The sequence below is a fragment of the Candidatus Lokiarchaeota archaeon genome (assembly GCA_014730275.1).
Classification (GTDB): Archaea; Asgardarchaeota; Thorarchaeia; order Thorarchaeales; family Thorarchaeaceae; genus WJIL01.
The window spans coordinates 115,343-173,013 of record WJIL01000068.1; the positions used below are offsets into that span (position 1 = coordinate 115,343).

A 57,671-nucleotide genomic window follows, 5' to 3' on the forward strand; every position below is an offset into this window, starting at 1 on the left:
ATGATGTTAATGCTCATAGCGTCGCAACACTCATATCTGAAATGTCCAAGACATCTCAATTCATTGTGATATCACTCAGAGATACTACAGTTCGTAAGGCAGATAAACTCGTAGGCGTTTCAAACCAAGATGGTATATCCAGTATTGTCACAGTTGATTTAGAAGAGGTGGCAGCTACAGCATGAATGAGAACAATGACCCATTCTGGACGATGCCACCATACGTTCTACTCACAGATATACTACAACTCGATAAAGTTGAGCCATGGAACGTCGACGTTGGGAAGCTTGTCCGACAGTTTCTTCGAGAGATGAAAAATGTCGGTGATGTCAATTTTCGTGTATCAGGGAATGCACTCTACTCTGCTTCAGTCATTTTTATGAAGAAAACCAGAGATTTGGTGGACTTGGGTCTCATTCCTGAGGAAGAGGAGGAGCAAGAGGAAGATATCGAGATTCCCCTTATTCGCCCACCGTTCAGGCTAAATAATCGACGTGTTACTCTTGAAGAACTAGTCGTTGCAATGGACGAAGTCCTTTCTAAAAAATCCCGAAGCAGTTCAAGGTCAAAGAAAAAGAAGTCCGAACCACCGCCCGAACCTGTTTCGTTCAAGGTGGACATGACGAGGGCAGACATAGAAGAGACCATTGGGGAAGTATACAAAGATCTGCAGGGGCTTATGGAAGTCGGAGAGACATCGAAATTCATGAATCTTTTGATGAATAATACTCGAAGAGAAATTGTTCGAATTTTCTTCGCATTATTGCATCTTCATTCTAGGGCCTATGTCGAAATATGGATGGATGAAGACGATATCATCTGGGTGCAGCTTTGTGAACCCCCAGAAGAAGAGGAGAAAGAGAAGATTAGTAAATCAGAAGTTCAGACACTCCTTTCAGATTAGAGTTGAGAGAAATGGATGAGGATTTGAAGACACTTGAAGCAGCACTGTATGCCGCTGGCAGGCCCCTCACCATAGAAGAGATGTCAGAATTAATCGACAAGGCGGAATCATCCACACGGGAATTGGCAGAGGAACTAGGTTATCGCTATCACAAGCGGGACGGGGCCTTAGAGGTTGTGGAGCTCCCTAGAGACCGATTCGTTCTACAATTGAAACCTGAGCTTACTCCAAGAGTAGGCAAACTCATACCTGGTGGATTGCTTTCGTTTGCAACACTTCAGACGTTGGTGTACATAGCACTAAAACAGCCCATCCTCCAATCGGATGTTGTCTCTCACAGAGGTACCCACTGTTATGAGCACATACATGAATTAGAAGAGCTAAAATTTCTAGAGTCGACTCCACATGGTCGAACAAAACTACTGAAGACCACTCGTCTGTTTGCAGACTATTTCGGATTACATCCAGAGAAGGTCAAAATGAAAGCGCAGCTCCGGCACAAAATGAAAAAGATACTTGAAGAGCAGAAAGCGAGAGAAGAGAGTTCAAACGCATGATACTCTAACAGACCCTTGGAACTGGTTCACCATACGGGACCTGAATCACTTTTCGCCCACCGATTCCTGTTTCAAGAATGACTCTCGCAGGGCCAGCTTCTACTTTACCGATAGCTTTGGCTTCTTTGGTTGCAGCGTGACGGTGTAGGACATCAAGTAAATCGTCTGTTTTCTCAGAATCAACGACCATAACTGCGGTACCTTCACAGCTCATATTGAAGAAATCTAGGCCTAATATCTCACAGAGTGATCTAACGGCGGGGCGAACAGGTACTTCTCCGTCCTCAATAACAATCTGGGCATTGGATTTTGAAGCAATTTCGTTGAGAGCAACAGAGCTGCCACCTCTAGTAGGGTCTTTCATTGAATGTACGCCACCAATATCCAGACAGTCGCGCAAAGGTTCCCACAGTGGGGCGACATCACTTATCAAGTCGGTATCGAAGTCAAGGCCTTCACGATGAGCTAAGAGGGTGGTGCCATGATCACCAATAGGACCCGTAACAATAACATCATCTCCAGGAAGGGCACCTCTATCAGTAATCGGTTCTTCAAGGTAACTCACACCTATACCCGTTGTGGAGAAGACCAGTTGATCGATGGTGCCTCGAGGCATGACCTTGGTATCACCTGCAATCATGGCAATACCAAGTGGCTCAATGATGCTGTTCAAATCCTTGAGAATCTGAGCCAATCGTTGTATTTCGAACCCCTCTTCTACAATTATGGTATTGGTCATAGCAAGGGGTTTTGCGCCCATTACAGCCAAGTCATTAACAGTACCGCAGGCGGTCAACGTGCCTATGCTTCCACCGGGGAAACTCAGAGGCTGTACTGTATGGGCATCGCTACACACAATCAGGTTTCCATGATCAGACAGGAGTGTTGCACCATCATCCATTTCATCTAAGCCAATCGGACCTAATCTCCGATTACCAAATGATGGGATTATTACCTCTTCCAGGAGCTGTTGCATAATCTTTCCACCAGCCCCGTGTGAATTTTCTATTTTCTCCATGTCCATAGGGATTCCTCTGAGCCACTTGGTGAATGGAATTGGTAATATTTCAAAGAAGCGTTATGACAATCACAACGCTTGCTTTTGTCACTGAGGAAAATTTAAAACAGCTTTGAAGTTTGCGTGATTTGATTATTGAAAGGTGGCATAAATGGGTGTCTGGCATCGCAGATCTCGGAGAACTAAGACCGGCGCAAGGAAAAGCCGATTCAAGAGCAAAAGGAAGTACGAACTTGGACGGACACCGACTGAGACTGTAATGGGCGAACCTAAACGCCGACGGATTGATAGTAGAGGCAGTCACAAGAAGACACCAGCACTCCGCCTTAACATGGTCAACGTAACAGATCCAGAGAAGGGTGAGACATCGCGTGCAGAATTGGAGGATGTCATCAAAAACCCTGCAAATATGGATTACCAGCGTAGGAAAGTCATTACAAAGGGTACCATCATCAAGACTTCAAAGGGCAAGGCGAGAGTAACAAGCCGACCGGGTCAAGATGGAGTATTGAACGCAGTTCTTATCTGATCCATACTACTATACTCGGATAGGTTAGGATTCATCCGAATCGAGCTCTGCTTCTATATTGGTGATTACGAATCCGCGACCGCCAGTAATGGTGGTATTGCTGCTTTTGCATTTTGGACACTTCATAGGAGCGAAGGCTGCAATTTCAGGGGGAACATCATCTGGGCTCTGTGCTTCCCCTTCGAAGCCACATTCTGCACACCGAATGCTCCCCTTAACTTTCTCGATATTAAGCTCAGCACCTTCAAGAATGGTACCTTCAGTGGCTATTTCAAAATTGAATTTCAGTTGTTGAGGCATCAGAAAGGTGAATTCACCGACCTCCACGTTAACGCCCAGAATCTGCTTCACATCATGGCCTTTTGCTGCTTCCAATGCAGTATCACGAATGGAACACGCGGCTGAAAATTCGTGCATTATCCCTTTTTCCCTGGAGATGGTCCTTGGTTGTTTGTTAAGGCGTTTTTGTTGTGAACATCTGCTAGACACTCTTTATATACAACCACGAAATATAGATTCGAAAACGGATGGAGGATGTGGATTGAACAAACCACCCAACAAAAAGGCAGACACAAAAGACAATCCTCCAGATTTTTCCGACATACCAGGCATCGGTCCAACACTCAGTAAACGGCTAAAGAAGGCAGGATATGATTCATTGCAGCAAATTAGTGAAAGTATCCCTGCTGAAGTAGCAGAAGGTGTGAAAGGAATCAGTAGGGACAAAGCCCGAGAGATAGCGATTAGTGCAAGCAGACTGCTCGAGAAGACTAGTGAGGGGGAAAAGGCAAAAATAGCCGAGGGGGAAGCCGATTCAGAGATTGATGATCTTGCAAAAGAGTTACGAAGTAAGGATCAGCAAGTCGCTTTAGGAGCCATTGACAGGTTAGGCAAAATCGAAGATAAGAGAGCCACAGAGCAGCTGATGAGTTGCCTAGAAGATCCAAGATACATGGTAAGAATGTTCGCTGCGGTGCAGCTTGGAGAACGGGAAGATGAGAAAGCAGTTGATGCTCTAATTCAGGCACTACATGACGATTCACTTTTTGTGCGTCAGACTGTCGCCGGGGCTCTAGAGAATATTGGCTCTAAGAAGGGTCTAGATGCAATAGCAGATGCAGAAAATGAGGGAATTCTGCTTAACGAGCTTCCCGAAGGCAAAAGACTAAACTGATTAGAGATGAATCTGAGGGTATAAACCCCCTTCAAAATGAAACTACAGGAGAACTGTTCAGTGGAAGACCGGTCAGTGGATGAAATTCAAACCAAAATCAGCGATTTGGATTTAGACTATATGCGTGGATTGGTTTCTGAAGAAGAATACAAAGCTAAGATGGAAGAATTGCAGGAGAAGTTGGAGGCAGCAGGAGGGAAACCTTCTGGTCTCTCTGCAGCACAAAAAGCCAAAGAGTCTCTCAAATCGCCACCAGAAGAGGAATTCACTCAGCAACGAGGAGTGGCAACAACAGACCCGGTTACAGCCGTCAAAAGAGCTGTACAGAAGTTCAGAAGGATTCCAATAGAACGGATTGCCCAAGAAGCTGGTGTGAGCGCAATCAACACAGCTAAGATATTAACCGATCTACTGGATGGACGAGAGTTATCTGGGCGGATAGATCGTGAAAGGGGAGATCTGCTATTGGGAACCGGTAGTGGCCCTGCACCGAAAAACATCGTAGTTTGCCCATTCTGTGGTCGAAAGATGGACAAGATAGCAGTACGGGGAGAAACCGTCACCTGTAATATGTGTCAAGAATCTTTTGTCATTTCATAGTGATGTTGAATGGGCGATTCAGTCTCCAAAAGGGAGACGGGAGCAGCTGGTCCTACTCCCGGAAGATAGATTGGCCTTATTCTCCCTGGCTTCCTTTTCTATAGGATTCGAGCAGCAAATCTGGTAGATATAAGGCCTCGATTCCTGTGCCTTGCAGAAGGTCTTTCAGTTGAATTGTACAGAAGGGGCATTCAGTAGTTACAAGCTCTGCCCCCGTGTCCAATATATACTCCCGTTTTGTATCAGCGATTTTCATAGAGAGATCCCGTTGTCCAGCTCGTACACCACCACCAGCCCCACAACACCGATTCTTGTATGGGTCGTCAATATACTCAATTCCTGGGACCATCTTGAGAATTTCTAGCGGCTCATTGACAACTCCTTGACCTCTGCCCAAGTGGCAGGGCTCATGATATGTGACTTTCAAATCGAGTTCACCTTTTGGTGGGACCATGTTTTCTTTACCCAGCACCTCAATCAGATATTCGGTAAGGTCCATAACCTTGAACTTTGGAGGCTCTCCGCGTTCTTCCTCAATGAGTGGATAGTGGTCTTCCCTCATCGTCTTTCCGCAGCCAGCACATGCAACAATGACTGTGTCGAAATCCCATTTTTCCATAGCATCTTCAAAAATCTGTGTGGTTTTTCTCGCTGCTTCTTTAGCAGTCTCCATGGCACCCGTTCTGAAGGCAGGACTTGCGCAGCACCATTGTTCTTTGGGAACCACGACATCGACATTGTTCTGATTAAGAACCTCGATTAGTGCCTCACCCGTATTCTGCATTCTATAATCAATAAGACATCCTGTGAAGAACGCTACACGCCCCTGAGGGTTCTCTACGAAGAATTCCTCTGTCTCTATTTCTTCAAGAAGGGGAGTTTCCTTCCGAGATACTGAGCGGCCGGTTTCCTGCATACGTTCCACGAAAGTCTGTGCCCCCTCTGGGAGTGGATAACCAGCATCTACTGCTTTCGCTCGTAGAAGTTCTACCGCTAGACTTGGTATCTTAATGTCCTTCGGACAAATGTCCTCACAAAGCTTGCAGGTTGTACAGTAATACACGGATTCGTCAAGAGCCATCGATACTCTGTCTTCAACATCTCGTGGATCGAGCTCAAGTCGTGCAAGCTGCCGGATAATCATTGGTCCTGCATAATCCCAAGTTTCCTTGATGACCGGACAGTTTGCAATACAAGCGCTACATTCGATACATTTCCGAATCTCACGCAGCTTTTCAATCTCACTGGAGTGAATTATCTCAGGGCGTTCTGGTCTTTTATCTCGTGATACATATGGACGAGTCCGTCGCAGCCTCCCAATAGTTTGTTCTAAATCAACTACCAGGTCCTTTATGACAGGCATCTTATCCATCGGCTCGATAACCAGTTCCTCATCAGGATCGACCTTTGTCCTGCAGGCAATACGGGCAATTGTGTTTACTGTAACTGCACAGGAACCGCATTGTCCGCCTCTGCATTCCCAGCGGAATGCCAGACTCGAGTCGTATTTGTCTTGGATGTAAAGAAGTACATCCAGCACGGTCATACCCGGTTCGAATTCTACATCATACTCTTCAAAGTATGGGGCATCATCGACATCAGGGTTATATCGCTGAACTTTCGTCTTGACAGTTTCCTTGGACATCGTTATTGGTCCTCCTTCATGGTGGCGTGATGCGAGTTATCACGAGATCTTCCTTCCGGAGCTCGGGTTCCCCGTCTTCGCCTTTTCGAATGACAATATTGTAATAGCCCTTATCATTGCGGTCTGCGTCACTGCGGTAGTGAGCACCTCTGCTGCCCTTTCGCATGAAAGCAGCTTCAGCGACTAAGCGAGAAGTAATCACCATGTGGCCAAATTCAATAGCCTGATGCCATCCCGGATTGAATCGCTTGATTGGTACATCTACTTTGATGTTGGGAACAACCTCTTCTTCAATGCGCTTCAGATCCTCAACAGCTTCTGCGAGACCTTCATCATCTCTGAAAATCTGCACCTTATCCCACATCAGACTGGTCAATTCGTCTCGGGCATCAGCTGGCGAAATTCCTTCCTTCCGCCGCAACATCGTCTCAACCCGGCTGAATTCCCCTTTGACATCGTCAATATCCATTCCGGGGAGACCATGTTCGTTCGCGAATTTGGCTGCATTCTCACCTGCCAGGGCACCGAAAACTTGAGTGTCAGCTAAAGCATTACCACCCAAACGGTTTCCACCGTGAAGTCCGCCCATACATTCACCTGCAGCATACAGGCCAGGTAATGTCGATGAAGCGTTCGCATCTACCTTGATGCCGCCCATCAAGTGATGAGCCGTGGGTGATACTTGCATAGGCTCTTCGCGGATATCTACTCCAGCGTCACCAAACTGCTCAATCATACTCTCAAGCCGGTATTCGATGATTCGCTTTGGTAGATGAGCGATACTGAGGTAAACCCCTCCATCAGGAGATCCACGTCCTTCTCTGACTTCAGTCATGATAGACCTCGCCACTTGGTCTCGACCAGCCAGCTCCATAACCTTCGGATAGTACTTGTCCATGAAGCGTTCCCCTTCACTATTCAGGAGTATACCACCTTCGCCCCGAACGGCCTCGGTAACGAGTCTCCCCTTTGCAGATTCAGGCTTAATCATGCCAGTCGGGTGAAATTGGCACATTTCCATATCAATCATTTCGCAGCCTGCTTCATAGGCCATAGCATAACCATCACCGACATCGAGGGCTGCATTGCTTGTGACCTTGAAAATACGACCTGCACCACCTGTGGCCATAACAATTGATTTTGCTCGGAAGACAACATAGTCCCCGTACTTGAGATCAATAGCAGTAACTCCTGCAGCTCTGCCGTCCTTCACCAGGATTTTAGTAGCAAACATTTCGTCGAAAACGCGAACAGAGCTCTTTCGAATCGCTTCGGTAAGTGTGACCATGATTTCTGAGCCTGTGCGGTCTGAAGCATAGGCAGTTCTCCGATAGGTCTGTTTTCCGAATGGGCGCTGTGCGATTTTGCCCTGTGGAGTTCTATCGAATACTGCACCCATTTCTTCGAGATCGTATATTCGGTCTGGCGCTTCATCAACAAGTATCTCGACTAATTCTTGGTTGTTGATGTAATTTCCGCCCACAACTGTGTCTTTGAAATGAACTTCAGGATCATCATCAGGATCTACATTTCCGATGGCTACATTCATACCACCTTCGGCCATGGATGTGTGGGCCTTGCCAAGCATCTCCTTGCTAAGCATAATCACGTCAGCATTGTGCTGTTCTGCTTCAATAGCGGCACGACAGCCAGCACCACCAGCACCTACAACCAAAACATCGCATAATATTGTCTTATAACTAGGTGAATCTTCCAAACAAAAGCCTCCGATGGCCAATCGTTTTCACTTTGACATCGGTCTATGGAGGCGCTATATAACTTGTAAGGTATGGGAGGACTATCCCCAGAAGACAGATTCAATGGGGACAGTCCCGCACGTTCCTCTTGCAAAGGTCTATGCAGGAACGTAGAGTGTCAGGCAAATAGGTCGAGGCGCCGCTTGAACGGTTTCTCTTTGCCGTAGCCAGTGGCTTTCATGGTATTCTGTCCGAGATAGTTGGGGAGGATGATGGGGGTCCTACGCTCAGTCTCTATACCAGCTTTCTCCAGTTCCTTAGAATACCTATCGAGATGGGCAAGAGAAAGATCAGATTTCTTTGGCATTTTTGCCTTCTTCGCATGCTTGGCCGCGCTTATGCCGGACTTGCGACCAAATACAACGATTTCCAGCCATGAGTTGCCCATCAGACGGTTGTCGCCATGAACACCACCCGTGGTTTCACCAGAGGCGAAGAGGTTCTCAATCGGGCTGCCGTCGGGTTTCACAACCTGAGTCTCGCGATTGATTGCGATTCCACCATTCTGATAGTGGAGTGTGGGATGCACCAAAACAGGGTATTCTGTCGGGTCAATACCAAAACGTGTGAAAAGGCGGTAGATAGCAGCAAGGCCGTCTTCGAGTGCTCCTTCACCGCGCTTCTCATCAATCATCGGGGTATCGAGCCAAATCCCATCTTGACCCGTGGGAGTAGTAATACCTCTTCCTTCCCCGATTTCTTTCAATTCTGCCGCAGATTCGACGTCTCGTGGCTCCAATGGATAGATGAAAGCCTCGCCATCATCATTAACCAGCTGGGCTCCCATACTTCTGCACTTTTCTGTGACTAGCAAACCAACGATTTGCTCAGGGTACGCCGCACCAGTGGGATGATATTGGGTTGATTGCATGTGGATGATATCTGCGCCCACTCTATAAGCTGAAACCAATCCGTCACAGGTCGCTGCATAGTGGTTAGTGGTAGGAAAGCCAGCAACATGTAGCCGACCAAAGCCACCTGTTGCAATGACGGTAGCCTTTGAACGTACTACATGATATTCTTCGGTTTCCATGTTCCATAGTAGTCCACCAGCGACAGCACCACTCCCATCCGTTAGAAGAGATACGGTGGGACAAAACTCAAGGGTGTTAACATCGCGGCTAAGCGCTTCATCCATAAGGACTCTGGTCAGTTCAAGGCCGGTATAGTCCTTGCAACTGTGTATTCGCTTCCGTGAAGCACCTCCTGCCATGAGAAGCTGCATATCTCCATCCTGTTCCTTATCGAATGTAGCTCCCAGTGATTCAAGCCATTTGATTGCGAGTGGGCCCTTCTCAACTAGGTCTCGAGCCAGCGGCCGGTCATTTGTCCAGTGGCCCCCAGACAAGACATCAAGCCAGTGAATCATTGGAGAATCATCCTCTCCATCGCACGCCTGTATGCCGCCTTGGCTCATTTTGCTGTTAGAGTCACCCAATCGAAGGGCAGTCGAAACAAGGATGTCTTCCATTGCTATCCCTTCGTTATTCGCCCAGAGGATAGCAGAAAGACCGGCTCCACCAGTGCCAATCACAAGAAGCTCCGTGCTGTACTCTACTTCGGACAAATCTACATCAGCAGGATCCACACGGGGATAGGCCTCCAAGACATTTGCAACCTCTGTTGGCACGACTTTCCCTTTTGCCGGGCCGATAGCTAGTTCCCGGAAGAAAGCAGGATCCGATTTCCTATAGTCGGGATGCCATTGTCTCAGAAGCTCGTCGGATTCCTCCTCCGGAATCCTGTCGAACTCCATGTCTTTGCGTTCATCTCTGGTAGCATTGACTCGCCTTACTGATTCCATCATATGTTCCGGATATGGGTCTGTCATTATTCTTCACCGCCATTCTGGTCGAGACTGAATTCATTGCCAGCGCGCACATCGAGGAAGAGCTCCCGAATCCGATCTTCAGGTAGTTCAATTAGTTCATCCATCTGATCATCATATTGGCCTTCCTCAATTTCACTAACACGTTGGGTAACATGTTCCGCCTTTGGCTGGATATATTTTCCATAAAGCCGGCGAACAAGTTGAAACACATGGTAGTGGGTGATTTCCGCAGGACATCTTGCAGAGCAAGCACCACAGGATATACAATCAAAACTCAGGTCGGCTGCCTTCTCAAGATCACCCCGCCGTATCGCTTGGATTGCCCTCATTGGCTCCAAATTCTGTGGACAAGCTTGTGTGCAGGTATTACAAGAAACGCATCGGGTTATCTCAGGAAATATGCGGATAACTTCCTCAGAAGTGGCCTCTAGTTCATCTAAGTCCCATTCGGGTTTCCGAGCGGGAACAAAAGGTAACTGAACAAGATACATACCATCTTCCACTTTTGTTTGACATGCTAGGTCGATATAGAGTTTGTAATCATCCTTTTTTCTGTAAATCGTGGTACAAGCACCACAATAACCACCCCGACAACCCACACCTCTAATGAGCCGATAGCCTGCATATTCTTGTGCCTGCATTATCGTAAGCTCACTTGGCACTTCGTATGGTTTTCCCATTATGTAGATTGTTGCCATTTCACTCTCGGGTCGGTCTTTCTTCTCAACTTCTTGATTTTGTGACATGTAATCAACTCCCTTGTAGATTCTTCAAAACCAATTCTTCCCTTTCGGGTGATAAGTATGAATCAACTTCCAAAGCCATTGCAAGAACCTGTGTGAAGAATAGAACGGGCACATCCTTGCCCAAGTTCTCCACTCCAAGTCCAAGATTGTATGTACACAGAGGGCATGGAGAAATAATCAGGTCTGCCCCCGCTGAAACAGCGGATTCAACTATCGCTTTGCTTCGAATCTCTACAATTTCTTTTCTGAAAGCAGCGTGATAGTTTCCGCAGCATTCCATCTTGTAGGGGTAGTCAACTGATGTAGCCCCTATTGCACGGATGAATTCTTCAATAATCGTAGGGCTTTCACGTTTGTCAACAGCAACATCCTCAGGCCTCAATAGAGCACAACCATAATAGGGTGCAATCTTCAAATCTGAAAGCGGATTAGTGATTTTGTCGAAGATTGTGTCAAAGCCTATCTTATCTCGGAGTAATTGGAGGAAATGAGAAACCTCAAGATTTCCTTTGTAATTTGGTGCGTCGTCTATGTAATCATTCACGTTCTCACGGGTATCTTGTTCTGTTTTCAATGCAATATTAGTTCGTTTCAGAACATTGTAACACATAGAGCACAGAGTAGTAATCTCATTACCTGCTGTTGAACTAAGCTCTTCTTGTGCATCTATCAAGGTACGAACTGCTCCAAGATGGCGCATAATGTTATCAGAAAGACTGAAGTTAACACCACAGCAGTTCCACTCAGGTATCTCTTCCAGTTCTATGTCCAGCTTCTTACAAACCTCTAGAGCACTCTTTTCGAACTCAGGATAGCTATTTCTAAGACTACAACCGGGATAGTAGATTACGCGTATCACGATTACCACGTCAGTTTCTGTGCTGCTGCGGTCAAAGCAATTTGCGGCAAATCCTTGAGATTCTCTATCTTTCTCAAATCTATTGTTTCATAACCCCGCTCTCGGATTCTAAGCTCTCTAAGTGACTCCATTACGGCTGCAACATCGACACCACGTGGACATCGCACCGAACAAGTAAAACAACTAGCACAAATCCATGGGGTCTCATTGTCAAGCACGCTTTCGTCACCCCGTTGGATATACATGAGTACTTGATGCGGCAATAGATCCATATGAGCAGTAAAAAGGCAACCTGCAGAACACTTGCCACACTGATAGCAAGCATCTACATTCACGCCAGATATCTCACTTATCCGTTCTTCCAATTCATTCAAGCTGATTCACCTGTTAATTCGCATTGTATCAAATTGAGCAAGTTGTTAATTCCTGTTTCAAGTTCATAGGTAATTTCGTTGGTCATCTCTGGGTTATTGATACACAGACCGTATACAATTACACGGCTAGGAAATCGTAGAGGATAGAGTTCTCTGTAAATCTTCAAAACATCAAGGATACTAGCTGTATGCGGAGTAAGCATGCTTAGGGGTTTCTGATCAGCGAGCCCGGTAAACCGGATAATCTCGCCAGATTCTCTATCTGTACCTACAAAAGCGTCTATCAAAACAGCTCGGTCATAGCCTAAGAACCGCTCTGCAACAGAGAAGGGTGAAGAGGATGACCATGCCACCTCAACGGTGCTAGGCAGGTTGCATTCATTAAGCTGTCGGGCGGCTTGAATGCCTGCAGCGTCATCTCCGAATATCGGGTTACCCCATCCATAGATTATGGTCTTCTGCTCTTGAATAGGTTTGGTTACGGTAACTGCTAATTCGTTCCCCTCCTTATTCGCCGTATCACATTTCCATCGGAATCGCGGAATACTAGTTCCAATGGGCATCTACCAGGCAAAGAGTGAGTTGAACATGAAAGACAGGGATCATAGGCCCGATATGCCATCTCAACGCGGTTCAGAATTCCTTCAGAAACATCGCCATTGTGCACCAAAGCCTCAGCTGCTTTTCTCACGTCCAAGGATATTGCTGCATTATTCATGGTAGTAGGTACTATCAAGTTGGCTGAAGTGATTCGTCCCTTTTTATCAGCCTTGTAGTGATGAATCAATGTGCCCCGTGGAGCTTCAACACACCCAACACCCTCGCCTGTGAAACTACCATCCTTACTTCGGGGAGTTCCATGAATGATGTCGGGATCATCAAGTATCTCAAGCATCCGCTCAATGTTGTATACTGATTCAATTAATCGAGCCCAATTATAACCTAGAGTAGCATGAGCGGGTTTGCCTAGCGTATCAATGAATTCCTCGTATGCCTCCTGAGCAAGAGGGGTTGGCATTCCATCTGTCACGTTTAACCGAGGTAAGGCATTCACTCGGTAGATGCCACTCTCTTCTCCATCAGCAAAACCCTTCCAACCGATGTTTTTCAGGTAGGGGAATTTCGAATAGCTCCATGGTTGGCTGACTTCCTCTATGTGGTCAAGGTAATCATTCGGTGAGAATGTGAAACTATCATCTCCGCTAGGATTGATGACTTTCAGATTTCCGTCATAGAAATTCATCTGGTCGTTTTCATCAACGAGCCCCATATAGTAGGTTTCAAGCCGATACATGTTACCGAAGAACAAATCATGATACTTCTCGTTCTCGATAATATTTGATTTGAAGAAATCGTGGAAATCTAGCGTAAATTCCAAGATTTCCTTTGACATCTCTTCAATAGTGTTTCTCTCTTCCTCGGTTATGAGTCGAGATACTCCTCCAGGTAGGGCGATGACCGGATGAACAGCCTTCCCTGCTATGATTTCTTGGATTTTTTCTGCATCAGCATGGTACTTGAGAGCATCTTTTGCTATGTCCGGGTGTTCCTGAAGCAATCCAATGATATTCCGAGTTGAGGGTTCACTATTTTCGGAGAGAAAGAAGTCAGGGGAAGCTAAAACGAAGAAGTGTAGAAGATGTGAATGCAAATTGTGAGCATTATAGGATAACTCCCGTAGCTTCTTGCTAGCAGGTGTTGGCTCTAATCCGAAAAGCTGATCCATAGCTTTGGCAGCAGACATATGATGAGCCCAAGAACAAACACCACAAACCCGTGATGCAATCCGTGGTACTTCTTCTGCTTGCCGTCCCTTTAGAAAGCCTTCAAAGCCACGGTAATCAAGCACTTGGAAGTAGGCATTCTTCACATTGCCTTCATCATCAAGAATGATATTGATTTTCCCCTCACCCTCAAGACGGGTACAAGGTTGAATCCTGATGATTTCATCGTCAGATCCTATGTCTAGTTCGGTCATCGTATATCATTTCTCCTGATGTTTTCTGTTGATTATTGCCACTGGAAGTGCAAACCTGTAGAAGAGTCCAACCGGATCGATAAACCCTTCCGACAGAAGACGCATGAGCTCCTCTTCACTGATTTGTTTCTCTTTGCCCAACATAATCGATGAAGCTATACTCGAAAGGAATTTTGTTCCTTGGTCGCGTATCTTTGGCGTTGGACCAAAGCATCCACGGCAGGGCATATTCCTATACGTGCACCGGGGTTCGTCTCCACATCCAGCCCGCGTTACTGGACCAAGACAGAGAACACCCTGACTCAAAAAGCACTCCTCTTCGTTTAAGTCGCTCTCATGAACTCTCATTACTTTGTCAATCGAGATTTTGTCAGGCTTTTCTCGTTCGCAGTACTCACATACTGTCCCTTCTTTCGCAAGGAAAAGAGCATCCGGAATGTTGCCATTCTCACGGTAGTCTCTTACGAAATCAATCAAATCAATTACAGATTGTACAGGGGGAGGACAGCCAGGAACAAATACATCGAATTCTACCAAATCTGCGGGAGAAGATGTATAATCCCGTAGCTCGGGCATTTTCAGTTCTTCGATTGTGATTTCTTCAAGGCTAGGAACACCTTCAGCTCTCGTATTAGGAGCGTTGGAATATGCAGTTGTAAGAAGTGATTCCTTCGTTTCTACATTTCCTAAACCAGGAATCCCTCCGTAACATGAACAGGTACCGAAGGCAACAAGGACATCAGATTTTTCCTCCAGAAGACGCAGAACAGTCTCATGTTCATCCGTTCTGACTGCTCCGAAGTACACACCAACGTCAATGTTTTTGACAGCCTCTAATTGTTCAATCTTGCCATCTACAACAGCTGGCCAGTACACAATCTCTGCAATCTCAGCCAAATCCGCGAGTTTCGTACCTACATCTGTGAAAGCAACATCACAGCCGCCACAGATTGATCCATATCCTACAGCCAGTTTTGCTTTCTTCATTGCACTACCTCACTCTGTTCCATGACAAAGGGTCCAAGATCACGCAATTCATCAGTAAATGCACTAATTGTCTCAGCGAATTTTCGGCCCTCGCTAGCGCTAATCCAGTCTAAACGGACACGCTTCGGATTCACTCCCATCTGCTTTAGGAAAGTTTTGAGAACAGTAATCCGTTTGAAGGCCTGATAATTTCCGCGAATATAGTGACAGTCATTGGGAGTGTGACATCCTGCGATGAGAACACCATCGGATTCTCGTAGTGCCTCAAGGATATGAGACAAGTCGATCCTTCCAGTACACGGAAAGCGCACTGGAGTCACGGTTGGGGGATACTTAATTCGACTTGTTCCCGCCATATCGGCACCAGCATATCCGCACCATTTGCACAAGAAAGCAGTTATCTTTGGTTCGAAAGTCATCATCATAACCCTCCAGTGATAGCATGAATCATGTCCATAGCCTGTCTATCGGTCATGTTGATTAGCTCGATAGCTCCAGCTGGGCATGTTGATGCACATGAGCCACAGCCTTCACATAGCACATCTTCTACTTTCGCTTTACCATTATCCATTGAAATCGCGCCATACGGACATACATTCACACATAATCGACAGCCGGAACAGAGGTCCCGCTCGATACGTGAGACCATCGGAGGATGTGATATCTGATCGTGTGATAGAAGATCCAGTGCTTTACTAGCTGCTCCACTAGCCTGAGCTACTGTGGTCTGGATGTCTTTGGGACCATGTGCCAACCCAGCAACAAAGATGCCAGAAGTGGGAGACTCGACAGGCCTCAATTTCGGATGTTCTTCTTTTATCCAGCCATATTCATCATACTGAGCCCCCAACTTGGTTGCCAGGTCTCTTACACCCTTTGGAGCAACCATGCTCAAAGCTAGTACAACCATATCGAAGTCTTCTTCCAACCGCTCCCCTTTCAGTGTGTCAACTCCAAATACAGTAACCTTTCCATCCTGCTCAAAAATCTTGGAAACCTTGCCGCGAATATAGTTGACTCCCGCATCCTCGCGAACCCGATTGATGAACTGCTCGTAGTTCTTTCCGGAAGCTCTCAAATCGATGTAGAAATTGCATACCTCAGCATTTGGATAATGTTCATGGAAAAGCAGAGCATGTTTACTTGAATACATACAACAGATTGCCGAGCAGTAATCATTATGATTCTCATCCCGTGAGCCAGCACAATGAATGAAAGCTATTTTTTCGGGTATTTTTCCATCACTTGGACGTCGAGGAATACCACTTGTCGGACCGTTTGGCGACAGCAATCGCTCGAATTGCAATGATGTAATGACGTCAGGATATGTACCTGCGCCGTATTCTCCGATATTCTTGGGAGAATACATCTCATAACCCGTTGCTACAATCATTACTCCTACGTCTTCTTCAACAATCTCGGGCTTCTGATCATAATCAATTGCATCTGCTTCACAGACTTCTTGACACTTGGAGCAAACTATGTGTTTCATTCCCTTAGGATTCAAACACGCGTCAATATCGATTGTGTAAGTAGAAGGAATTGCTTGGGGGAATGGTATGTAAATTGGTCTTCGAAATGTAAGGCCTTCGTCAAAATCAGATAATGTAAACTCCGGACATACATCTTCGCACTCAGCACAGAGATTACACGCATCTGGGTCGATATAGGTGGGGTTTTTTCGAATCTTTACATGGAAATTGCCAACATAGCCTTCAACATCCACTACTTCTGAAGATGTAAGCAACTTGATATTCGGATGGTTGGCAACTTCCGACATGCGTGGTGTTAGTATGCATGATGCACAGTCGAGTGTCGGAAATGTTTCTGCTAGTTTGGCCATATGTCCCCCAATTGTAGATTCTTTCTCAACCAGAAGTACCTCGTGACCGGCATCAGCAATATCAAGCGCTGCCTGAATACCGGCTATTCCCCCACCGATAACTAGGGCTCTTCGATGAAGGTCAACCTGAATAGAATCTAGTTCCTCATTGGAGGCAACTTTTTCAATCATAGTTCTGGCAATTCGCACCGCTTTATCTGTCGCCTTCATTCGGTCTTCGTGTACCCATGAGTCTTGTTCGCGTATGTTTGCGATTTCACATTTGTAGCGGTTCATACCGGCTCGTTCAACCACATCACGAAAAGTGCGCTCATGAAGGGATGGAGAACAAGCTGCGACCACTACAGAAGTGAGATCGTGTTCATTTATGGCGTTCTGAATAAGTTCTTGGCCAGGTTGGCTGCACATATAGTCATAGTCTTCACTATGCACAACAGAGGGGTGTTTACCAATTCGTGCAGCTACCTCTTCAACATCTACCGTCTCAGCAATGTTTCTGCCGCAGTGACACACAAATACGCCAATTCTCTCATCGGGTTTTTTCTCGTTATCTGTCAAACTCACTTATCTCTCCTAGAATCAGTAGGGTAAACTCTTGAAAACGGTCGTTTAGTCGGAAAGGTTCTTTTGAACTGAGCAACAACGGGAAATGCCTTCGTATTTTACGAGAGCCCCACACCCACTAAATAACTCTGCCGAATCGGCAGAAAAAAAACGATAGTAAACCGATTCTAAGGGCAGAATTTTGCTTTTTTGGTTTTGTTCTGCTTTGCGCATTGGGCGAGGAGACGAACACATACGTCCAGCGAAGGTTAAATTAGGTCAAATTGCAGAGGATTTGATATCGGGGGTTCAATATCATCGAAAGGGAAGACTTGGCTCTATTGTTTGCATTGCTTGTACTTGCATTAGTGGCCTTGTATGGCGTATCAGTTCCGATTTTGCGAGCACTTGCAGATTGAGAAAGCAAAAAAAAGCAAGATTAGTAGCAGGGAAGCGATGTCCCTGCTACGTGGCTACTCTACATTCTCAATAAGGATTCTACTCTTCTACACCAATTATCGAGTACACTTCTGCCTTTTTTGTACTGACTTGGTCATCTGCATCATCATGCAGGCTGTTACCATGGGAGTCCATAGTTACCATGAGTGGTCCGAATTCCTCGGCTGTGATTACCCATAAAGCTTCAGGCATCCCAAGATCTGACCATTCATAAGCTCGAACCTCCTTTAGCCCTCGAGCAGCAAGAGCTCCACAACCTCCAGTAAAACTGCAGTAAACCGCTCCAACCTCCTTTAGAGCCGCCAGTGTTCTATCAGCCATACCACCTTTCCCGATGATAACACGAGCTTTATAGTTCCGTAAGAACTCATCCTCGAAGATTTCCATTCGAATACTCGTCGTTGGGCCAGCGGAAACAATATTCCATTCTCCGTCCTTCTTCTGCGCAACTGGACCTACGTGATAGACAACACTGCCTTCAAATTCGACAGGGGGTTTCTCTCCCTTTTCATACATCTCAAGCGCGCGCTCGTGGGCCTCATCTCTAGCAGTATAGACGTGTTCACCGCTCACATAGATGACATCGCCAACCTTTAGCTTGCGAGCTTCTTCTTCTGAAATCGGTGTAGTTAGATGATACTCTGCCATTTTACTTACCCTCCAATGGATGCGTGATATATTCTACTTTGAGATCCTTCGAAATAGTAGCTGTGCTCCGTCTCGCAGCCCAGCATTGTACGGCAACTCCAACTGGAAGGCTAGCCGGATGGCGCATAGCATAGTCCACCTTTACATCGAGAACAGTGGTCTTACCACCAAGCCCCATTGGGCCGATGCCTGTTGCGTTCAAAGCCTCAATAAGTTCCTCCTCGATTTCTGCTACTTCAGGTTCGGGGTGCCTTTGATTAAGTGGACGTAACAACTGCTTCTTTGCTATCTTCAAACTAATATCGGCCCCACCGCCAATTCCAACACCGATGATATTCGGGGAGCATGCCTTGCCCATGTAATCCATGGCATTATCAACAACTAGCTTCTTTACACCTGCTAGACCGACACCGGGTTTCAGCATTCCAACAATGCTTACATTCTCACTACCTCCACCTTTAGGAAATGCAGTAATCTCCAGGGAATCACCAGGTACTAATTCCCAGTTGAGCCATGGGATTTTCTCACCAGTGTTGTCTCCCGAATTACCTCCAACGATAGGATTCACGGCATTGGGTCTGAGTGGAACGTTCTCAGTTGCCTTCCTCGTCGCTTTCGCTAATGCATCCTCTACTTCACTCAAGTAAGGGAAATCGTATCCTGCCTTCAAATAAAAAATCATTATGCCAGTATCTTGGCACATGGGTACACCAGTTGATGCGATTTCCAGATTCTTGAGGATAGCAGACAATTGCGTCTTCGCGTTTTCGTTTGTCTCACGCTCATATGCTTCGCGAAGCGCCGTTTCAACTTCATCGGGCAACTCCGTTGCAGCTTTCGTGAGCAAACGAACTGTAGCGTCTGTGATTACCTGCTGCGGGTCCTTCATTCTATCAGCTTCTTTTTGTGTTTGAAAGAGGGTAATTTCCCTCTATCTAAGTGAAAGCCGGGAGGGGCTAATCTTTGTTGTGATTTGTAAATGAACATGGCAATACAAACGGATAATTCCATAGTCTTTCTTTCCAAGTCCACAATCATAATGTACCAAGACAAGATTAGTTCTTATTCTACTCCGCGGAACCTTTAATCAAGATAGGCAAGTAGGTGTTACAGTCAAATGGTATCAGTGCAGAATGAATCGAGTTGGTGAGGAGTTTGGAACATACGCTTTCGGGAATGCTGGCATTTATCGCGTCAGTAGTGTTTCTTTCACTCGTAAGTTACCAAGATCTCAAGAATCGTCATGTCGAGAACAAGATAATGATTGCAAGTGCTATTATTGGCACTTTGCTTACGTTAGTATCAGGGCATTTTTTTCAGTTCGTGTGGCAACATATACTTGCAATATCAGTCACGTTTCTTCTCGCCACGGTCCTTTTCCGAGCTGGTTCCATTGGTGGAGCAGATTTCAAATCGCTTCTCATTATAGCGGTCATGAGTCCCGGAGCTGAATTCCATAGTATTGGCAATCCACTATTCGAGAGTGTGATAGTGCCCATGCTACAGGTACTTCTCATGTTAATTATGGGGAAGATTTGGTGCATTTTCAAATGGGGAAAGAAACTAGATGATGAAGCAGTACCACCCCTATTACCTTTCCTCTTAGCAGGTTATCTTCTGCTCCAGACTCTTCCGCCTCTAGTGATGATTGCACTATGAGGTTACGCCTCAACCCTGATGCCATTCTCAGAGATTACGAATCTGTGCTTCTTCATGCTATGTGCAGTTCTTCGCATCTTCCAGATCAATAGATTTCGATTGAGCTTGTCATTGATTATGTCAAGATCCAAGAGAATCAAACCCTGGGTAACGAATTCCTCAACTCCAGTTCGGCTGAGTGCATTTGGGGTCGTAGTGTCGCAAACCAAAATTGAGGTTACACCAAGCTGTCGAAGAAGCGCACTCAGTTTGTATATCTCTTTTCGAACATTAGAAGTCTCATCGAAGTTCATATTCAGAGCGGATAAGCTATCTATAACAACCCGATTTGCTCGTACTTCTTCAACAGCATCGTAGATTTCTTGTGCGAGTGTGCTCAAATCAAAGCCGCGCCTTAAGGCATGAGTCTCTGAAGTTGGCAATCCTGCCTTGCTGGAAGCGGCATCAATCATTACGAGTGTTTCTTCTTGTTCTAGTGTTCCGATATCCCAATTGAATTGGAGTGCTTCTGCTCTTAGTTCGTCAGGTCTAGATTCAAGCGTAACGAAAACACCTGATTCATCATAGTTTCGAGCTCCCATACAAAGAAACTGAAGCCCAAAAACTGTTTTCCCAGATCCCGCCGGTCCAGAGAGTAATATGGAGCTGCCTTCTACGAGACCTCCTTCTACTAGCTCATCGAGGCCTGGAATGCCAGTCTTGACCCGCTTCATTCCGAATCAAACTCCCTAATTTGACTTAGTTCCCAACCCTTAACAACTTCAGCCAAAGATACTGAATCAACCGAAACTACATCAGGAGCCTTTTTGAGTTGGTTAACCTTGTCAGCTATTGCATTCTCGCTGGAGCCCATCAAAACTGCATGAATAACCATTGGTTCTTTCGCCACAGCTACCAGTAGATAATCGTCATCCTCAGCCAATTCCTCGGCAAAAGTCAATGTTCGATCTTGGCTGATATCTGGTATTATATGCCCACCAATTTCGATTCGCAGCAGAGAAGCATCATGATATCCACAAGCTTCAGGTTCAACAAGAGCAGCGAAGCGCGTAACTACACCTTTTTCCTGTAGCTTCTTTGTTCTGAAATGTACCGTTGTATCAGGACGGCCTACTTCCTCTGCAATTTGAGTAAATGGCTTTCTTGCATCTTCCTGAAGAAGATGAAGCAATTTTTGGTCTAGTTCATCTAGATTTTCCATGCGTCCAAGACCCCAATGCAGGCAGCATGCTGCTGAGCAGATAATCCCCTTAGTCAGTAGCCTATTAAGGGTTGCCCGATTCGCAACAAAACACAAGGGGATTGAGAGATTCGCGTTTCATCGCAGGTATAATGTGAAGGCCTCAGTTTTTGCAAGATTGAAGATACAAGGGGTAACAATTCGCAATTTGTGAAACAAATACAAATCACGAACTGAAAGTGGAATCTAGCTCTCAATCAATGATGGGGGTAAAGTGAATGCGTAGATGAGCGTCCACAATAGAACCCAAAGGAGCAAATATGAAGGTAAGGAATCGGTAACCAGCTTTTGGTAGCCTCCAAGTGCTTCTGGATCCATGTTCATAATGTAGACCAATACGTACAGACTTATGACGTAGATGAGCAAGCCAAAGACGATACCCCTTGTCCCTGCAAAAGCAGGCCCAGCAACACCACAGATAATTGCGCTAATGCAAGCGAAGAAAATTTTGACGTAATAATTGAGATCGCTTGGATCATCTTTCCATCTGTCGAAAATGGTGTGAAAGACTGAGCTAAGGGGGTCCATTTGGAATCACCTATCTGATGTGAATCGTAAATCGACTGTGTTATAAAAGCCTCGGTCTGATTGCTACACATAATGAAGGAGTCGATGAGCAATACAGACATTCGGGCAATCATGCCGGAGATAAAGGAAGTAGGACAAGGTGCCTTTGTAAACAACGTCTATCAGTACAATGGTATCTTTGTTCTAAAGGTCCATAAAACAACAGTAGGAACTAGACAAATTCTCATCGAGCCAGGTCGCCGGATACATGTGACACGTTATCGGAGAGACGCTCCGCGTTTTCCTCCCGAATTCTGTATGGTGCTTCGGAAATACCTCAGGAATCGCGTGATTACGAATATTGAACAATATGATTTGGACAGGATAGTGGTTTTTGAAGTTGGAAACGACGAGAACAAATACAAGCTTATCGTGGAACTGTTTGGGAAGGGTAATGTCGTACTTGTTGACCCTGATGACGAAATATTCGTTGGGCTTTACTACAAGAAGATGCGTGATCGCAATGTAGTTCCAAATGCTACGTATCAGTTCCCCCCGCAAAGAGGGCGAGATATACTTGCGGTGGAGCTTCAAGACTTAGAAGATGTAATTGAAGATTCCAATGCGAGCCTAATACGAACATTAACACGGGGATTCAATGTAGATTCCTTAAGCTGCGAAGAAGTCTGTGCTTTGGCAGGGATTTCTCCAACTGAATCATCCCAGAATGTCACAGAGAATCAAATTCGCGATTTGATGTACGGTTTCAAGGAATACCTTGGAAAAATAGAGAAGGGGGCTGATGAACCAAGGATAGTCCTAGACGATGAAGGGCAATATCTTTCATTCGTTCCCTTCAAATTCGAGACTTACGCGGGGATGTCAGAGGAGGTATTTGACACCTACAGTCAGGCCATTGACGAGTTCTTTGGCTTCCCGGAGCTTGAGAAAGAAATAGATAAGAAACAAGCAGCATTAAGAGAGGAAAAAGAAAGGCTTGAGACTATTATCGAGAAACAAAAAGAGAATCTAGATGAACTGGAAGAGGAGGCCAGCCTATTACGAGAGACTGGCGAGGCGATGTACGCAAATTTCCAAGAAATAAATGAGATACTGCACACTGTCGAACAAGCGAGATCTGATGGCGTTCCGTGGGCGAGAATTCAGGAAAAAATAGAGGTGGGAAAGAAAAAGGAAATTCCATCTGCTGAGATGATTACTGAAATCCATCCTGAAAGAGGGGAAGTTATTCTAGAAGTAGATGGTAAAACGACTAGCTTGGATATACGAAAAAGTGTTCAGCAAAATGCGTCGAAGCTGTATAACCGGGCAAAGAAAATCGAGGGGAAAATGAAAGGCGCAAGGCAACAAATAGAGAAAACCAGAAAAGAACTCGAGAATCTCGATGAAAGCGAAATTGAACCTATAGAAGAACAGAAACCCGTAAAGGTCAGGAGAAAGCACTGGTATGAAAAATACCGGTGGTTCAAGTCTTCCGAGGGGCATTTGGTTTTAGGTGGGAGAGATGCTAAAACAAACGAAGAGCTTGCTAAGAAGCACTTGGGTCCGAATGACGTTTTCATACACGCTGCTGTGCACGGTGCTCCTTACGTTATCATAAAAGTCCCAGATGAGCAACCCGGAGACATAACCCTTAGAGAAGCCGGAAAATTCTCAATTACATTCTCAAAAGCTTGGCAAGAGAATCTTGTAAGCGCGGATGCTTATTGGGTAGAACCAAATCAGGTAAGCTTCAGTCCTCCTTCTGGGGAGTACCTTCCTTCAGGTGCCGTTATGATATATGGCTCAAAGAACTACATCGAGAACATATCTATTGAGCTGGCAGTGGGATTGTTGTTTGAAGGAGAACACGCGGTACCCATGTCAGGACCATATTCAGCAGTAGAAAGCCACACAGAGTTCAATATCAAAGTAGGTCCAGGAAGGCAGAAGAAGAGCAATCTTGTCAAGTCAATAATGCATCGATTTGAAGAAATGCTGCCCGAAGACAAGGCAAGAATCCTGAGCCGGACGCCAGAAGAGGAGATTATGAGGGTCCTCCCCCCAGGTGAAGGTCATATTTTGGAGTGAATCAGCAAGAGGATTATAGCCTGTTCACTAGAACAAACACATTTAAAGCGAAACCAAAAGCTTGAGCTCAAACGGTACCCAGTACCGAATTAATTGAGGAATTGAGATGGATGACCCGTCGCAATCAATGGCTATTCGGGATATCATGACTATGGATGTTGTAAGTACTGCTCCAGACGCCACTGTCCTGGAAGTGGCCAAGTCTATGAGTCGAATGGATATAGGTTCAATCGTAATTGTGGATAAAGAAAGGGCAATCGGATTGATTACCGAAGCAGACATTGTAAGACGAGTTGTAGCAAAAGAGCGTGATGTCCGTGCTACACGAGCCAGAGAAATAATGTCATCACCGATAATACATGTGGAACCTCAAACCGCGCTTACGAAGGCGATGAGGATTATGGCACAGAGCAAAATCCGTCGATTAGCAGTTCTGAAAAATCATTCACTGGTGGGGATTGTCACATCAAGAGACATTCTCCGATGGTCGCCCGAATTGATTGATATTCTCATTGAATCATTGAAGATTAAAGAGGGGGAGCATGTATCAGGCCAAGAAGAGAAAGAAGATCGTCTTATCGCATATGGTGGAACCTGTGATATATGTGGCGGGTATTCAACCGAGTTGGCCCTCGTAGATGGCCAGTATGTTTGCGAGGACTGTAGGAGGTAATTAGCAGAACCAGAAGACCGGTTCTACCCGGTCATGAACTAAACACTCAAGGAGGTCTATGCTATGGAAGTAGAGAAAATAATGTCTGAGCCGGAAACAATCGACAAGGACCAGCGTTTATCACATGCACTGGATTTGCTGGAGAAGAAAGGTGTGGATAGACTGATTGTAACACAAGATAAGGAGCTAACTGGTATACTCACATATGCCGATATTGCAGATAGGTTAGATGTTAGCAAGGTAGTAGCTGTATCTATCAGTAGACTTCATGTATCAAGTGCAATGAGTAGCTCGGTAATTACTGTCTCGCCAAAGGACGATATAACAGATGTCGCTAAGCTCATGCTCGAGAGAGGAATGAGCGGATGCCCTGTAGTGGATGAGGAGAATAACATAGTTGGTGTGATTACCAAGATTGAGTTATCCCGACTTGTGCAGAAATTCGACAATGTAGCTGTGGAAGATTTGATGACCGCAGAAGATCTATTGGTGGCGAGTCCAGTTGACCGTCTCGTAAAAGCAAGATTGGATATGCTAACAGCAGGCTTCTCGGGTCTGCCCGTGACCGATGGTGGGGCAGTTGTAGGGTTGCTTACTGAGAAGCTGGTTGCCGAGGCAATGGCGAGATTCACATCAGAGGTCCCCGATAAGTATAGATCAAATCAGGTAAGACAAATACGGGTAGTTGATGCCATGCAGCAACAACCTCCAGTCGTGAATACGGAAACGTCTATTGCTGAAGCATCTACCAGAATGCTTGATGCTAAGCTAAACACTCTACCAGTCGTAGATGAGAACGATAGACTTGTGGGCATAATTAGCGCAACTGACTTTACTCGCTTCGTTGCCAATAATTTTCAAGTTCCCGAAACTAGCAACTGAGCGAAGACATCAAATAGCACGGGTGTATCCAAGGGCCTAAGAGGCCTAAGCATATGACCGCAGAGTTGATTCTTCGTGGCGGCAGCATTGTTCAAAATGGGGAATTATGCAAAAGGTCGGTGGTTGTTGATAAAGGGAAGATAGAGGGAATCTACGAAGTTGGACAAGAACCTGCTGCAGAAACTGACATTGATTGTACGGGATTGTACATTCTGCCAGGAATGATTGATATCCACACCCATCTCAGAGATTTGAAGCAGTCAAACAAGGAGGACTATCGCTCGGGAACCATGGCCGCTGCCGCTGGGGGTGTAACTACAGTTGTTGATATGCCTAACTCTCAACCTCCTGTTTTGTCCCACAATGTTTTACAGCAAAAGATAGAGCGAGCTCGGGAAAACAGTTTCGTCAATATTGGCTTTTACGGAGGCATTCCTAAGAGTGCTAAGGCACCAAATGAGAAATTCTTCAATGATATACTCGGATTGAAGGTTTATCCACATGCCCCCCTTGACAAGGACATACAATATACCAAAGAAAGAATCAGAGAATGCCTCAATCTTGCGAGAAGATGGGACCTTCCACTCCTTCTCCACCCGGATTTCTCGGATCCAGACGCACGACCCGAAACGGTTCAGGATTTCTTTGAGATACATAGTTGCGAAGCTGAGAGGAGGGCAGTTGTAACTTTCATTGACGCTCTAAAGGAAATTGAGAGCAGAGTACATGTATGTCATGTCAGCTGTGCATTTACTGCCAAGCTGATTAAGAAGCACAGAGCAGAAAACACACTAACTGCCGAGGTGACGCCCCATCACTTGCTTTTGACCGGGGACAAATTCACAAATAAGAATGGAGAAGCAAAGGTACTACCTCCACTTAGGTCACCACATGACAGAAGATTCTTGCAGGAATCTGTATCACACTGTGTAATCGATTGTGTTGCTTCGGATCATGCGCCACACACTAAGAAGGAGAAACATGCTCCGTTCCTGCATGCATCATCCGGTTTTCCAGGTTTGGAAACAACTGTGCCACTCATGTTAACACGGGTTCTCAAAGGAGAGATGCACTGGGTAGAATATCTTAGATGCTGCTGTTCAGCCCCTGCGAGAATACTGAATATCCCAGGAAAGGGTATCCTCTGCAAGGGTTATGACGCCGATTTAATAGTAGTAAAAGAAGACAAATATGAAATCAGGGGCGATAAGTTTCATTCCAAAACAACTGTCACACCCTTTGAAGGTCAAGAAGTGCTCGCACGTCCCGTAATGACCTTTGTTGGAGGTAGGTTAGTATATCGAGATGGTAGTTTCAAAGTAAGGCCAGGAACAGCAGGCATTGTACCAGTACGTAACGTAATAGAGCATTAAACAAATAACCCGGGTCGTATACCGTTTCAAGTGAGTGTGTGAAAGTGGACCAAGTTTACTCCAAAGATGATGGTGAGTTCCTAGTCAAATTAGCTAGAAGAACTGTAGAGCAATTTGCTCGGGAAAGCACAAAACCAAACGTTCCAGATGACACACCAAGCCATCTGAAGAGAGAATCCGGTGTATTTGTCACACTGAATTCCACTTCCTCGAGCAAGAATAATCTTCGGGGATGTATTGGTAGACCATATCCCACGGATCCGTTGGTTCAAGCAACAATAGACTCTGCATTCGATGCCGCAGCCAACGATCCTAGATTCTCACCGGTCAAGGAAAAGGAACTCGATTCTATCATAATAGAGGTTAGTTTGTTGACTCCACCCGAAGAAATTGAATGCTCAAACCCGGACGAGTTGATGAAGGAAATAGAGGTGGGATGTGATGGTTTGATTGCAGCAAAAGGTGGAAGAAGGGGGCTACTATTACCGCAGGTTGCAGTAGAATGGAACTGGGATGCCGAGGAGTTTCTCAGACATACTTGCAGAAAGGCAATGCTACCTATGGAAGCTTGGAGAGAACCAGACACCAAGTTCATGAAGTTCCAAGCAGAGATTTTCGGTGAAGTTTCCCCACGTGGGAATGTAGTTCGTAAAGACAATTCAGCAAAGGAATGAGGTCATGAGGAAAATGTACGAATCGCCGCCCTCTGTGATTGAAAGTCTTGAATCCTTCCTTCAAGAAGATATCAGATCAGGAGACATTACCACCCAAGCTTTAGTCCCATCGTTAAGAAAGGGGGTCGGTGAAATTGGAGCAAAGGAGAAAACCGTTGTTGCGGGTTTGAAGGAGATTAGGGACCTTACCCGTCTTACTGATTTGAAATACGAAACAAAGGTCCAAGAAGGCGTCTGGGTTGATTCTGGAGAAACAGTAATCACATTGTCTGGAAAAGCAGTAGCTCTTCTCACTGTCGAAAGACTGGCTCTGAATATCATCATGAGAATGAGTGGAATAGCAACAAAGACTCGTAAGATTGTTGATAGAATACGGGAGGTAAATCAAGATGTCCTACTTGCCGCGACCCGCAAGACAACACCAGGTTTCCGATATTTCGAGAAGCGGGCAGTGGAAATTGGCGGGGGTGACTCCCATCGGTATGCTCTCGATGACATGGTTTTGATCAAGAACAACCATCTGGTTTCTGTTGAGAGTATTGAGCAAGCCGTCCTTGAATCAAAGAAAGCAGTCTCATTCTCAAAGAAAGTATCCTGTGAGGTGCGAAGTTTGGAGGGCGCTCTGAAGGCGGCAAGATCTGGAGCCGACATCATCTTACTGGATAATCAAACACCCTCTTCCGTTACGGAAATATGTCAAGCCCTTGACAAGGCAAACTTGAGAGATGAAGTACTTCTGGAAGTATCTGGTGGAATCACAGAGCATAATGCGACTGAGTACGCTGAATGCGATGTGGACATACTATCCTCTGGCGCATTAACGCATTCGTACAAAAGTGCTGACTTCAGCATGAGTTTGGAGATTACGTAGAAATAGTTGGTGCCCCGGCCGGGATTCGAACCCGGGTCATAGGGTCGAAAACCCTAGATGCTGGGCCGAGCTACACTACCGGGGCCTGTCGAGGTTTGACAAACTAGCACGGTTATTAAGATTGTGTCGTATGCGATGGTGATAAATAGATTCCGCGCTACTAATTTGCCGTCACAGTCTTGTTCTATCGGAGGCTGGTTTAAAGTGATGGTCTTCGGAAATGAAACTTGCTTTCAAGCGAAAAGATGACCCTCAGGGGCGCTCTCTTCTTTGGAAGATTCCTGATGGTTCTCGGAGGTGTTTTCGTTCAAAGATAGTTCACCAAAACAAATGCCATCCTCCGAGGAGGCCTGTAGAACGAAATTCTGTAAATCGGAAGGTGTGGGAAGACCGGCAAGTGTGCGACCGCCAGCAACTAGGGTCGGAACTACTAGGATTCCAAATGCTCGAGCCAAGCGGCGGTACCTATCAATGTTGATTTCATACACCGAGATATCAGGCATGCACGTGTCCTCTCGTTGCAGCATCTTGCGTACAACTTCACACCAAACACAGTGATCGGACGTGAACATGAGTATCATTCGCTAGGCTCTCGCTGAGTTTTCCCGTAGTTCCAATCTTGAGATTTAAACTCAAACCAATCAGCCCCCTTCATCTTTGCATCCAGTTGTGTGAATCAGCTACTTGGGGGCTCAGGGTCGCGAACCAGTATCAGTCTTCGGAGCCTGTATACGGTGATTCCCTCTTTCGCAACCTTTATCTCATTCCTTCAACCAAATCGTGTTTGAGTACGTAACCACGGGCCCATAGCTCAGGTTGGTAGAGCGTCAGGCTCATAACCTGCCGGTCGAGCGTTCAAGACAGTAGGGATTTCCCGCTGTGAGCAAATCGCTCTGGGCCCACCATTTCAACCTAAAATCCGCGCTCTTTTTACCCGGAATATCTTTCAATCATTCTGCCTGTCATCTTTTCTGGGATGATCTTTGTTATCCTCCCTCATAATCAGGAGTTCCTTTTCGTAGGCTTTCCGATCAGCTTCTGCCATAGCTTTCTTGTATTCTTCAGTCCGTTCGTACCATGGAGTGAGATAGTACCACTTTCTCGGCTTTGCACCCTTCCTATTGTAGGAGACAGATGTTTCCCCTTTAATCCAGGGAACACGATCCACATCGAAGCCTCGTTCGCGAAGTTTCTGGATTGCGGCATCTTCCCCGATATTTCCAAGTAATTTTTCGGATTCACAGGATTGAAGCAGCCTCAAAAGGGTCTGTTCTACTTCAGGTAGGTTTCGCCATTTTTCTGACATCGATTGCAATGGGCATGACATTACGGTAAGCCTTTGATGAGGAATTTCGTCTCATCTCAGGATCATTGTACGCATTGTGGGAAGCAGAAAGGTCTGAAGTTTCAGAAATTCCGAGCACGAAAGACCCCATCCAGTCATCCATCGACGGTGCAGACTCTTCTTCCAGCATCTGCCACCACGCCTCATCCGTCAGCCTTTCACTCATGGGCCATGCGAACTCATAGTGAGAATACATTGCCCCTCTCGCAAGGAAGACCTTATCCTCCTCATTGGGAACCGCAACTAAAATCACCATTGGGTTCCCTGTAGCCTCTTCCAGCACTTTTCCGGACATGGGATCGGTGTGGACATCAGCAACCAATGCCGCCCTTCCTCCCTCATTGTAGGTTCCCTCAATGTGCGCCAGTATACCTCCGATGTTCTCAAGCAGGGACCACTCCGTTGCGTTCAAGGGTGTCTGCGAGAGCTCCTTTTCAGAAATAACTTGGAATTCACGAAGCAGGTCATGCAATCTCACGAGTCGCTCCGTAAAATCATCTACAACAAGACCACGGCTGTCCAAACCTTGTAGCATCATCCTACACAGGGAGGCAAGCTTGGCATAGAACTTAGGGACGGGTTCTACATATCCAGGAGGGGGATAGGAAGCACCATATGTTTGGGAATAGGATTGCTTAGCGTAGAGAATGGTGTCATGTCTCAATTCTGTCCACGTTCCCAAACAAGTCGTAAGCTGTTTGTCAATCCACTGGTCAGTGAGCATGAAAGAAGGATGACCAAGCTCTGGCTCATCAAGCAAGGTTTTGAAGCTGTAAAGCCATGACCAGTAAAGGCTCTGTGTCCAGTTGCTAAGATTCAAATCACCATAAGTCTCTTTGAGACGGTTCATCTGCGTGGTATAGTTCAGATAGTCCTTCTGATCATCTAGCAAGTCCCAAGCTCTTTGGGAGCCTAGTACAGCCATGACATCTAATGCCTTGGGCATCATTCGATACTTCACTGCTGCATGCGTTAGTTCGCTGAACATGTAGGAGTCCGGGACAAATCGTTGCCCCATGAATCGGAGACCCTTGGTGACATTGATGCTTTGCGAATCCCACACCCAACCGGATATAATCTGTGGGCTTCGTGACTCCCTTGCTGTTGCGATGAATGTCCCAAGTTTCGTTCTATTGCACAGCTCAACGATGTTGACCGGATCATCATATATGGCGTTGAAGATAGTGAGATACTCATCCACCGTGAGGTCATCACTCGTACTCACAAAGAACGAGGTCGTATCGTATAGTTCTCGCCATAGGCGAAGAGGTGTTTCCCCGTCGATGAATAGATGGCTAGGTTGCTCGAAAGCTCGACACAACAAAACTGCCTGCCCAGTCTCATTCTCAGCCCGTTCTGCGTTCTGCTCCGCTGTGAGCCCGTCGTCATCAGGCTGTACACGGAATGCAACCCGAGATAACCACATTATGGTCTTGAAGAATCGTTTCAGGGATTCAGTCCGAGTGTAGTGCCCCCGGGGAATAAACTGACTGAAGTCCAATCGCTGGTTCATGAACCAGTCCGTGGTGAATCCCCCGGCGTTTTCTATGAAGTGGAGGGTTTGATAGACCCAACCGGTCACCGGATCAGGAACTGTCCAGTCAGGGTCATGTAGCTTCGCAGCGACCGAGAAGAAGGCGGCATTCTTCTTTGCAAGGGCCCGCCATAAATCACTCTCCAATAGATTGTACTGATCCAGTGAGACGTTTACCATATGTCTGGAGAGATTTCCTATGTGGTTCATGAAATGAGTTTCCTCAATTTCCCGTAGGGCAAGGTCATAGAGTACATGATAGGCATGCAGTACAGAATCGGAAGTCACGAATGAAGGGAGCTCGTAGTCGTCATTCATGCAATATATATCTGCGAACATCTTGAAGTTTGAAGGAACGGCGAAGAAGTAGTGATCAACGATTGCGTTTCTGGCATTCTCCGGGAGGTAAGAAAAGGAGTCCAGGTTGATAATGTTGGAGAGGTCGGAGTTGATATCATAGGATGAAACGTTAAGAGTAAAATCTGTTTCATACTCCTCGTAGTCAGCAAACGGCTGAGACTCAAAGCGAATAGGCAATGGGTCCCCAAAAGGCTCATCCACAAAAGAGTCCGCTGACTGATTTGGTCGAAACAAGCTCCCGATGAGAGCACCTGAAACACCGGATACCGCGATTATTATAGTAATCACAATTGTTATGAATTCGTTGGATTTTCCCTCAAACTGACCGCGTGGAGACATTTATTCCATCACCACTCGTAAACCTTCGTATAGTAGGGGCACCATTTGAACTCTGTTGTGTATGGTTGGGCACCTCATTTCAGCGAAAAATCCGAATGAGCTTCGATTGTAGGGGTGAATGGTGATTGATAATTGATGGTTTCTGCTCTTCAAAGCGGATTCAAGTGCGCAAAATACTGTTCACAAGAGAATGCGAGACAAATCATTCACTCTGCTTGTTTTGGCAGTCCCCACACATGCCATAGACCTCAAAGCTTCCGCCAGTCACCTTGAAATCGGTGTCTGCTTCTATTGCATTATTGATATCCCGTAGATTTTCACAGAAGACGTCCTGGATCTTCCCACACATATTGCAGATGAGATTGATATGAGCTTCATCTCGCAGGTCATATCGGGTTGATTCCTCTTTGAGGGCCATCTCCCTTGCAAGACCAACCTTTGTGAAAATCTGCAGAGTTTTGTATACTGTAGCCAGACTGATAGTTGGATGCTCTTCTGCAACAGATTCATGGACGGCGGCCACAGTTGGATGCGAATCAGCAGTACGAAGTGCTTCGTAAATGGCCAACCGTTGCGACGTAGCACGGTACCCGTTCTCACGGAGGATTCTTGCTACATCTTCCTTCTGCGGCTTCATGACTGTACAGAGATAAGTATAGGTTCTAATAAGGATTATTAAGAAGGAAGCTTCCTCAATTAGGAAAATTTATTAAATAATAATTATTATCGATAATTAAGCGATGCCAAGAACCCAGATCACGAAACCATGTTTCTTGGTAGAGAAGAAAATACTGTGAAAAAACAGGATGTAACTAAAAATGAGTGAAGTTGAAACTGAAACCAAACCAGAACAACGAAGAATGCTGCTTATTGGTGAAAAGGTGCCTGATTTTGAAACGAATACTACTGATGGCCCGATTAAATTCAGCGAGTGGGCGAAAGACAGTTGGGTGATTCTCTTTTCACACCCAGCGGACTTTACACCGGTATGCACGACCGAATTTATGGCCTTCACCGACATTGAGCCAGAACTGACGGAGCGAAATGTGAAGCTGATTGGACTCAGTGTGGACAGCAACTACAGTCACATTGCCTGGATCCGTACTATCAAGGAGAAAATGGGTGTCGATGTCCCATTCCCAATCATCGAAGATTTGAGCATGGATGTGGCCCGAAAATACGGCATGATTCATCCAGCCCAGAGTGGAACATCCGCGGTCAGAGCGGTTTTCTTCATTGACCCTGACTTCAAGCTGCGCGCGCTGATCTATTACCCGCTTAGTAACGGCCGAAACATGCAAGAAATCCTACGTGTGATTGATGCGTTCCAGACCAGCGATGAGCACAGTGTTGCTACTCCTGCGAATTGGGAGCCTGGCCAAGAAGTTATTGTGCCCCCTCCGAAGACAAAGGAGCAAGCAGAGAAGCGCATGGCAGAAGGTTTCGATTGCAAAGACTGGTTCTTCTGTAAGAAGAAACTGTAGATTACAGTACAAAGACTTCGGGGCCTCTCGCCCCGATTTTACTTTTCTTTTTGACCGAAAGTATCTTAGCGAGAACACAACCCGTTAATCTGTAATGGAAGAGCGAAGGCCCTACGTCAAAGTGCCCGTACAATCGGGTGAAAGAGTACGTAGCATATTAGCAGATGAAGGGCTATTGGACAACGATTACCGAATAGTTCGGATTGAAGACAGTCTCTATCTTCCGCTTATCGGCAACGCATCAAAAAACGACGTTGAAGAGACTATTGACCTCGCCGATTACGAATTTGGTACGAGGAAATTCGAAACGATTATAGAGGGTCCACGGAGTTTGGAAGAAGCCCTAGAGGACGAACTGGATTCAGAAGAGCTTGAATTGCTTCCTCGAGCTTATGATTTGGTTGGAGATATCGCGGTATTGGAGATACCCGAAGAGCTAGAGGAATATGACGAAGTAATAGGCCACGCCTTCCTGTCAATCTACCCGCACTTCTCTACGATCCTCTCAAAGAAAGGCGCTATTTCCGGTGTCAAAAGGACACGTTCATACAAGTTTCTTGCAGGAGAGAAGAAGACCTCAACGGTTCACACTGAATACGGGATTGATATGGCTGTAGACCTTTCCAAGGCTTATTTCAGTCCCCGGCTTCTTGAAGAACATCGAAGAGTTGCAGAGCAAGTTCATGACGACGAACTCGTTGTGGATATGTTCACGGGCGTCGGCCCCTTTGCTCTTCATATTGCAAAACGGACAGCAGCAAAAATCGTAGCGATTGATATTAATCGTGATGCAATCGATCTTCTTGAGAAGAGTATCGGTCTCAACCGACTGAAAGGGGACATAGAATGCGTCGCGGCTAATGCAGAAGAATATGTTCAATCGCGTTTCCACAAAGATGTTGATCGAATTATTATGAATCATCCATCTGCAGCAGATGATTATGTAGATGTTGCTTCAAATGCATTGATGCCGGGGGGCATGCTCCATTACTATGAATTCATATCTGAGCCGGAGCCAGAGAAAAAGGCACATGACAAGATCACGCGACTAATCAAAGAATCACACCGTCAAGTTGATGAAATCCTCGAGATTCGGAGGGTTAGAGATAGCGCGCCATACGAGTATCAAATGGCTATTGAGGTGAGGGTTATTTGAATGTCAGAACACATCGTAATAGCGAGTTCGGGTTCTGCAGCTTGGTTATGAAGGCCCGATTCAAATTAGACGCAGCCTTGTTAGCCGACACCATCAAAGTGCGATCACACTGATAGTTGCTCGTTCTAGCTACCATACTTGTGCTATCATCATACGTTAGGCCCTGGGCTCCATGCCCGATTACAGTCTCGGTGTGCCCTTCAACAGTCATTCTAAGCTCAATTACTGTCTCACTTGACTTTACTGCAGATTTGATATCTGAACTCAAGTCTGAAAGTGCTAATTCCGCATCTACGCCGACAATACACGTACCTCGGCGGGTCAACTGGTTTTCAGTTGTTAATTCAAGAGTTGAATTGTGTTTACCAACGATATTCTTGTGGCCATGAGCAACAAATGATACTCTGAGCATATACATTGTATTTCGATAATCCTTTTTATGAATGAATCTAACACATCATGATTGGAATGCCTGAAGATAATCTACAGAAACAGAAAGAACGCCTGATCAAGCGGTTGAAAAGAGGAGGGTATTTGGAGACAGAATCTGTCGAAAGAGCATTCAGAGAAGTACCCCGGTCACAATTCCTTCAACCAGGTCATCAGGATGCAGCATATCGAGATACGCCCCAACCAATATCGCATGGGCAGACCATATCGGCACCACACATGTGTGTGATAATGTGTGAGAAACTAGATCTTAGAGAGGGGTTGAAAGTCCTAGAGGTTGGCGCGGGTTCAGGGTATCATGCAGCATTATGTGCCGAACTCGTTGCCCCTGAAGGCGCAGAAAATCCAGGGCATGTGTATACAGTCGAAATTGTAGAACATTTGATAGAATTTGCGGAGACCAATCTAGAACGGGCAGGATACATGGACAGGGTAACACTGATACATGGAGATGGTGCAAAAGGACTTCCTGATAAAGCTCCTTTCGATAGGATATTGGTAACAGCTGCGGCGCCCGGTATTCCGGATCCTCTGACTGAGCAATTGGATAAAGGGGGCAAGATGCTGATACCAGTTGGAGGAAGAGGGTTCTTTCAAGAACTCATCAAAGTTAAGAAGGATCAAGATGGAGATATATCCAAAGAGAAATGGGGCGGAGTCGCGTTTGTACCACTTACAGGCGAATTTGGGGCCTAAGGCATTACGTGGCTTTGTGCAGAGGAATTACGCGGAGTTCGATTTCGTCTTCATCCTCTAGGTCTAGAGCATCTCTGAGCTTCACAGGTGCAATGACCTCAAGAATATCTGGGCTGTGATGAGTGCGCTGGGCAATAACGATTGCGCCCTCAATGCGATCCTCTATCCGCGCGCGGTAGCAGATAACATCACCAAAAGTGCGATCTTTGTGACTGAATCCAGGCACGACCAAAGGAGTGCTGTGTTTCATTCGCTTTACTGCCTGTCGAGACATTTCGCCCGTTACTCTCACATTTAACGTTCCAGAATACGGTTCAAAACCGAGTGCCTTTTTGAAACGAGGGGCGTACATATCAACATAGTATGCTCCTTCGCCAATACCATCTACAACCTCGCCCTCTATAACTATGTCTTCGGATGGTGGAGCAAAAGCTACCTCTAACCCATTCAATACATCCAGTAGTTCTTTTCTTCCACGTTCAGTTATCTTCACGAGCATTCCACTGGCAGTATGAGTTCGTTCAACCAGGCCCTTCTCGACACACGTGGTTAGCCTTCTGGAAGCAGTCTGTTGGCTAACATCAAGTCGGGTTCCCAGTTCACTCGTTGTTATACTACATTTTCTGTGAATTGCTCCATCCTTTGCCAATGTGTAGATTGTGAACCAGTTATCTGGGGAAATCAATCCTTCATCGCTCCTTTCAGTCTATCAGCAACTCTTCGAGATTCCCGATCTGCGTTGGCTATGGGTTCGAGTTTGCCTGACTGCTCAATTGTGGTGACTATTTTCACTGCGGTTTCAAGTGTTACCTTGTGCCCGATTGAGACATAAACAGGCGGTCCTGTTCCTAGCCAAACAGCAGCACCCACCGTTTCATCACCATCTTTTATGAATGCAATGCCATCTTGACGGCGGCCAAGGTTTCCCAATAGAAGGCTTTTGGCTACACCTATTGTCTGCTTGTCGCTTTTTAGACCTACGCAGGAGGCCAAACCACAACGCCGAGGATGCAATATGCCATTGGCATCAACTAGCACCGGGCCTGTCTCTCCACACTCACCGAGTAGAGATATCAAAGTGGGTCCTTCCCGAAGATGAAAGTAACCCGGGATGTAAGGGAACTCGCATGGAGTTATCAGTGTTCTTTTCTTTATGACATTCCTGTCGGAAGAATCCATAGTGACAGCGGTTCCGACTGCTGTACTGTCAACATACGAGACGTCTACCCCTGTAACAAGCCCACCACCATCAAAGGGAGGTATATCACGTTTCAAGACCTGTGTAGCCAGTTCTTTCTGTTCCTGTTTGGCCGCCTCTTTTTTCTTGTCTATGAAATCACTTTTCGTTGCCCATCCACTCCCGAAAATCTGCCAGCTCATCGACAATCATCTTCTGGCGTACCGCACTTGTAATGTCGCCACGTGTTTTCTCAATCAAAGATCTAGCTACGTCACACTTGCGTCGCAGATTAGGTATTAGGGCATTTGGGAAATCAAAAGAGTTCAGCTCCTCTAGGATTTCTTCCATGAATCCCAGAAGGTTCTCAGCATAATCCACTTTATCTTCTCTGAGTGAATCAAGAATTGCACGTCGTAATTCACCCACCGTATCGCCTAATCCGGTCAGATAACTTCGAAGTTCGATATCATACTTCTCAGGAGGTGTATAGATTCCATCTTTGAGAAGAGAAAGAACATTAGCCGCTTCAGCCAGTTCTTGATAAGCCTGTCTCATGATATTTGATTTTGAAACGAAATCACTCTCCACCATTATTTCTTCACCCTTTACGATAATCTCATGAGCTTCTTGAATCAGTGAATATGCTTTCTCAAAATCGCCTCGATGAGATGCCTTTATCGACTGGCTACATGTCCTAACAGCTTTCCGTGAGAGCGGTAGTGCTTTTTCACGAATCTCATCGTCCGATTCAATTTCATCCATTATTGGCTCAAGTATCGGCTCTAAACTCATTCCATATCACCTAGATTTTCTCAATTTGTTTACGTCGAGATAATAGAACAACTCTGCTTTCAACTTGCTCATCGAGTAAATAGTAGCCTGTAAGTGCCGAGATTTTTTCGGCAAAGGCTTTGACGTCTTTGTGTGATGGAGAATTTCTTCTGTTCAATCTCTTTCGTGAAGCGCCCAAATGCATGTAGCCCTTGAGCTCAACAAAATCAGGCTCCCCCGTAGTAATCAGATCTGCATACAATCGGGAATGATGCATATTTCGTGCTGCCACCATCGTTAGCCTATTCACAGAGCGGCAGTCCAAGGACTGCAAAAGCTCTTGGGACTCCATCAACCGCTTCCAACCGTCTCCAACGCTCGGACGACATAGTCGCCGGTAGGTTTTCTCATTCGGGGCGGCCAAAGTGACATAGAGCTGGGTTGGCAATGTGATTTCCTGTAAGACCTCAGGCATCGTACCATTCGTTACAAGAAAGGAAGTCATACCGTTCCGATCAATTTCTTCTATGAAATCGCTAAGGAAAGGGTACATTGTTGGTTCGCCGGCCAAAGAAATCGCTACATGTTTCGGTTCCCGTGCCTCATTATACATTTGCTGAGAGACATCAGCGCCTGCTTCAGGATTATACCCACCAAGCGAGCGCAGATTCGCCATTTTCGTTTCATCAAGTAGATTTACGGGGGCCAGCACATCCGATTCATCCACTACAATTTGGTCCCAGTTCACATTCACATCTTCGGGCGTAACACGCCAGCAGAATTGGCAGTTCTGCGTGCACTTGTCAACTACGGGAGTCATTTGCAGGCAACGATGGCTTTCAATGCCGTAGAATCTCTGTTTGTAACAGTAGTCTCCGTAAAGCAAGCTCTTCTGCTGCCATTGACAGGCCTTGAAAGCTCCTCTCTCTCCTAGGAGATGATAGCCTTGCCGGTTGAGTTTCTCACGGAGTTCCTCGGGCATTTCGGACGTCAATTCTGATTCGCTTCAGCTATGCATGCCCTACTTATCAGCCTTCACTAATGGTCTTCTCCTGTCGTTGGCACGTTAAGGCAACCCTACAAAAAATAATCAGTTCAGACGTGCAAGGCGTTTCGCAATCTCTTCTTGCTGATACCATGAGCCAGTAAGTACACCCTTTCGTGCAAGCTCTCCAAGTTCGGCTTGGGTATCTGAATCTAGTTTACCCGGAGGCATGTGTTCAAAGGCACTGCCGGGTAATGGCATGAAAACATGGGCATGTATTCGTCCCCCTATATTCACGATTTTATGGCAAATATCAATGCTGTTGCGCACATCATCTTGGCTTTCACCCGGCAATCCGAAAATCATGTCCACATGTGGAATGAAATCACAATCAAGAGATGTACCAATCGCTTCTAATCCCTCAGATACTGTGTGCTGTCTATTGCATATCCGAAGAACCTCGTCACTACCCGACTGTAAGCCGATTTGGAGCGTTTCATTTGCGACATATTTTCGTAGCATGTCAAGAATATCCGAATCAACAAACTCGGGACGTACTTCCGAAGGAAAAGACCCGAAATAGACTTCTTCAAGCCCATCAATTGATGTAGCCGTCTGAAGAAGGGATTCCAGCTTTCCGGGAGCTGCTCGACGCCCGGGTCCACCATAACAGAGCGCATTCGGCGACAGAAACCAGATACGATTGAATCCCCGTTTAGTAACAGCTTTTTCCAACCATTCGACAACAGTTTCTATTGATCTATGCCGAACACGCCCACCACTTAGGAAAGGTGTACTACAGAACTTACATCTGTACGGACAGCCACGTGTTACTTCGATGGGGCCAACTACGTTCATTTTTAATGCGAAAGGGGGATAACTATCAAGGTCCACTTTGGGAAGGTCCTTGGGTACTGGCGGATTATTCATTTTACCAGAAATGGCACCGGGAATGTCATTTGTTCCCTTACCATGCATCAAGCAATCAAGAAGGTCACAGAAAGCTTTCTCTCCTTCGCCAATAATAACGTAGTCGAATCCAAAGTTCAAAACTTCTACAGGTCTCGCAGATGCATGCGCTCCACCTGCAATCATGACGACTGAGTCTCCAAAGTGTTTTCGAACTAACTGAACTTCTTTACGTACTCTCGTTGTGTCAGTACTCAATATAGAATATGCAATGACTGTCAATCCATCTTCAAGTGCATTAGAAATAGATTCCAAATCGAGTTCAGGTGGTGCTACCAACCTGACATCCTCTAATCGAGAATCGGTTTCAACTGCTCCCAACAAAGCTGCAATGCTATATCTAGTGTTCTTATGAAATCTAAAGACCAACGTAGCTGGCAACAACACCTACACGCACTTTATTCTACAACGCGTTCTTCTACACCATCTTCAGTTACGGTCATGATGTGAATCTTGCCGCCAGACTGAACATCTCGTTCGATTCCAGCTTGAACTGCGTGGGTTGCGATTTCCTCAGCTTCCTTTACCACAACATCCTCATTGTATTCTTTCTCGAGTACACCATAAGCCGTCTGAACGCCGCTTCCTGTTGCAGCAAAGTCCTCTTCAAGGAGAGAACCACCCATATCAAGGGTATAGAGAGACGGCCCTTCATCGTCAACACCCACAACAATGGTTTGTACGAAAAGCGGGCTCAGTTTCCGCCGATACAGTGTATTTGCAATCATTTTTGCCAGTGCTTTCACAGTAATTGGTTTCTTCTGATCCATTTCATACAATCGAATCTGAGCTTTTATCCTGTTGACCAGCATCTGATAATCAGAGGTAAGACCTGCAGATGCAAGAACTATAGTATCGGTTAGCTTGAAGGCCTTGATTCCTTTATCTGTAAGCACCATGGTTCCCCAGCTGATTAGGGAATCTGTAGCGATAACTGCACCATCTTTACATTTCATGCCAACAACAGTGGCACCGGTTGGAAGCGACATTTGATATCATCTCTCATTTAGGGAACAGAGCTCTGTTATGGTCAATTCCCATCTTTTTAAAAGTGTTCAGATGGACAGATAACTGTCCTTCTGTGAGTCAGCAGGTGAGAGTGAAAATCATGAAGAAACTTAATCCATTCCACAATATCCCGTCAATAATGACTGCTGAAGAAATCATAGAATTTGCGCATAACAGATCTATGAAAGTATCACGGAAAGGCTCGCTTAAAATGCGGAGAAAAGAAAGGACTCGCATAAGAGAGATAGCACGGCTCAAGGAATTCACCAAACAAGTGAAAACGAAACTAAAGGCGGTAGTTGAAGGTTTTCCGTCGCTTGACCAGCTTCATCCATTTTATCGAGAACTTGCCGATATAATAGTCGGAACGGATGAATTGAAGAAATCCCTTGGTGCGGTATACAACTGCATTCCAACAATAGATCAGATAACTGAGAATCATCTTGAAGCATTGAAACTTGCGAATGATTATCGGAAAATGAAACGGAGTAGGAGTGCGGCCAAAGGAAGGATAGCGTCGGTACTCAGAGGTACTGCCTCAAATCTAGATTTCATTATTGAGGCTAAGAGAGACCTTGCGCGACTCCCCGGGATACTCCCAAACTCACCCACGATAGTATGTGCTGGTTTCCCGAATGTAGGCAAATCCACTCTTGTGAAAGCAGTATCATCGGCGGAACCTGAAATTGCATATTATCCATTTACAACCAAACAGGTTATTGTGGGTCATCTACGTGTGAGAGGTTCTTCAGTCCAGATAGTAGATACACCAGGGATTCTCGACCGTCCGATGAGTGAACGCAACGAAATTGAGCGAGAAGCAGTTGCTGCCTTGAAGTATCTGGCACATATTGTGCTGTTTATCATAGATCCATCACAAAGCTGCGGTTGGAGCATAGATGACCAATTTAACCTCTATTCCGAAGTTAGACGATTGTTTCCCGTAAGCCCGATACTTGTCGCATTCAATAAGATAGATATCACTCCGGAAGACAAGCTGGAAGAAGTCAGGTCCCGTATCGAAGACGCTTATGAGATTGTGGCCACTGAAGGAATCGGAGTAGACGCCCTGATTGAGGATGCTGTTGAGCTAGCGGACATCCCCGAACAGGAGGAGTCTATCGAGGATCTCATAGCATCAGTTGCTAGGGGAAATGCCAGTTCCTTTGAGGGTTAGTTTGCCCGGTTGGCCATGCTTCCCCTCCAATTTGGTTTCAATATCCAGCATCTTTTCGACCACCCATATATTCGTCTCGAGATGAGACGTTACTTCTGTGACTCCGATACTGCTCTCACCTTCTGCAACAGCCATATAGGGAACGAGCATATCACAAAGGTGAGAATCAACAGCATGTCCAGTTGACAATTCATCTGAAAGTTGTCTTGCCGCCTCTCTTCCTACTTTCTCCGCCGGCTTCCCTTTCTTACCTAGACTGTCGCCACCCATTCTCAAATTTCGGTCCGATTCAGCCCAGATAACGATGCCGCTACCAGCACCGAGATGGGGGTCTTCTTCCTTTGGCCAGTACTTCCGTTCAATATCGATGTCCTCAAGTCCCTTGTCCCTTAGATATGATTCTGCAGCGTCTGCTTGACGGTGAGCAACATGCGCAGGCAGTTTGACACAATGAGAGATTCCTCGAACTCGATTCAGTTCACCAAATTCTACAAAATCAATGCTATGAACCTTATCTACAGGTTCAACGCTACAGGATACCCTTCCACCCCCTCGTGGATAATGACCCCGCCTATGCAGGTTTATCTCTATCTTCGGACCCATCTTCTGTAGCATGAAATCAAAGATGTGTTTTATGTAATCTACGGGCGGGCTCCAGAGTACATCAGTACCACCATGTATCTCAATATATGAAGGACTGGGGGCAAGGATAGCTGGCAGGAGTACAGCTTGCAGAACAAGCGATATAGCCCCCGCGGTACCGATATCATAACTGATTCGGCCCCCACGCCGCTCCCCAGGTAGAAACTCGATTGTGGTACTTCCAACTTGCAATCCATTGATATTTGCGTTCACCAACCGCCCTGTAACTTCAATGCCTGCAACATGCTGATTCTTGAGCCCTGGTGTGGGCCTTCCCGCACGGATATTCACAACTCGAACAGGTTCCATTGTTACCGCAGAAAGCGAAACCGCTGTCCGAAGGATTTGACCGCCACCTTCTCCGTGAGAGCCATCTATTTCAATCATGATCGTCCAACCTTATGCTTTCAAGGAGACGTGTTGGTTAATTATTTTCCTTTAACACGTCGAAAGGCATGCATTATCAAAATGGGGGCGAATGCTTTGCCAAATGATTAATTACGGGATAGTGAGTTCGGAAATGATGATGAGAATGAGGTCCGTATTTGTTGGCAGATTTCAGCCCATCCACAAAGGACATCTCTACACAGTGAATCAGATTCTTGAGAAGGACGAGGAACTGGTAATTGCCATCGGTTCAGCGCAGCACTCTCATACCCCAAATAACCCATTTTCAGGCGGGGAACGCGTCATGCAAATAAAGCGGGCGCTTCTTGATGAGAAACTGCCAATGGATACGATTGATGTTATTCCAGTACCGGATATCAACATCCATCCGCTCTGGATAGCTCATCTCAGTTCATTGGTTCCGTATTTCGAGAAGGTTTACAGCCACAACCCCCTTGTCCGCCGTCTTGTCAGAGATGCAGACATCACGGTTGGGCAGACAGAATTACTGGATCGGTCAGAATATAGCGGCAAGCATATCCGGCGTCTTATTCGTCAAGAAAACCCAGAATGGAAATCACTCGTTCCAGAAGGTGTAATTGCGATAATCGAGGAGCACAACATGGATGAAAGGATTCGTCAGATTGGTGAAGTAACTCTCAAGAAGTAACATCCATGCAAGGGAGAGTTTAAATAACTAGACGAGAGGACGAATTTACGGTGAACGTACAATGCTAGGTGAATGCGTTCCACGCTATCAAAATTCGTAAGATGACTTTTCTCAATCCTAGCTACGAATCTAAATCAGAGTTATTCTATAGTAGGGATACCAAATGAATAGTGATAATGATAGTAACAAGGCCATATTCGACGTGGATCATCAGGAGAACTTCCCCGATTGGTTTGGCGAGATATGTAAAGTAGCCAAATTAGCCGATATCAGATATGGGGTGAAAGGTTTTACGCCGTTCCAGCCATGGAGCGTCATGAGCATGAATCTCATGTTCGACTTCTATGAGACGGCACTTCAAGAGAAAGGTCACACACCCATGCTATTTCCTACCGTTATCCCGGAGGGAAATCTGAGAAAGGAATCTCAACACGTAGAAGGATTCACCCCCGAAGTGTTCTGGATAGAAGAGTATGGCGATGGAAAGAAGCTAGAAGAGAAGTTGGCACTACGACCAACCAGTGAGACAGCTATCTATCCCATGTATTCGTTGTGGGTTCGTAGCTGGCGAGATCTTCCGATGAAGCACTATCAACGGTGTTCCGTATTTCGGTCCGAAGTCAAGAGCACCCGACCTTTTCTCCGAGGGCGCGAGTTTCTATGGATTGAGAGCCATAATGTATTCAGAACACATGAAGAAGCGAAAGCACAAGTGCAAGAGGATTTAGAGACAACAAAGGAAGTTGTAACAGATATTTTTGGAATTCCCGTAATGGTATTCAAGCGAACTCAATGGGACAAATTCCCGGGTGGTGTGAATACCTATGCTGCTGATGCACTAATGCCGGACGGAAAAGTAATTCAGCTGCCATCAACGCATGACCTCGGAGATAACTTCGCAAAGCCCTTCGAGATAGAATACCTTGATGAAAATAACGAGCATGTGTACGCGTATCAGACATGCTATGGTCCCGCCATTTCACGAATATACGGAGCAATGATTTCAATCCACGGTGATAATCAAGGCCTTCGTTTACCCTTCAAGGTAGCACCATATCAAGTTGTAATCATTCCGATATTCAGAGGGGACAAACAGGAAATAGTCACTGAGCGTTGCAAGGAGATAGAAAAAGAGCTGAAAGAAAATGGGCTACGGGTTCATCTTGATGATACTGATTCGACGCCTGGTTGGAAATACAACTACTGGGAGATGAAAGGGGTTCCCATCCGTGTTCATATAGGTCCTCGCGAAGTAAAGAATGAAACTGCAGTGCTATTCAGACGAGACCTAATGGAGCGGGAAACGGTTGATACAAATGAGCTAGTTGAGGGTATCAAGAACCTAGGTGAAGACATAGATACAACTCTGCTCGAACAAGCACAATCCGAGCTCAAGGACTTGATTGTTGATGCAGACAATATGAACGCTATAGACGATGCTCTCGAAAAGGGGAAAATTGCGCGGATACCGTTCTGTAGTACAGACATGGATGGAGAACAATGTGGTGAAGAAATCAAGGATCAGACCGGCGGTGAAATCCGAGGTACACGGATTGATGTGGAAGAAGAGGCGGAAGGCATCTGTGTAGCATGCGGAAAACCCGCAAAAGCAATCGTCTATGTCGCGCGTTCGTACTAAAGGATAATAGGTCATCCAGCAACGGCATACCGCGTAATCCTTGCAGATCACACTGAAAAATGAGGGAGTTCAGACATTGAAGATTCTCGTTCCGTATGGTCAAAAGATTGTAGACAGAATCCAGCAGATAATTGGAGATAAAGCGGAGGTTGTTCCCTCTGAAAGAACTGCGGATAAGATGCTCCAGCAAGGGAAAGACGCAACAGTAGTAGCTGCAGGAAGAGTACCAGGAGAATACATTCGGAAAGCTGAATCACTGAAAATGATCCAAGCCTTTGGAGCTGGTGTAGATAAGATTGACATGGACGCCATCAGAGAGCGTTGTGATGTTCTCGTTTGTAATTGCCATCTGAATTCGCAAGAAGTGGCGGAGTATGCAATAATGCTTCTGTTGGCCCTCACAAAGAGGATTATACGAAGTGACAGGTTGCTACGGAGAGGGGACTGGAAAATGGCATGGGGGAGCGATATACCCAATATCGAAATTCGAAAGAAAACTTGTCTGTTGGTAGGGCTGGGTCACATAGGCTCTCATATTGCTCAACGACTCAGAGCATTTAATGTACACCTAGTGGCGGCCACAAGGACGGGAACCGGTTCCACATCGTCTGTGGATGAGCTTGTTTCTATTGCAGAAGCAGAGGATTACATCAGGCAAGCAGATTTCATTATCCTCTCATTGCCACTGACAAGCGAATCACGGGGAATGGTCGATCAGACATTTCTTTCGTACATGAAGAAATCCGCGTTCATCATCAATGTGTCTAGAGCACCAATTATTAATCAGGATGCATTGTTCGAAAAGTTGGAGCGTGGTGATATTGCAGGTGCTGCTCTTGATGTCTGGTGGGATTATCCTGCTGAATGGGGTTCAGCTGGCCAGCTTCCCTCCGAAAGACATCCCTTTCACAAGTTAGACAATGTTGTTCTCTCGCCTCATCGCGCAGCGTATTCTGAGAATGTTATGGAAGAACAGATAAGATTCGTGGCGCGGAACATACTCAGATTCATTCAAGGAGAAGAGCCATTAAATCAGGTTGATATAGAAAATGAATACTGAAATCCCAATGAAAGCTAGTGATTGTGAACTAGAATCACAACCAATCAAGAGAGACAACACTAATCTGTCAACTAGTTGTTTTCTTTTGTCACGGGTAGGCAACGTGTTTAAGAGACACCCTTTCGAGGAGGATTCCAATGACCATCAACGACATCATGACCGCAGAGGAGAACGGCCCTAGCATAAGCAATCTTTCAGATATTCCGGGAATAGGGCCTAAGTACAAACGAGTTCTTACGGAATATTTCGGAAGTGAAGCTGTTGCTCTCAAGGTTATTCTGGATTCCCGCGTTGATCTTGTCGCGTCAGTACCCGAAATCGGTTCAAGACAAGCAGTGAATATTGTAAAAGGAGCCTTTGAGTATCAATTTGGAACCAGTTCGAAGACAGTTCTTAGAACTTCAGATGTGGAAAGGATATACGATAATATCGTTGAGATAATCCAGAGCTACGCCAATACTACTTATGCGAAGGACAAGTTGTATCTGTACTTCCCATTGCCACCTGACAAAATCAACACAATACGGGAACGTCAGAGATATTTTGCACACGCAATGAAAATGACTCGAGGGTTGAGGGAAGAGGTTTGTCAGGCACTTGAACAGTATCTAAAGAACATTAGGGGTTTGCTTCATCGAGTGAAGCCAAAAAGGCTTGAGGGGCGATTGGTCCTTACTACCGACGAGGAAACATTTGACGAACTTGTCAATCAGGGAGTGGATAAATGGTGTCCGGTATACGTCCTTTCAGAAGGTGAGAGGGCATTAGATTATGCTCAAGGCTACGATTTGGTTTTCTACATATCATCCTCTGGCTTTTATGATGATTCGATGGATATGCTTCAAAATGTCGAATTGCTAGGAGAGAATTGGTCCATTGATAAGATTCTCCCAGAACGGACAGTGGGATTCTACACGAGAAACTACCATGTCATTCGTGCTGCAAGTGCACTAGCAGATATTTTCCCCAGCCTTCCAGATAATGATGCTGTGAGACATTTTTCCGAGGCCATTGATGTTGAAAGTCTCAAACGGGTTGGCCAGCTTCTCGAGAAACTAAATGAAGATGGCTCGATTGCGGAAGGAATTGACGACGAGCTTGACAGATATGGTTATGCAGTAAGCAACTTCCAGACTGCCATAGCCGAAACTGAAGCATGGACAAATGAAGAAATAGAACGTCGTATATCCGAAAGTGAGGTTACGCTTGGGGGGCAGCAAATAATTAGTATTCTCCAGTCTGCGGACATGGAAGGAGCGGAAAGCAGTACTATGCGAAGTATGCTGCCTGCAGAGATTGTTGAAATCTTCACCAGCGTAACTCGTGAAGCAGAAGATCGATTACTCGAGTTTCTTGGCTTGGATTTGCGTGAGGCAGACTGGGTTACGGGGATTGTTAGTGAAGAGATATCTCTTCCTGTAAACATGGTCTCTGCACGAATAAATGACTTAGAGGACAAGATAAGGTCCGTTTATGCAGAACTCAGTTTTGAATTCATGAGTGAATTGGCAAAAGAACTCGAAGATCTCCGAGAACCTGTCAAACAGGCTGTGCAAACGCTTCTAGAATTTGATCTTTTCTTGGCAGTAGGTCTCTTTGCTAGGGATTATGGTCTCCATACACCAAAGGTATCGGTTGATTATCGAGGTGTAGGTGTAAAGGATGCAACTAATCTATTCTTAACACGCAGTAGACTCAAGGGAAAGCACGGGGAAGTACAACCTATTGACTATTCGATTGGAGATACCCCCTACAAGCCCGTTGGTACGCAAGGAGAGAATTGCGTGGTACTATCAGGAGCAAACAGCGGTGGGAAGACTACAACCATTCAGACCCTTGCTCAGATAGTGACAATGGCTCAAGCTGGTTTTCCTGTACCAGCTAGAGAGTCCTACGTCCAAATATTCGAAGAAGTGTATTTCTTCTATAAGAGCCGAGGAATGGTTAGCGCAGGAGCGTTTGAAACAACCTTACAGCAATTCGCTGAAATTGTTACATCGGATAAACAGAAACTTGCACTGTTCGACGAAATAGAGGCAATAACCGAACCAGGTAGTGCGGCCAATGTCATTGCAGGTTTGTTAGAAATTCTTCAACAGGATCCCAACAGTGCCACGGTTATCTGCAGCCACCTCGCAAGCGAAATCAAAGAAGCGGCTTCCGTCCCCGTCAGAATTGATGGTATAGAAGCTAGAGGGCTTGACAGCGACCTTGATTTGATTGTCGATAGGAGCCCTCGTTTCGGATATCTTGCCAGGAGCACCCCTGAGCTAATCGTTGAACGATTGGCGAAGTTGGCCAAGGGAGAAGAAAAGCGTGTCTATTCTAAAATGCTTGATAAGCTAATGCAAGCTCGCCATGAAGAGCTTTGAGTGGACTATATGATGAAAATCCTTGTTTTTGGTGACACACATATTCCCACGCGGAGGAACTCTATCCCAGACTCTTTCTATTCGATTATTGATGAGACACATTATGACTTGACGCTAATAACTGGGGATTTGGTACAGGAACAAGCGATGCGAGAAGCGCTACCACCCCTTCCTCGTAGCTATATAGTAAAGGGAAATATGGACTACACACATACTCACAACTTCCATGAAGAAATCAAAGCGGAAGATTTGCGGATACTGCTCTTGCATGGCACACAGTTACGACCACGCGGGAACATTGAACAAATCCGAGACATTCTAGACAATGTAGGATGCGATATAGGCATTCATGGTCACACTCATGAAGCGCAAATCAAACTCTACAAAGAACGACTAATCCTGAATCCCGGGACACTATCAGGTGCTACTGGCGTATCAACTGGGCGGCAAGAAGCAAGTTTCATTGAATTAGAAATTGATGGGTCCGCTGTGGAAGTAACCCTTTACAAGACTGATTGGAATACATTGAAGAAATCTACTCTAGCATTTCAGAAGAAAAATGGTGCGATGGTACAAGCGAAATAAGACCTGAAAACCACTACGGGAAAGTAGATCTCAAAGAATAAATATCTCCGAACAACAATCTTAATATTGTCTTTCCTCCCAGCCTCGAAATGAACAGTGCCGCCGTGGCTCAGTTCGGTAGAGCGACAGTACGAGGCGCGAATAGCGCCATGCCGCTAAAGCCTGTTACCTTTCGGTCAGGTGGCCGAGAGCCAGACAGTTGTAGTGCATCACGGTTCGTGGCGCACGGCTAATGGTCCCAGGTTCAAAGCGGGATATGATTTCCATGCCCCGGGCAAACCCTGGCGGCGGCGCCACGTTTTTAGTTTTTGAAATTCTGGAGATTTCAAGTTCGGTGGTGCCATCTCCGTTGTGAAGTATTCAATCGTTGTATTCGTTATATTCATCTTCGAATCTTGGACAGTAATACATAATTAACGACTCAAGATGTCAAGCCCGAGGTGGCACCACCATGAATAAGATATTCCATCTCAGTTCTGATGAGGTGGCAGAAGTCAGCAAGCATCCCTCTCACGCCTGGGATCTCTATCCTGCAACGAAGATTGACCTGTGGGAGATTCCCCAGCTGCAGACGGATAAGAACAACCTCTGGGATGTAGAATTCATTCCCTGCTACACAAGCCAATATTTCTGCGTTCTCGTAAGAATCGATCAGACAGGCTTGGAATCGAAAGACCGTGCGTATCAAAACGGCGGAGGGTTTGTGTTTCAGCTAGCTCAGCCTCGCACTGACAATGAGCTTACAGATGTATTCACTGTTTTCGGAGCCAGCCCGCTTGAAAAGCGAGAGGAACTCCAATGGACCAGACTCTTTGTCTATTACAAGGATATCGACTTGGCATTTACGAAGGTAGAGGATGGCGAAGTAGTGATAGAAACCGATGACAATTATACCTACATGCTTGTCATGGCTCCGTGGCATTATGCAGAGCCACTTGGTCCATTTCTGACAAAAAAGATTGGATTTACCATCATTGTACCTCAGCCAATCGAAGCAGAGTATCCGTGTCAATATTATTCATTGATTCCCGGCTGGAAGACAATGGCCGAACAGGAACTTCGGGACTATGTGGTCTATGAGCTTGAAGAACCAGAACCACCATCCAGCGGCCTTGAAATTGAATTCTCACTCGGAAGCAAGCATTACCGGCAGGGAGTACCGGGCGTGGTAAGACTGGCTGTGAATTCTTCATATACCGATGGAATTGATGTAACCATTGGTTTGGGCGAGAAAGACCTAGCAGCTAAAAATTTCGATCTATCAGAGGGGCTAAACACATTCTCGGTCGAGTTTGATACGGGCCTTCTTGATACTGGCCGTACGCAGCTGCAGTTGAATCTTTCAACCTCAGAGGGGGCGTACTCGCATCAACTTGAATTACTCATCATTGATGATGAAAGAATTTCTAAGATAAGGGAGAAGGTGTCTCGCCTTAGTCAGGAGGGTTCCGACGACATGATGAGAAGGGAGAGCCTAGTCACACTCGAGTGGCTATTGGAATCTCTCTATAGTGAGTTAGATTCACTTAAGCCACATCAAGAGCCACAGCAGATAGAGAATCTGATTACACGCCTAGATGAGGGTCTCCGACGTGTGGAGTCCGGGGAATCTCTCTTCATCAAGGGGGAAAGACTACGGCTTGGACTACGGAGTAAACAGGATTCTACGTTGCAGCCATACTCACTCTATATACCCCCAACGTTCGAGGAAGGAAAGTCTGGGCTCATTGTCCTACTGCATGGAAGTGCGACTGATGACGAACGTACTCTGGAAAAAGCAGAACCGCTTGAGAAGTATGACAAAACTCGAATGATCATTGTGGCACCACTTGCCAGAGGCGAGTCTCATTACTATCTGCCGGACGAAGCAATACAGGAAATTGTGGAGATAACCGAGAAAATGATGGAGATGTTTTCGGTTCCTAAAAAGAAAGTTGTTCTTGTCGGGTTCTCCATGGGAGGCTTCGGCGTCCTCAACACATTCTTTCACCGACCCGACCTCTACCACAATCTTGTGCTCCTAAGTGGCTCGATGAAAGCCTATGAAGAAATGGAGGTTGTGAAGGACTTCACTACAGAAGAGTCGCTTAGACAACTAGCCAAGACGAACTTGATTATTTTCCACGGCTCAGAAGATTTGAACGTGAGGTATGAAGAACTGAAACCGGTACATGAACGGCTGAAGGAACTCAATCCGGACATTGAAATCCATATAGCTGAAGGGGTTGGCCACCGGCAACCCCCCGAATGGCAAGAGAAGATGATAGAGATTTTCGAGAGGATTGATAGATATGCATAGGCAGCGGCACTAGTGGTTCTTCAGTACGCACAGTGCTGCGTGAGTAATCCATCCATTTCGTCTTTTGAGATGAGGCGGCATTCACCTCGCCTTGCGGATGGCTGTTCTTTTCTAGCCACTCTAACCCAGACTTGTGTCTAGAATCATCATCACTATGAAGCCAAGCATTAGTCCAACAGTTGCGGCGCGAGCAAAACCTCCCGAGTGACTTTCAGGAACCATTTCATCAGATACTACGAACACCATAGCACCAGCTGCAAAGGCCAATCCATACGGAAGTAAGAAACGTGCAATAGATACAATAGAGACCCCAAGCAAACCTCCAATCGGTTCCACCAAACCTGAGAGTAAAGCGTAGCCCGCAGCCCGTGATCGAGAATAGCCTTCTCGTACCAAGGGCATAGCAACAGCAAGCCCTTCAGGAATGTTCTGAAGACCTATAGCCAGAGCTATAGTAAGGCCAGCGCTTATGTTCTCGGTTCCAAATGCTACTCCTACTGCCAAGCCTTCCGGGAAGTTGTGGATTGTTATGGCAAGGATAATCATCCAGATACGTGAAAGACTAGAAGCGGGACCTTCATGCCCTTTGAAGAGATGCTCGTGAGGTACATATTTGTCGGCAAAATGTACGAAGATACCCCCCAAGGCAAAACCAAAAGCTGTAATCCAAGCACCGCTCAGGTCAAGGGCAGGTATCAGGAGACTGAACGCGGATGCTGCCAACATAACACCACCTGCAAAGCCGAGCATAACATCCAATGTTCTCCGGCCAAAATTCCCGCCCAATAGCACAGGAATAGCACCCAATCCGGTGGCTGTTCCCGCAAGCAAGCTGGCTATGGCCCCAAGTGTAATCGGGTCGGAAGGTAGTTGCATTTACATTGCACTCCTTTGGATTTCTATCCCGTGCCACTACTCAAGCAGAGGATAAAACTACAATGTTTTGTCACTAGAAAAGTTCTTGCCTTCCACATGTTATGAGCGAATTGTTCTTCGTAAGTGACTACCCTATGTTAGTTCGAGTTGAAAGATACGTGTATTTGTTTTTTAGAACACGTGTACGAATTGCTGTGATTCCGAGATATGAAATTCCATGAAATGATTGGAATTCTCGAACAATGTAAGAACTCGTGTGAGACTATCGGTAATTGCCCAAACAGAGAACGCCAAGACAGGGGCAAGTCAATCTCAGAAAAACAACAAGAAAGTACTTTATAGCTCCGAGACATTATACTTTGTACTCAGAATGAGTTGAGAAATCATTGAGCGCCACGATGAAGAGCAAGTATTACGACTACACGCTCTTAGTGCTATTTATTGTCATGTTCTTCGTTCTATGTTCGTTCCTCGTTACCGGCAGAGCTTGGAACACTGTTTCTGACGAACGGACCTTCTTTTGGATCGCATTCTTGATGGCGTTCTTGGCCATGTCCGCTGGTGTCGTCTTCATTTACTCGCTTGTCCATTATGCTCAGTTACCAAACCTAAGAAGCCTAATAATCATGTTTCTTGGGGCCAACGTTGTTGTGTTCTCGTTCTTGTTCTTGATGACGCACCCTAGTACTCTAGGCTCACCACTTGCAGGCCGGGATCGTAACAGGACGGTAGTCACAGCTCTCGGGTTCCTACTCACACCTGGTGTGCTTGCGGGATCTGTCTTTGGTGGAAAGGAACTGACAACGAGAAACAGGAACTTTGTCATACTCTGGGGTTTGATACTTCAGCCCCTATTCTCAATATCGTTATTACTGACTGAGGATCCACTCTTCAAGGTGACCGATCCGGCTGGTGGCTTGGCAGGGCTCACACCCATTGGATGGTTACTGACAATCGTGGTAGGTAGCACTGCAGTAGTATCCTTGGCACGATATACTAAGGAGTGGTTTGATACTCGTGATAGGATAGTGTTGGGTTCAACACTAGCTTTAGTTTTCTGGCTATACACTTTCGTTGTCTATAGCCTCCTTGAAAATCCCTACCAAGTAGCTGAACTCTTGTGGATTGGTGGAGTGATAGCAGGATTCATCATGCTAAGCGTTGCAATGATATTCACTGCTATAATTGAGCCACACCGTGGTCTGGAGTCCCTTGTTGAGAAGAGGACAAAGGAATTAGAAATGGCCCGGAAGGAAAGCGACCTCTATCTCTCCATGTGGGTGCATAAGATGGGGAATCTCCTTCAAGGCATTGTTTCGTACTTGGAAATCTTAGCCCGTGAGGAATCGTTGGACAATACATACAGGCAAACTATCGAAACTGCGATGAAACTCAGTAGAGAGTCGACTTTCTTCAATAGACAAGTAGCTACTCTCTCAGAGATAAAGTCCAGTGGTGAAAAGGAGCTTGTTCCCTACAATCTCGAAACCGCAATAGAAAAGGCCCAGGGAACCGTAGAAGAGATGCTCAAGGGAAATAAGTTCAGATTCGAAATCAGTGAGATTCATGATACTTTGCTGGTGCGAGCTGACAATAAACTAGATATCCTGCTCACTAACATATTCGTGAACGAGATACTCTCACGAGAGGATGAAGTTCTGGTCTCTGTAGAGACCATTGTTGTAAGTAACCAGGTGGAAGTCCGAATCGTGACAGATGGAGCTAGACCTACGGACTCTGAACTTGACCAACTGCTGACCACGGATATCCCCGACGCAACAACGCTTAATCTCAATCTGTTCAGTGCACGGCTTCTGCTTGAAAGGTATCACAGTAGTATTGAGTATTTCAGAGACGAGGACCAAGACAGGAATGAGTACGTGATAAGCCTGCATAGGTACGAAGACTAACAAATGTAGAACGAGGGTGTTACTGTTTATTGTCAAACAACAGTGTACTTTTTCCGAAGCTCCAATAATCAGATGGAAACATTGTGATAAAGCCTCAGAGCTCAAAAGATTTCATTGGATTTGCTTTGCTGCTTGAAGATGTTAGCCTCTTAGACGCTGCTCATCAGGTCCTCAACGCTCAAATACGAAATGCGCCTAAATTCACACGTGGATGGGCCGAACTAGCTGCATTCTATAATCGTAACGACTCCTCGGAGGTTGTAGAACAAGTGTTTCAAAAAGGTCTTCAGAAATGTAGGTTTGAAGATATCTTGGAAAGCATCTCTGATATTCGATGCGGATGATGAGGCTAGCCGAAGAAGCCAGAGACGATGAACAATAGAAACCGTCAGTAGTCGATTCGGTGTTAGAAGGAGACTCATATGGCTTTACTATGGGGATGGCGGGCCAGAGGGGATTTTTGGGCTGGCCTTTGGAAATCAAAAGCCAAGAACCCCTGACCATTCCTCGAGTCTGGGGAAACCCCAGCATCTACAAGTTAAGAGCTTCAACGTACACAGAGCAGTTCTGTATACACTGTCGCTCTAGGTGCATCAGATAGAATCTGACACTATACCTGGCTTAGCCACTGGCCCACGTTTCTGTGGATGTGAGTCATGAATTTATAGAGATTGTGGTAAAGGGGGAAATGAGTGAGTCATAAGCCATATAACAGAGGGCCGGTTACCGGAACACAGTCTCAATATTGGGAGTGCGCAACTTGACAAAACCTAAGGAGCAGTATGAAAAGGTATTCAATCTGATAGAGAAACATGAGAATTGGATGAGTAACACCATCAACCTGATTGCCTCTGAGAATGTGTCCTCGCCGGCGGTTAGATCAGCCATCATGTGCGATTTTCGAGATCGTTACGCAGAAGGATGGCCGGGTGAGCGAGTATATGCAGGCTGCAAGTACATAGATGAAGTTGAGTTGAAATGTATAGAGCTTGCGAAAGAGCTATACAATGCACCGTTCGCAGATGTTCGGGCTATATCCGGTGTCGTTGCGAATCTGATGATGTACACAGCTGTGATGAAACCTACAGAGCGGATGATGGCCCTTTCCATCGCTCATGGCGGTCACATCTCACATGCGAGGCGCAGCCTGGGTGGAACTGCGGGAGCTATCAGGGGGCATAAGGTGCAGACTTACGTCTTCGATGAGGAAGAGTTCAACATAGACGTTGACGCAAGCATCGATAAGATCCATCGAGTCGAGGACTCGGGTAAACCAATCGAGTTCCTCCTGTTCGGTGGCAGCGTATTTCCATTCCCCCATCCTGTCGAGGAATTCGTAGAGGTTGCAAAGGAGTACGACATGCGCATCGGCTATGACTCAGCTCACGTATCAGGTCTGATTGCAGCAGGCCGGTTCCAAGATCCACTTCGAGAGGGGGCTGACATCATGACAGCATCTACTCACAAAACACTTCCAGGGCCACAGCATGGAATGGTTCTATCAAAGGAAGAGTTCGGCGACGCAATAAAGCGAGCTGCTTTTCCAGGCATGATGAGCAATCATCACCTCCACAATGTGGCTGGCCTGGCAGTGGTACTAGCTGAGATGGCAGAATTTGGTAAGGAATATTCGGCACAAATCATTGACAATGCACAGGCATTGGCACAGTCACTCTATGAACGCGGTTTGAATGTAGTTGCCGAGCATAAGGGCTTCACCGAATCCCACACAATCCTTGTGGATGTGGCGGATACACCAATGAAGAATGGTAGAAAAGTTGAGGAGGAATTGGAGCGATCCAATATCATAATCAACCGCAATCTTCTGCCCTGGGACAAGAAGATGGGTCGAGACTACAGGAAGCCTGGCGGAATCCGGTTGGGCACAAGTGAAGTAACTCGACTGGGTATGGAAGAATCGGAGATGGACGCAATAGCCGATTTTATCCACCGTGTTGTAGTCAAGGGCGAAGATACCGACAAAATCGGCAAGGAAGTCAAAGCATTCAGAAACGATTTCCAGAAGGTACACTATGCATTTGATACAGATACAGATGCCTACAAATTCATCCGATTCAAATAACTGGATCAACAAACGGTTGAAGCACAGAAGCACTTCTGCCTGAGATGGTGATATGAGAATCAAAGAAGCGCAGGATATGATGCGCCAGATATACTTTGATAGGGATAGTGAGCGGGGCGTTGATTACGCTCTGCTCCGCACTTTTCAAGAGCTGGCTGAATTGAACAACGCAATTATGGAGGGGAAGGAGAAGTTGGTTGCTGATGAGCTTGGAGATGCTCTCGCTTGGGTTTGTTCTCTTGCGAACCTCCTCGATGTGAATCTCGCAGAAGCCTTCTATTCAAAGTATAGTGGGGTATGTTCTAAATGCGGTGAATCACCATGTGTTTGCCCTTAAAAGAGTATAAAGTGAAAATTTCTTCATTGTGATGGCAGCTCCTGTCAAAAATGTTAAAAACGTCCAGATTGCTGGTTTGTTTGGGAGACTGACATAAATGCCCAAGAAACGTAAGAAACGAAGGCGTAGCAGAAGCAGCGGTGAAGGGCCAATGCCATCTGGTGGGGCTGGACTCATCCGATTCTTTGAAGATGAAACCCCAGGAATAAAAGTTGGACCTACTGTCGTTGTTGTTTTTGCAGCAGTCCTGCTTATTGCAACAGTCATTTCCCACATTCTGATTTAAGAAGCATCACATCGTACCGTTTGTTTCCTAAGGGTTATAAACGGTTTAGCGAGCAAAAATGTAACCGACATCGGAGGAACAGAATCCATGAAGATTAAGAACGTGCTGAACAAATACTGCCCACGATGCAATCAGTATACAGAACATAGTGTGTCTCAGTACAAGAAAGGTCGAGAAAGCCCGATGTCCGAGGGAAATAGAAGGATGGAGCGAAAACTGAAAGGCTACGGATCTTTCCCCAAGCCAATTCAGAAGAGATTCGCTAAAACTACGAAAAAGGCGACCTTGAAGTATACATGTCGAGAATGCGGTCATACTATTCAGAAGAAAGGTATGAGAATTAAGAAGCTCGAAATTGTCCGCGCATAAAACACGCTCCGCTTCGATAGAGTTATAATATCACGGATGTCAATCCGTAGTTAAGCCCCAGAGGGGTGTTTTTCCCTTTCCAGGCTACCTCAAAGATTAGTTAAATGGGAGATTAACCATAGATGCCAAAGGAATTCGTTCAGCAACCTCGGTCTAGATTCTTGCGTGTCAAGTGTCTTGACTGTGAAGAAGAACAAATCATATTCGGCAGTGCAGCAACCGAAGTGAGATGTCTAAAGTGCGACAAGGTCCTTGCCAAGCCCAGTACGGGCAAAGCAGA

61 protein-coding genes and 4 tRNA genes (2 of these 65 running past the window's edge) are annotated in these 57,671 nt (G+C 45.9%); 32 read left to right on the forward strand and 33 right to left on the reverse strand.

Annotation, left to right across the window (positions count from 1 at the left end; all coding sequences use genetic code 11):
- The 3 genes in view from smc to GF309_07675 are tightly spaced (at most 11 nt apart) and all read left to right on the forward strand, a layout consistent with a single transcriptional unit that may run on beyond the window.
- Positions 1–185, forward strand: partial view of a chromosome segregation protein SMC gene (gene smc / locus GF309_07665; GenBank protein MBD3158650.1) — the 3' portion only. 3,409 nt of this gene lie to the left of the window's left edge; the window shows 185 of its 3,594 coding nt (coding positions 3,410–3,594); its start codon lies beyond the left edge, outside the window; it ends in the stop codon at positions 183–185.
- Positions 182–904 (forward strand): hypothetical protein, encoded by a 723-nt coding sequence (locus GF309_07670; GenBank protein ID MBD3158651.1) that lies wholly within the window; start codon positions 182–184, stop codon positions 902–904. The genes smc and GF309_07670 overlap by 4 nt, the downstream gene beginning before the upstream one ends.
- 11 nt (positions 905–915) lie before the next feature.
- On the forward strand, positions 916–1,461 hold the full coding sequence (locus GF309_07675; protein MBD3158652.1) for a hypothetical protein: 546 nt from the start codon (positions 916–918) through the stop codon (positions 1,459–1,461).
- 4 nt (positions 1,462–1,465) lie between these two features.
- Here GF309_07675 and hypE read toward each other — a convergent pair whose 3' ends face one another.
- Positions 1,466–2,485 carry a hydrogenase expression/formation protein HypE gene (gene hypE, locus GF309_07680; GenBank protein MBD3158653.1) on the reverse strand — a complete coding sequence of 340 codons (1,020 nt, stop codon included), beginning with the start codon at positions 2,483–2,485 and terminating at the stop codon, positions 1,466–1,468.
- Positions 2,486–2,630: 145 nt separating this feature from the next.
- On the opposite strand from hypE, the gene GF309_07685 reads away from it, so the two are divergent.
- Positions 2,631–3,008, forward strand: coding sequence for a 30S ribosomal protein S8e (locus tag GF309_07685; protein MBD3158654.1), 378 nt, complete (start codon positions 2,631–2,633; stop codon positions 3,006–3,008).
- Positions 3,009–3,032: 24 nt separating this feature from the next.
- Here the strand turns inward: GF309_07685 and hypA are convergent, their stop codons facing one another.
- Complete coding sequence (hypA, locus tag GF309_07690; GenBank protein ID MBD3158655.1) at positions 3,033–3,425, reverse strand: hydrogenase maturation nickel metallochaperone HypA; 393 nt, start codon at positions 3,423–3,425, stop codon at positions 3,033–3,035.
- Between hypA and GF309_07695 the strand changes: the two genes are divergently transcribed.
- Positions 3,397–4,182 (forward strand): hypothetical protein, encoded by a 786-nt coding sequence (locus tag GF309_07695; protein ID MBD3158656.1) that lies wholly within the window; start codon positions 3,397–3,399, stop codon positions 4,180–4,182. The genes hypA and GF309_07695 overlap by 29 nt on opposite strands.
- Positions 4,183–4,242: 60 nt before the next feature.
- A complete protein-coding gene (locus GF309_07700) occupies positions 4,243–4,782 on the forward strand; it encodes a hypothetical protein (protein ID MBD3158657.1) in 540 nt (179 codons plus the stop codon).
- 76 nt (positions 4,783–4,858) lie between these two features.
- Here GF309_07700 and GF309_07705 read toward each other — a convergent pair whose 3' ends face one another.
- The 13 genes from GF309_07705 to GF309_07765 form a co-directional block, all read right to left on the reverse strand.
- Positions 4,859–6,427 (reverse strand): succinate dehydrogenase/fumarate reductase iron-sulfur subunit, encoded by a 1,569-nt coding sequence (locus tag GF309_07705; GenBank protein ID MBD3158658.1) that lies wholly within the window; start codon positions 6,425–6,427, stop codon positions 4,859–4,861.
- A 16-nt stretch (positions 6,428–6,443) separates the two neighbouring features.
- Entirely contained in the window at positions 6,444–8,144 is a 1,701-nt protein-coding gene (locus GF309_07710) for an FAD-binding protein (GenBank protein ID MBD3158659.1), read from the reverse strand.
- Positions 8,145–8,302: 158 nt separating this feature from the next.
- Positions 8,303–10,015 carry an FAD-binding protein gene (locus GF309_07715; GenBank protein ID MBD3158660.1) on the reverse strand — a complete coding sequence of 571 codons (1,713 nt, stop codon included), beginning with the start codon at positions 10,013–10,015 and terminating at the stop codon, positions 8,303–8,305.
- Positions 10,015–10,761, reverse strand: coding sequence for a 4Fe-4S dicluster domain-containing protein (locus tag GF309_07720; protein MBD3158661.1), 747 nt, complete (start codon positions 10,759–10,761; stop codon positions 10,015–10,017). The genes GF309_07715 and GF309_07720 overlap by 1 nt, the downstream gene beginning before the upstream one ends.
- Before the next feature lie 4 nt (positions 10,762–10,765).
- Positions 10,766–11,629 (reverse strand): heterodisulfide reductase, subunit B, encoded by an 864-nt coding sequence (locus GF309_07725; protein MBD3158662.1) that lies wholly within the window; start codon positions 11,627–11,629, stop codon positions 10,766–10,768.
- Positions 11,623–12,000 (reverse strand): heterodisulfide reductase, encoded by a 378-nt coding sequence (locus tag GF309_07730; GenBank protein MBD3158663.1) that lies wholly within the window; start codon positions 11,998–12,000, stop codon positions 11,623–11,625. Before GF309_07730 ends, GF309_07725 begins: the two co-directional genes overlap by 7 nt.
- Complete coding sequence (locus GF309_07735; protein MBD3158664.1) at positions 11,991–12,557, reverse strand: hydrogenase maturation protease; 567 nt, start codon at positions 12,555–12,557, stop codon at positions 11,991–11,993. The genes GF309_07730 and GF309_07735 overlap by 10 nt, the downstream gene beginning before the upstream one ends.
- On the reverse strand, positions 12,485–13,972 hold the full coding sequence (locus tag GF309_07740; protein MBD3158665.1) for a Ni/Fe hydrogenase subunit alpha: 1,488 nt from the start codon (positions 13,970–13,972) through the stop codon (positions 12,485–12,487). Before GF309_07740 ends, GF309_07735 begins: the two co-directional genes overlap by 73 nt.
- Before the next feature lie 6 nt (positions 13,973–13,978).
- Entirely contained in the window at positions 13,979–14,959 is a 981-nt protein-coding gene (locus GF309_07745; GenBank protein MBD3158666.1) for an oxidoreductase, read from the reverse strand.
- Positions 14,956–15,381 carry a hydrogenase iron-sulfur subunit gene (locus GF309_07750; protein MBD3158667.1) on the reverse strand — a complete coding sequence of 142 codons (426 nt, stop codon included), beginning with the start codon at positions 15,379–15,381 and terminating at the stop codon, positions 14,956–14,958. The genes GF309_07745 and GF309_07750 overlap by 4 nt, the downstream gene beginning before the upstream one ends.
- Positions 15,381–17,360 (reverse strand): 4Fe-4S dicluster domain-containing protein, encoded by a 1,980-nt coding sequence (locus tag GF309_07755; protein ID MBD3158668.1) that lies wholly within the window; start codon positions 17,358–17,360, stop codon positions 15,381–15,383. Before GF309_07755 ends, GF309_07750 begins: the two co-directional genes overlap by 1 nt.
- 483 nt (positions 17,361–17,843) lie before the next feature.
- Positions 17,844–18,452 (reverse strand): fumarate hydratase, encoded by a 609-nt coding sequence (locus GF309_07760; protein MBD3158669.1) that lies wholly within the window; start codon positions 18,450–18,452, stop codon positions 17,844–17,846.
- Position 18,453: 1 nt separating this feature from the next.
- Entirely contained in the window at positions 18,454–19,341 is an 888-nt protein-coding gene (locus GF309_07765) for a fumarate hydratase (GenBank protein ID MBD3158670.1), read from the reverse strand.
- A 266-nt stretch (positions 19,342–19,607) separates the two neighbouring features.
- On the opposite strand from GF309_07765, the gene GF309_07770 reads away from it, so the two are divergent.
- A complete protein-coding gene (locus GF309_07770) occupies positions 19,608–20,111 on the forward strand; it encodes a hypothetical protein (GenBank protein ID MBD3158671.1) in 504 nt (167 codons plus the stop codon).
- Positions 20,112–20,113: 2 nt separating this feature from the next.
- On the opposite strand, the gene GF309_07775 is transcribed toward GF309_07770, so the two are convergent.
- From GF309_07775 to GF309_07785, 3 genes are all read right to left on the reverse strand, one after another.
- Positions 20,114–20,824, reverse strand: coding sequence for an AAA family ATPase (locus GF309_07775; protein MBD3158672.1), 711 nt, complete (start codon positions 20,822–20,824; stop codon positions 20,114–20,116).
- Positions 20,821–21,312 (reverse strand): AsnC family transcriptional regulator, encoded by a 492-nt coding sequence (locus tag GF309_07780; GenBank protein ID MBD3158673.1) that lies wholly within the window; start codon positions 21,310–21,312, stop codon positions 20,821–20,823. Before GF309_07780 ends, GF309_07775 begins: the two co-directional genes overlap by 4 nt.
- A gap of 225 nt (positions 21,313–21,537) precedes the next feature.
- Positions 21,538–21,879, reverse strand: a complete 342-nt coding sequence (locus GF309_07785) for a hypothetical protein (protein MBD3158674.1) — start codon at positions 21,877–21,879, stop codon at positions 21,538–21,540.
- 72 nt (positions 21,880–21,951) lie between these two features.
- On the opposite strand from GF309_07785, the gene GF309_07790 reads away from it, so the two are divergent.
- From GF309_07790 to nadC, 6 genes are all read left to right on the forward strand, one after another.
- Entirely contained in the window at positions 21,952–23,949 is a 1,998-nt protein-coding gene (locus GF309_07790; protein ID MBD3158675.1) for a DUF814 domain-containing protein, read from the forward strand.
- Positions 23,950–24,055: 106 nt separating this feature from the next.
- Positions 24,056–24,622, forward strand: a complete 567-nt coding sequence (locus tag GF309_07795) for a CBS domain-containing protein (protein MBD3158676.1) — start codon at positions 24,056–24,058, stop codon at positions 24,620–24,622.
- A gap of 63 nt (positions 24,623–24,685) precedes the next feature.
- Positions 24,686–25,504 carry a CBS domain-containing protein gene (locus tag GF309_07800; protein ID MBD3158677.1) on the forward strand — a complete coding sequence of 273 codons (819 nt, stop codon included), beginning with the start codon at positions 24,686–24,688 and terminating at the stop codon, positions 25,502–25,504.
- A 53-nt stretch (positions 25,505–25,557) separates the two neighbouring features.
- Positions 25,558–26,877, forward strand: coding sequence for an amidohydrolase family protein (locus GF309_07805; protein ID MBD3158678.1), 1,320 nt, complete (start codon positions 25,558–25,560; stop codon positions 26,875–26,877).
- A 44-nt stretch (positions 26,878–26,921) separates the two neighbouring features.
- Entirely contained in the window at positions 26,922–27,551 is a 630-nt protein-coding gene (locus GF309_07810; protein ID MBD3158679.1) for a TIGR00296 family protein, read from the forward strand.
- Positions 27,552–27,564: 13 nt separating this feature from the next.
- Entirely contained in the window at positions 27,565–28,422 is an 858-nt protein-coding gene (nadC, locus tag GF309_07815) for a carboxylating nicotinate-nucleotide diphosphorylase (GenBank protein MBD3158680.1), read from the forward strand.
- A gap of 7 nt (positions 28,423–28,429) precedes the next feature.
- On the opposite strand, the gene GF309_07820 is transcribed toward nadC, so the two are convergent.
- Both GF309_07820 and GF309_07825 read right to left on the reverse strand, forming a co-directional pair.
- Positions 28,430–28,507, reverse strand: a tRNA-Glu gene (locus GF309_07820).
- Positions 28,508–28,655: 148 nt separating this feature from the next.
- Positions 28,656–28,925 carry a hypothetical protein gene (locus tag GF309_07825; protein MBD3158681.1) on the reverse strand — a complete coding sequence of 90 codons (270 nt, stop codon included), beginning with the start codon at positions 28,923–28,925 and terminating at the stop codon, positions 28,656–28,658.
- A 297-nt stretch (positions 28,926–29,222) separates the two neighbouring features.
- Between GF309_07825 and GF309_07830 the strand changes: the two genes are divergently transcribed.
- A tRNA-Ile gene (locus GF309_07830) sits at positions 29,223–29,327 on the forward strand.
- A gap of 41 nt (positions 29,328–29,368) precedes the next feature.
- Here the strand turns inward: GF309_07830 and GF309_07835 are convergent.
- The 3 genes from GF309_07835 to GF309_07845 all read right to left on the reverse strand — a co-directional run bounded on the left by GF309_07835 (position 29,369) and on the right by GF309_07845 (position 32,637).
- Positions 29,369–29,728: a hypothetical protein gene (locus GF309_07835; GenBank protein MBD3158682.1), complete on the reverse strand. Its 360-nt coding sequence runs from the start codon at positions 29,726–29,728 to the stop codon at positions 29,369–29,371.
- The gene (locus tag GF309_07840) at positions 29,700–32,000 is read right to left on the reverse strand and encodes a DUF3160 domain-containing protein (GenBank protein MBD3158683.1); all 2,301 of its coding nucleotides are present in this window, start codon (positions 31,998–32,000) and stop codon (positions 29,700–29,702) included. The genes GF309_07835 and GF309_07840 overlap by 29 nt, the downstream gene beginning before the upstream one ends.
- Before the next feature lie 202 nt (positions 32,001–32,202).
- On the reverse strand, positions 32,203–32,637 hold the full coding sequence (locus GF309_07845) for a transcriptional repressor (GenBank protein ID MBD3158684.1): 435 nt from the start codon (positions 32,635–32,637) through the stop codon (positions 32,203–32,205).
- A 223-nt stretch (positions 32,638–32,860) separates the two neighbouring features.
- Between GF309_07845 and GF309_07850 the strand changes: the two genes are divergently transcribed.
- Together GF309_07850 and GF309_07855 are read left to right on the forward strand one after the other, a co-directional pair.
- Entirely contained in the window at positions 32,861–33,484 is a 624-nt protein-coding gene (locus GF309_07850; protein ID MBD3158685.1) for a peroxiredoxin, read from the forward strand.
- A gap of 94 nt (positions 33,485–33,578) precedes the next feature.
- A complete protein-coding gene (locus GF309_07855) occupies positions 33,579–34,640 on the forward strand; it encodes a methyltransferase (GenBank protein MBD3158686.1) in 1,062 nt (353 codons plus the stop codon).
- Here GF309_07855 and GF309_07860 read toward each other — a convergent pair.
- Positions 34,633–35,058, reverse strand: coding sequence for a DUF371 domain-containing protein (locus GF309_07860; protein MBD3158687.1), 426 nt, complete (start codon positions 35,056–35,058; stop codon positions 34,633–34,635). The genes GF309_07855 and GF309_07860 overlap by 8 nt on opposite strands.
- A 50-nt stretch (positions 35,059–35,108) precedes the next feature.
- Here GF309_07860 and GF309_07865 point away from each other — a divergent pair, with 50 nt between their 5' ends.
- A complete protein-coding gene (locus GF309_07865) occupies positions 35,109–35,786 on the forward strand; it encodes a protein-L-isoaspartate(D-aspartate) O-methyltransferase (protein ID MBD3158688.1) in 678 nt (225 codons plus the stop codon).
- A 4-nt stretch (positions 35,787–35,790) separates the two neighbouring features.
- Here the strand turns inward: GF309_07865 and GF309_07870 are convergent, their stop codons facing one another.
- From GF309_07870 to GF309_07895, 6 genes are all read right to left on the reverse strand, one after another.
- On the reverse strand, positions 35,791–36,468 hold the full coding sequence (locus GF309_07870; GenBank protein MBD3158689.1) for a DUF120 domain-containing protein: 678 nt from the start codon (positions 36,466–36,468) through the stop codon (positions 35,791–35,793).
- A complete protein-coding gene (locus GF309_07875; protein ID MBD3158690.1) occupies positions 36,468–37,166 on the reverse strand; it encodes an endonuclease V in 699 nt (232 codons plus the stop codon). The genes GF309_07870 and GF309_07875 overlap by 1 nt, the downstream gene beginning before the upstream one ends.
- Entirely contained in the window at positions 37,123–37,758 is a 636-nt protein-coding gene (locus GF309_07880) for a hypothetical protein (GenBank protein MBD3158691.1), read from the reverse strand. Before GF309_07880 ends, GF309_07875 begins: the two co-directional genes overlap by 44 nt.
- Before the next feature lie 10 nt (positions 37,759–37,768).
- A complete protein-coding gene (locus tag GF309_07885; protein ID MBD3158692.1) occupies positions 37,769–38,731 on the reverse strand; it encodes a 4-demethylwyosine synthase TYW1 in 963 nt (320 codons plus the stop codon).
- A gap of 96 nt (positions 38,732–38,827) precedes the next feature.
- A complete protein-coding gene (locus GF309_07890; protein ID MBD3158693.1) occupies positions 38,828–40,078 on the reverse strand; it encodes a TIGR04013 family B12-binding domain/radical SAM domain-containing protein in 1,251 nt (416 codons plus the stop codon).
- 11 nt (positions 40,079–40,089) lie between these two features.
- A complete protein-coding gene (locus GF309_07895) occupies positions 40,090–40,680 on the reverse strand; it encodes a proteasome subunit beta (GenBank protein ID MBD3158694.1) in 591 nt (196 codons plus the stop codon).
- A gap of 119 nt (positions 40,681–40,799) precedes the next feature.
- Between GF309_07895 and GF309_07900 the strand changes: the two genes are divergently transcribed.
- Positions 40,800–41,876, forward strand: a complete 1,077-nt coding sequence (locus GF309_07900) for a GTP-binding protein (GenBank protein ID MBD3158695.1) — start codon at positions 40,800–40,802, stop codon at positions 41,874–41,876.
- Here GF309_07900 and GF309_07905 read toward each other — a convergent pair.
- A complete protein-coding gene (locus tag GF309_07905) occupies positions 41,838–42,905 on the reverse strand; it encodes an RNA 3'-terminal phosphate cyclase (GenBank protein ID MBD3158696.1) in 1,068 nt (355 codons plus the stop codon). The two genes, GF309_07900 and GF309_07905, sit on opposite strands and share 39 nt — an antisense overlap.
- A gap of 91 nt (positions 42,906–42,996) precedes the next feature.
- On the opposite strand from GF309_07905, the gene GF309_07910 reads away from it, so the two are divergent.
- The 7 genes from GF309_07910 (at position 42,997) to GF309_07940 (ending at position 51,530) form a co-directional block, all read left to right on the forward strand.
- Complete coding sequence (locus tag GF309_07910; GenBank protein ID MBD3158697.1) at positions 42,997–43,575, forward strand: nicotinamide-nucleotide adenylyltransferase; 579 nt, start codon at positions 42,997–42,999, stop codon at positions 43,573–43,575.
- 163 nt (positions 43,576–43,738) lie between these two features.
- On the forward strand, positions 43,739–45,214 hold the full coding sequence (locus GF309_07915; protein ID MBD3158698.1) for a proline--tRNA ligase: 1,476 nt from the start codon (positions 43,739–43,741) through the stop codon (positions 45,212–45,214).
- 76 nt (positions 45,215–45,290) lie between these two features.
- Positions 45,291–46,274, forward strand: a complete 984-nt coding sequence (locus tag GF309_07920; protein MBD3158699.1) for a hypothetical protein — start codon at positions 45,291–45,293, stop codon at positions 46,272–46,274.
- Positions 46,275–46,411: 137 nt separating this feature from the next.
- Positions 46,412–48,646, forward strand: coding sequence for a hypothetical protein (locus GF309_07925; GenBank protein ID MBD3158700.1), 2,235 nt, complete (start codon positions 46,412–46,414; stop codon positions 48,644–48,646).
- Entirely contained in the window at positions 48,647–49,231 is a 585-nt protein-coding gene (locus GF309_07930; protein MBD3158701.1) for a YfcE family phosphodiesterase, read from the forward strand.
- Positions 49,232–49,329: 98 nt separating this feature from the next.
- Positions 49,330–49,527: transfer RNA gene (locus GF309_07935), tRNA-OTHER, on the forward strand.
- Positions 49,528–49,682: 155 nt separating this feature from the next.
- Positions 49,683–51,530, forward strand: coding sequence for a hypothetical protein (locus GF309_07940; protein MBD3158702.1), 1,848 nt, complete (start codon positions 49,683–49,685; stop codon positions 51,528–51,530).
- A 120-nt stretch (positions 51,531–51,650) separates the two neighbouring features.
- Here the strand turns inward: GF309_07940 and GF309_07945 are convergent, their stop codons facing one another.
- Positions 51,651–52,406 carry a ZIP family metal transporter gene (locus tag GF309_07945; GenBank protein ID MBD3158703.1) on the reverse strand — a complete coding sequence of 252 codons (756 nt, stop codon included), beginning with the start codon at positions 52,404–52,406 and terminating at the stop codon, positions 51,651–51,653.
- Between the two features lie 386 nt (positions 52,407–52,792).
- Between GF309_07945 and GF309_07950 the strand changes: the two genes are divergently transcribed.
- Complete coding sequence (locus GF309_07950; GenBank protein MBD3158704.1) at positions 52,793–54,316, forward strand: hypothetical protein; 1,524 nt, start codon at positions 52,793–52,795, stop codon at positions 54,314–54,316.
- Positions 54,317–54,399: 83 nt separating this feature from the next.
- Complete coding sequence (locus tag GF309_07955) at positions 54,400–54,660, forward strand: hypothetical protein (protein MBD3158705.1); 261 nt, start codon at positions 54,400–54,402, stop codon at positions 54,658–54,660.
- Positions 54,661–54,756: 96 nt separating this feature from the next.
- Here GF309_07955 and GF309_07960 read toward each other — a convergent pair.
- A tRNA-Lys gene (locus GF309_07960) sits at positions 54,757–54,951 on the reverse strand.
- 116 nt (positions 54,952–55,067) lie between these two features.
- On the opposite strand from GF309_07960, the gene GF309_07965 reads away from it, so the two are divergent.
- From GF309_07965 to GF309_07985, 5 genes are all read left to right on the forward strand, one after another.
- On the forward strand, positions 55,068–56,399 hold the full coding sequence (locus GF309_07965; GenBank protein MBD3158706.1) for an aminotransferase class I/II-fold pyridoxal phosphate-dependent enzyme: 1,332 nt from the start codon (positions 55,068–55,070) through the stop codon (positions 56,397–56,399).
- 52 nt (positions 56,400–56,451) lie between these two features.
- Positions 56,452–56,736, forward strand: a complete 285-nt coding sequence (locus GF309_07970) for a nucleotide pyrophosphohydrolase (protein ID MBD3158707.1) — start codon at positions 56,452–56,454, stop codon at positions 56,734–56,736.
- A gap of 97 nt (positions 56,737–56,833) precedes the next feature.
- Entirely contained in the window at positions 56,834–57,022 is a 189-nt protein-coding gene (locus tag GF309_07975) for a preprotein translocase subunit Sec61beta (protein MBD3158708.1), read from the forward strand.
- 87 nt (positions 57,023–57,109) lie between these two features.
- Complete coding sequence (locus GF309_07980; protein MBD3158709.1) at positions 57,110–57,391, forward strand: 50S ribosomal protein L44e; 282 nt, start codon at positions 57,110–57,112, stop codon at positions 57,389–57,391.
- Positions 57,392–57,513: 122 nt separating this feature from the next.
- A protein-coding gene (locus GF309_07985) for a 30S ribosomal protein S27e (protein ID MBD3158710.1) crosses the window boundary here: on the forward strand, positions 57,514–57,671 show its 5' portion. Its footprint extends 40 nt past the window's final position; the window shows 158 of its 198 coding nt (coding positions 1–158); its start codon is at positions 57,514–57,516; its stop codon lies beyond the right edge, outside the window.

Excerpts from the sequence above, each read along its gene's own strand:
- GF309_07915 (MBD3158698.1), top strand. The coding sequence starts at position 43,739 with ATGAATAGTGATAATGATAGTAACAAGGCCATATTCGACGTGGATCAT.
- GF309_07825 (MBD3158681.1), bottom strand. The coding sequence starts at position 28,925 with ATGCCTGATATCTCGGTGTATGAAATCAACATTGATAGGTACCGCCGC.
- GF309_07945 (MBD3158703.1), bottom strand. The coding sequence starts at position 52,406 with ATGCAACTACCTTCCGACCCGATTACACTTGGGGCCATAGCCAGCTTG.
- GF309_07840 (MBD3158683.1), bottom strand. The coding sequence starts at position 32,000 with ATGTCTCCACGCGGTCAGTTTGAGGGAAAATCCAACGAATTCATAACA.
- GF309_07780 (MBD3158673.1), bottom strand. The coding sequence starts at position 21,312 with ATGGAAAATCTAGATGAACTAGACCAAAAATTGCTTCATCTTCTTCAG.
- GF309_07895 (MBD3158694.1), bottom strand. The coding sequence starts at position 40,680 with ATGTCGCTTCCAACCGGTGCCACTGTTGTTGGCATGAAATGTAAAGAT.
- GF309_07905 (MBD3158696.1), bottom strand. The coding sequence starts at position 42,905 with ATGATTGAAATAGATGGCTCTCACGGAGAAGGTGGCGGTCAAATCCTT.
- GF309_07685 (MBD3158654.1), top strand. The coding sequence starts at position 2,631 with ATGGGTGTCTGGCATCGCAGATCTCGGAGAACTAAGACCGGCGCAAGG.
- hypE (MBD3158653.1), bottom strand. The coding sequence starts at position 2,485 with ATGGACATGGAGAAAATAGAAAATTCACACGGGGCTGGTGGAAAGATT.
- GF309_07790 (MBD3158675.1), top strand. The coding sequence starts at position 21,952 with ATGAAGGAGTCGATGAGCAATACAGACATTCGGGCAATCATGCCGGAG.
- GF309_07850 (MBD3158685.1), top strand. The coding sequence starts at position 32,861 with ATGCTGCTTATTGGTGAAAAGGTGCCTGATTTTGAAACGAATACTACT.
- GF309_07855 (MBD3158686.1), top strand. The coding sequence starts at position 33,579 with ATGGAAGAGCGAAGGCCCTACGTCAAAGTGCCCGTACAATCGGGTGAA.
- GF309_07670 (MBD3158651.1), top strand. The coding sequence starts at position 182 with ATGAATGAGAACAATGACCCATTCTGGACGATGCCACCATACGTTCTA.
- GF309_07940 (MBD3158702.1), top strand. The coding sequence starts at position 49,683 with ATGAATAAGATATTCCATCTCAGTTCTGATGAGGTGGCAGAAGTCAGC.
- GF309_07910 (MBD3158697.1), top strand. The coding sequence starts at position 42,997 with ATGCTTTGCCAAATGATTAATTACGGGATAGTGAGTTCGGAAATGATG.
- GF309_07925 (MBD3158700.1), top strand. The coding sequence starts at position 46,412 with ATGACCATCAACGACATCATGACCGCAGAGGAGAACGGCCCTAGCATA.
- GF309_07775 (MBD3158672.1), bottom strand. The coding sequence starts at position 20,824 with ATGAAGCGGGTCAAGACTGGCATTCCAGGCCTCGATGAGCTAGTAGAA.
- GF309_07740 (MBD3158665.1), bottom strand. The coding sequence starts at position 13,972 with ATGACCGAACTAGACATAGGATCTGACGATGAAATCATCAGGATTCAA.
- GF309_07705 (MBD3158658.1), bottom strand. The coding sequence starts at position 6,427 with ATGTCCAAGGAAACTGTCAAGACGAAAGTTCAGCGATATAACCCTGAT.
- GF309_07980 (MBD3158709.1), top strand. The coding sequence starts at position 57,110 with ATGAAGATTAAGAACGTGCTGAACAAATACTGCCCACGATGCAATCAG.
- GF309_07900 (MBD3158695.1), top strand. The coding sequence starts at position 40,800 with ATGAAGAAACTTAATCCATTCCACAATATCCCGTCAATAATGACTGCT.
- GF309_07975 (MBD3158708.1), top strand. The coding sequence starts at position 56,834 with ATGCCCAAGAAACGTAAGAAACGAAGGCGTAGCAGAAGCAGCGGTGAA.
- GF309_07795 (MBD3158676.1), top strand. The coding sequence starts at position 24,056 with ATGGATGACCCGTCGCAATCAATGGCTATTCGGGATATCATGACTATG.
- GF309_07800 (MBD3158677.1), top strand. The coding sequence starts at position 24,686 with ATGGAAGTAGAGAAAATAATGTCTGAGCCGGAAACAATCGACAAGGAC.
- GF309_07760 (MBD3158669.1), bottom strand. The coding sequence starts at position 18,452 with ATGGCAGAGTATCATCTAACTACACCGATTTCAGAAGAAGAAGCTCGC.
- GF309_07765 (MBD3158670.1), bottom strand. The coding sequence starts at position 19,341 with ATGAAGGACCCGCAGCAGGTAATCACAGACGCTACAGTTCGTTTGCTC.
- GF309_07835 (MBD3158682.1), bottom strand. The coding sequence starts at position 29,728 with ATGTCAGAAAAATGGCGAAACCTACCTGAAGTAGAACAGACCCTTTTG.
- GF309_07865 (MBD3158688.1), top strand. The coding sequence starts at position 35,109 with ATGCCTGAAGATAATCTACAGAAACAGAAAGAACGCCTGATCAAGCGG.
- GF309_07695 (MBD3158656.1), top strand. The coding sequence starts at position 3,397 with ATGGAACACGCGGCTGAAAATTCGTGCATTATCCCTTTTTCCCTGGAG.
- GF309_07715 (MBD3158660.1), bottom strand. The coding sequence starts at position 10,015 with ATGACAGACCCATATCCGGAACATATGATGGAATCAGTAAGGCGAGTC.
- GF309_07880 (MBD3158691.1), bottom strand. The coding sequence starts at position 37,758 with ATGAGTTTAGAGCCGATACTTGAGCCAATAATGGATGAAATTGAATCG.
- GF309_07860 (MBD3158687.1), bottom strand. The coding sequence starts at position 35,058 with ATGTATATGCTCAGAGTATCATTTGTTGCTCATGGCCACAAGAATATC.
- GF309_07720 (MBD3158661.1), bottom strand. The coding sequence starts at position 10,761 with ATGTCACAAAATCAAGAAGTTGAGAAGAAAGACCGACCCGAGAGTGAA.
- GF309_07805 (MBD3158678.1), top strand. The coding sequence starts at position 25,558 with ATGACCGCAGAGTTGATTCTTCGTGGCGGCAGCATTGTTCAAAATGGG.
- GF309_07745 (MBD3158666.1), bottom strand. The coding sequence starts at position 14,959 with ATGAAGAAAGCAAAACTGGCTGTAGGATATGGATCAATCTGTGGCGGC.
- GF309_07675 (MBD3158652.1), top strand. The coding sequence starts at position 916 with ATGGATGAGGATTTGAAGACACTTGAAGCAGCACTGTATGCCGCTGGC.
- hypA (MBD3158655.1), bottom strand. The coding sequence starts at position 3,425 with ATGCACGAATTTTCAGCCGCGTGTTCCATTCGTGATACTGCATTGGAA.
- GF309_07750 (MBD3158667.1), bottom strand. The coding sequence starts at position 15,381 with ATGATGACTTTCGAACCAAAGATAACTGCTTTCTTGTGCAAATGGTGC.
- GF309_07735 (MBD3158664.1), bottom strand. The coding sequence starts at position 12,557 with ATGCCCATTGGAACTAGTATTCCGCGATTCCGATGGAAATGTGATACG.
- GF309_07875 (MBD3158690.1), bottom strand. The coding sequence starts at position 37,166 with ATGAGCTGGCAGATTTTCGGGAGTGGATGGGCAACGAAAAGTGATTTC.
- nadC (MBD3158680.1), top strand. The coding sequence starts at position 27,565 with ATGTACGAATCGCCGCCCTCTGTGATTGAAAGTCTTGAATCCTTCCTT.
- GF309_07845 (MBD3158684.1), bottom strand. The coding sequence starts at position 32,637 with ATGAAGCCGCAGAAGGAAGATGTAGCAAGAATCCTCCGTGAGAACGGG.
- GF309_07970 (MBD3158707.1), top strand. The coding sequence starts at position 56,452 with ATGAGAATCAAAGAAGCGCAGGATATGATGCGCCAGATATACTTTGAT.
- GF309_07785 (MBD3158674.1), bottom strand. The coding sequence starts at position 21,879 with ATGGACCCCCTTAGCTCAGTCTTTCACACCATTTTCGACAGATGGAAA.